The organism is Mesorhizobium sp. M0833 (assembly GCF_040319905.1).
Taxonomy (GTDB): Bacteria; Pseudomonadota; Alphaproteobacteria; order Rhizobiales; family Rhizobiaceae; genus Mesorhizobium.
In genome coordinates, this window is the sequence record NZ_JAMYOQ010000034.1 from 1 (window position 1) to 56,546 (window position 56,546).

Genomic DNA, 56,546 nt, shown 5'->3' on the forward strand with positions numbered 1-56,546 from the left:
CGACTGGAATCGAGGATACGACCCTCAGGCTTGTTGTTACGGACAGGAAGCACTTTGGCGCGAGCCTGCTCGAAGCAACCGGTTCGGCAGACCACCTCGAACAACTGAAGACGTTCGCGGCCGACAAGGGATTCATCCTAAACGCCGACGGGCTTCATCGCGGGAGAAAGCTGATCGCATCAGCGACAGAAGAAGAAATCTACCAAGCTCTAGACTTGCAGTTTATCGAACCTGAATTGCGCGAAGGCAGGGACGAGATTGAGCGGGCGGCAAAGCAGAAGCTACCCGCCCTCATTCGGGATGAAGATCTGCATGGCATCCTGCATTCTCACACGACCGCATCCGATGGCACCGAAATGCTTGAGGCAATGGCTGAAGCCACGCGCAAGCGCGGTTTCGAATACTATGGTGTCGCCGATCATTCGCAGTCCGCTTACTACGCAGGCGGCCTTTCGTTGCAAGAGATTGCTGAACAGCACCGCGAAGCTGACCGGCTGAACAAGGCATACAATGGAAAATTTCGCATACTGAAGGGCATCGAGGCGGACATCTTGGCGGATGGCTCGCTCGATTACCCGTATCATATCCTGGAGCAGTTCGATTTCGTCGTCGCGAGCGTGCACAGCCGCTTCAAGTTGCCCAAGAAGGAACAGACGGAGCGTATCATTGAGGCGATCGGAAACCCTCGGACGACAATCATCGGGCACATGACCGGTCGCCAGCTGTTGCGCCGGCCCGGTTATGATCTCGACGTCGACAAAGTCCTCAAAGCGTGTGCGAAACACGGCGTCGCTGTCGAAATCAACGCACATCCGTGGCGACTCGACCTCGACTGGCGCTGGCATCAAAAGGCACTCGGTCAGGGCTGCATCTTCAGCATCAATCCGGACGCTCATTCGATCCGCGAGCTCGACCACATGCATTGGGGTGTGGAGATGGCGCGCAAGGGCGGTGTCCCTGCGAAGCGGGTCCTGAACGCGATGCGTTTGACCGCCCTCCTTGCGCATCTCGCTCGGCGCAGGCAAACGTCCTAACCTGCTTGTGCGCCCGGCCTATCAGCGCAGGAATCCGTCATTCTCAAAATCTTCCCAGCCGCGCAAACTGGAGTGCGAGTTCTCATCGGGGCCATAGCCCACTGAAGCTGCAGTTCCGCGACCGCTTCTTTGTGCACGTTTCACAGCGGCCTTCCCCGCGGCTCGCCGCCTATTCTCTGCAGCTGTCGCTGCGTCCTGTTCGCGCCAGACCGTAACCAGGTCGCGGTCAAGCACATCCTCCACGTACTGCGGGTCGAACACGTGAAAGGTGATGTTCCTTGCCCGCCCGCGGAGTTTCACCGTTTTCGTCCCGGCGCTCTGCAAGCGGCCATCTTTCAGCCAGCGGTGCCGTTCGGCCGTCGAGATCGTCAGAATGTCCTCGATTTCACGGGGGATTACGGGCAGGTCTTCGATATTCTGCAGTGCTTTGGATACGATCCCGAATACCACCTGCACATCATTCTCTGCGCCCTCAGGCAGGCGCAGGGTAAGCACGCGGGACTCGATATGGAGCAGTTTCCTGAACTCCATTGGAAGGCGGGCGCGTATTTCGAGAAAAATACCCCTCGCTCTGACGGACGATCCAAGCGTTGCAGCCGGGGTTAAAGGCCACTCTCCAATCAGCTTCGCTGTTGCATTGATTTTTCGGCGCGTGGACATGCCCCTTTATATAGGTCACCGATTGTCGGCAGCGATGAGCCGATCGCAAAGCCAACATGAGTTCTAATCCGCCAGCGGTCTGAACCGCGATGCCCTAAAGGCGCAACCACGATTGTTAGCGGGCCCGCTTGCAATTTTCGACACCAGGCGCGTTGCCGCCTGCCGGCTTTGGGCCCCTTGCGGAACGGCCCTACTGGGCTGTAATCGGGACGACTGAAATGGGGCCGGAAGCCGAAGAGCGGCTTCCGGGACGCGGGGACTAGACAGCCGACCTTCGCGTCCAACATAGCGCGGACTGTTTGCGCCGACTCTGCACCTTAGCCGACCTGCCTCGAACCCGGACCGGCGGCGCTCGCTCGCGCTTTGGGCGGAGCGGCTTCAATCCGACTACGCGCTTGATCAGCCTGATGCCGCCTTGGCGCGTTCTGCATCGCACGATTTCACGTGGATCATGTTGGGGTTGTCTTTGAGCTCGGTCGCGGTCGCGCATGCCCGGAGTCCGGCCTTTCGAGCACCTTCGGCAAACAGCTCGGTCTCGCGCTCCATGGCGAACCCGCCAGAAAAGGTGAGAAACTTCTCCGCGGTCCATCCGGGGTCATCTTTGAGGACCTCCGCGGCTGCTTTCTTCGCCTCCTCCGGCTGGTTGAGGTAACCATATATCATAGCAACATAGACCTTCTCAATTGGCCCGGCGCCTTTCATAAGTCTTACATATTTAAGTGCCTTATCGAACTGCTCGCCATAGAAGTATGCAATGTAAAAACTATAATTATACCAGTCTGGATAGTAAGGATTCAGCAAAGCAGCTCGTTCTGCGAGTCGGACCGCTCGTGCAGATTCTCCCTCGGCGAGTCCAGGAATGCTCGTGGCAATCGTCATAAGAGTATCGGCGTCGTTTGGCGCGAGGACTTCCGCCTTGTTGAATTCGGCGAGGGCTTTCGCCGACTCACCCCGCCAGATGAGGGATTGGCCGAGAGCAGCATGGGCCAGATGGTTGTTCGGATCGAGCTCCACCGCTTTTTGGGCGGCCTGCATCATCTTTGAACTTGACTCTTGAAAGTCAGCAAAGCCTTTGCCACCCAACAGGTAATAAACGTAGGCCAAGCCGACGTAGGCCCGCGCCATCTGCGGATCGAGCTCTATGGCTTTTTGGAATAGCTTCTCTCCTTCAATCAACCCATCTTTGGTGACACCGCCCACCGGAGTGAGTGCCACCGCGTCGGCCATCAAATAGGTGTCATAAGCCGTCAGACTGTTGGGTGGCTTGTGCTGGGCGAGTTTCAATTGCGATCTGCGAAAAGCACCGCCGGCGGACGCCAAGCTATTTGCGATCTTTGCCGTGACGTCGCTCTCCACCGCGAAGATGTCTTCGTCGGATCGATCGTAGCGCTCGGACCAGACGTCGGCGCCTGTGGCCGTGTCGACAAGGTGTGTCGTGATCCGAATGCGACCGCCGTCCGCCTGCAGGCTACCCGCAAGAACATACTTAACGCCCAGATCGGCGCCGACTTGGCGGACGTCGACGGCCTTGCCCTTGTAAACGTTGGTCGAGTGACGTGCGATGACGAGAACTTGGTCCGCTTGGGACAGGTCGGTGATTATGTCCTCCGCAATCCCGTCAGCGATCCGCTCCCATTTGGGATCACCTCCAAGGTTCTCGAACGGCAGGACGGCAATCGAGGCCTGATCGACAGCCGCGCCCGATGATTTCCACCAGGCTTGGATGCCGAGTGCGGCACCGGCAGCTATCACCACGAGAACCACCAATCCTGCCGGCATAAGCCATCCACTCCGCAAGCGACGAGCCTTGATTAGGCGGCGCCGAGGCTGCCCCTGCAGATTCACCCGGTAGACCGGGACGGGCTCTGCGATGTTCTTCATACGCTGCTCGCCGACGGCCTCGAAACCGAACGCAAGTTTCTTCTCTACCTCCTTGGCCACCTTGCCGGAGACGTAGACGCCGCCAGGCTCCGCGATCTGCTCCAAGCGCGCGGCTATGTTTACACCTTCCCCGAAGCGGTCGTCGCCATCGACGATCACCTCGCCAAGATTGACGCCGATGCGCACCGCGAAGCGCTGATCCTCTGGAACGGCCGCATTGCGCTCTCGGAGGCCTTTTTGCAGTGCCACGGCGCATTCGACGGCGTCTACTACGCTAGAGAACTCCGCCAGCAGACCGTCGCCCATGAGCTTGAAGATGTGGCCATGGTGGCGGGCAATCTCGGGTTCGAACAGTTCCTTGCGGCCGGTCTTGACACGCTCGAACGTCCCCTGTTCGTCCTGCTCCATCAGTTTGGAGTAGCCAACCACGTCCGCGGCAAGAATGGCTGCAAGCTTTCGGTCCCATGACCGGCCCCCAGGCTTTCAGGCGGCGGCAAAGCTCGCCTCAACGGCAGACATGCGGCGCAAAGCTGCCGTTAACCCCGGCTTAGCAGCGGGCGACCCAATTTGTAATGAGAATGGGAACGTCGTAAAGTGGTGTGAACAAGCAAGAGTCAATTCAAGCAAAGGCCCATTCCGCATCGGTAGGCGCCACCATTCCTTGCCGTAGCCGCCTGTGAAGTTCCTGCCACGAGGGGTCCGTCACGAAGCTGGTCATGCTTCCACATGCCTTGGCAAAGGGAGTATCGCCGAAGCGGTCGAGGAGGCCGCTTGTCACGCCGGTTTCGCCATCCAGGAACTGCTTGAAGGGATCATCATAGCACTCGATGACTCGATGTCCCCAAGCTCCCGGTACGTCGTCGGCTGCCAGAGCCCGCCGAAGATCCTCATCCACGCCTGCGTCCTCAAGCGCCATGCAGATGACGTAGCGCATCAAGGGGTAGTAAAGCGGCTGATAACTGCCTCCCAGCGCTCGCACGCCAGGCAGGATCGACAGAACGAGAAACATCAGCAGAAGATTGGGGATGAGGCTGCGGCCTGCCAGCCGTTCGACAATGTCGGGCACCGTGAAGCGGGCCACCTTCATTCCGGTCGCGGGCTGGACGAGGTCTCCGCCAACCAACCGCAGCGGCAGGCGTTTGCCGTTTTCGTAGAACCAGAAAAAATCGGTACCACGTGCTAGCCAGCCGCTCCATGGACCGGCGGCCAGCCCATCGAGACCAGCAAGGATGTTGGATGCGATCTTGGGGTGTTCCAGCAGCCTTGTCCGTAGCCAGGAGCCTGCGTCTGAAAGATGGTCCGCCACCAAATCGGCAACATCCTCGTCGTCGATCTGCAGGAAGGCAAAGCTGCTTCCAAACAGTTTCGGCCAGAGCATCAGGTTGGCTGCCTTGATGGCATGCGCCGGCCGCTCGAAAGGCGTCCGTGGCAGAAGGCCGCGAAGCTGAGTGAGGGCGTCTCCCTCGGCGTTCGGCTCCGTCGGCATCAGCTCAAACCGGTAGGATCCCGGCCCGGTCAGAAGGCTGTATCCAATCATCCGGCTCCGGCTGAGACCGAAGACATTCGTCGGCACTCCGTCAACGTTGAACCAGCCTGGCCCTTTGCGCGGCCTCTCAACGAGGCTTACCGTTGAGACGGCATAGGAAACATAGGTCGAGCAAGCCTGCGCCGAGAGGCCCAGCAGGCTGAAGACATGTGTGTAATAGGCTTCCGGCTCCAGGAGCAGAAACAAATGTGGACCGGTCTGCAACACGCGGCGCTTTTCGAACTCCCCGCAGATTTGTGCGACGGCTTCGATCGACAGTCCGTTCCGCTCTCCAGCGTTCCTGATCGTGCCCAGCAGTTTGGCAAGCGAGCGGCTGCGAACTTCCGGTTCAGACTTCAGAGCTGGCGCCTTGAACACGCGAGACGCATAGTCCCGGACCGGGCGGGAATAATGGGATCGCATCCACGGGTAGAGCGCGGCGAACGCACCGAGCACGGCCTGCTTGGCGTCTGCGTCTGCTGCTAGCTCGTCCACCTCACGATTCACCCTTTCGCTGCGCGATGCCGAGGCTCAATGCGGGAATGCTGATAAGGAGCGCCACTCCGAAACTGAAGAAGATCGTTGAAGGAGAGACATTGCCGCCCAAACCGGTAATGATGCTGAACATCAGCAAGCCAAGCGCGACGGCGAGACCGTGCATGGCGCCTTTTGCCCTGCCCAACACATTATTGGGGACAGACGACTGCAATGTGACCTCAATGCTCACGCGGCCTAGATTGTAGAGACACCCGAGCATGGTGAAGCAAATAAGTGTCCACGGCGCGCGCAGAGCTATCAACGACATCAGCGCGAGCGCGGTTGAGCCCAAAAGCATGAGATGAAGTATAGGAGCACTTATCCCTCGTGTCAGCCTGACGAGAAGAACTGCGCCGATCAGGGAACCTGCCGACCATGCCGCCTCTAGGTGACCAAAATCCGCCGCAGTCCCCCTCTGCTCTTCGAACACGAAGCTCGATGCCATTGCCGTGAGGAGCACCGCGCCTCCATAGAGAAGCGCGTAGGCGGCAAAGAGACGACACAGGTCGTTATCGACGTTTGGCGCCAGACCTCTGGTCGCCGTGGCGCGCTGCGGCGCCGAGCTTGGCGGCACGGTGGAGAGCGAGCCCGCCGAAACCAGGAAGAACAAGGCAAGTACGGCGAAAGCCGGGGCAGGGGGATGCCCGTCCAGCAAGGGCCCGGCAAGCAATGCGGCTCCGAGACTGCCGAACTGCATGATGAAAAAGACGGCGGAATTTGTGTTCACAAGATCGGTGCCACGCGCCAGGAGCGGGATCATGGCCTGCGAAGCAGTCAGCGCGATCCGGTCGCAAAATGCAAAGGCGACGGCCGACAGGCAAAGGGTTACAAACACGTCTAGGTAGGAAAGCGCGCAAGCTGTGCCGAGCACGATGGCAAAGCGGCCAAGGTCCGCCGCAATGTTCAGCTGTCGTCGGTCGAAGCGATCCGAAGCCAGGCCCGCCAGAGGGCTCGTGACGAATTCCGCGACACTGACGATCGCCAGCAGTATCGCAACGCCTGCGCTGCCCCGGCCGGCTTCGACGAGTGCCCAGGCGGAAGCGATGTAATAGCCGTTGCGGCCGACAGCAGCCGAGAAGGTACTGGCCAGAAACCCAAGCATCACCCGTGTCTGGGTGCCCGGTCTTTTATCGCTGGCAATTCGAATTGCATCTGACACGGGCGGTCCATCCAATGGCCCCTCGTCATAGCCTTTTCGGGGAATCCCGCTTAACAATCATGCTCGGTTTTTCAGATAGTTGCTCAAAAGAGCGGAGGTGTTGATTCAAATCCTGCACCGGCGACGAAAATCGGTCGGACTGAGGCCGAAGGCCCGCTTGAAAGCGATCGTGAAATGGCTTGAGCTGCCGAACCCGCATTCCAGCGCGATCTCTGTCGCGGACATGTTGGTCGATCGCAGCATCTCGGCTGAGCGGTCCAGACGACGCTGTGCGATGAACGCATGGGGCGTCATGCCCGTCGACTGCTTGAAGGCCCTGCTGAAATGGAACCGGCTCACCCCGACCTCTTTTGCCAGGGCAGCCAGAGACGGTATTTCGTCCGGCGAGGATTCGATCATCGCGATGGCACGTCTGAGATCGAAGGACGACAAGCCGCCTTTTGCCGGCTCATGATGGCTGCCGTTCAGCCTGACCATTTGAACGAGCAGTTGCATGGCCTGGCTCTCAACCATTGTCACGCTGATCCGGTCGGGCTGCTTAAGTTCGATGACGATCCGCTGCAAGGCCATCTCGACGGTGGTGTCGCGAAATCCGATCGAAGGGGGCAGATCGCCAGAACGATGGCACGCCATGCCCCCCAACGCTTCGTCAGCGAACCCCTTCTCAATGGATACCAGCAAGTAGGCGGCTGTCGGATCTCCCTCGTCCCACCCCGTCCAATCACTGCCTGCAGGCATATGGATGATTGAACCGGCGCGTCGCGGCGAAAAGGAGATACGACGCCCGTCGATGAAGTCTTCCCCGCGGCTCGCCACTCCCTTCAGGTTCATCAGAAACATATGACCCGGGAAGGAGATGCCCGTTTCCTGGCGCCCTAGACCAGTCCTCTTGATCAAGTCCGCCCGCACGTTTCCCCAACTCTCATGTTGGTGTGCAAACGTTTGATACTGTGAGCGGCGTAACTTTTTTGGGTCGAGGCAAAGAGTATCCACGTAGAGAGCAACCTTCGTACCAAAAGCAGCCCGCCCCTCTCGTGTTGTGCATAACCATGGGTTGCTGGACAAATCACAACTAACTCAGGATTGGTCGAAGATGTCACTTTAGTAAAAAAACGGCAATCGCATGAAAGCCGCCCGTATTTTCCCAGCCTACCAGTGCCTCGCCAAGATTCGAACAAGCTTGAAACATTAGGCCTCTCTTAAATTAGTGGCGTTTCCGCATCGAGCTCTTGGCATCTCACCAAAGCAATGGTGCGGGAGGCATATTCCAATGCGCGGTCTCGACGATTTCCTGGCCGAATGCGATCAAGGTCCGCGGATCAATGAGCTTGCTGGCTTTTTTGCTTCAACGGCCGCGGGCAAAAGCGGGATGCCCGTCCGCAAGCCGGTGGCCGACGCCCGGCTTCTCCCTGGCGATGAACTCCTGCGCGATCTGGTAGATTTGCACGCCAATCGGCAAGGCTTCTTTGACCAGCACTATCACGGCAGCATTCCTTACAGATTGGAAGAGGAGTGCCGGATGGCCTACGCGGTGCTGAAATATGCCCGGTCCCGTGGCGCGCCGCTGTCGCTATACAGCCTTGGAACGGCGGAAGGAACGATGGCCAGGACGCTGTCCGAATTCTCCGGCGGGCAGATTGTCTCGCTGTCGTGCAGCCCGAATCCCGAGAACTTCAAATCCTTCATGGCCTATGGCGAACCGCCCCATGCCGAGTTCTTCATCGGGCCGTTCCACCGGTTGACCAAGGACGTTCTCGGATCCGACCAGCGGCTGGCAAAGTTCACGCAAGGCTTCGACCTTATCCTGGAGGACACGACCTTTCAGATGTACTCGCCCAACAGACTGAAGCAGGTCGAGTTCGTGACCCAGCACCTCAAGAAGGGTGGCATCTTCGTGTTCGTCGAGAAGTTCCGGGCCGTCGATGAAGGCGACTACCAACGTCGCGAGTACCAGAAGGACTACGGTTTCAAAGCGCGGTACTTCCCCCAGGAGGAGATTGACAGAAAGAAGACTGCCGTATTGGGGACCATGTTCAACAATGAGGCCACTTTGGAGGAGATGGCTTGCGCCGTACGCGCGCAGTTTAAGCATTGCGTCATGACGTGGAACAGCGGCAATTTCTGCAGTCTCGCGGCGAGCAACAGCAAGGAAAATCTCGATCTGTACGTGTCACAGATGCCAGGCCCCGCCATTCCGCACGAATATGTCTATGAGGCCGGCATATCCCCGGCTTCGACGATCGTGACGAAAGAGGTCCCACTCTGACGACGCAATGCGATGCCCATTGCCGCAAGGCTTCGATGCAATCACGAGTGCCTGTCGCCTCGCCCTGCGCTCGAGTTGCTGCGCTGCCGGACGAGGCTCTTGATCTGCAGAGCGCGACCTGCTGCGGTGAACAGATCCGATCGCATCGTGGTGAGGCAGGGCTCATCCGCGAAAATATCCGCGAAGTTCAAGCGCCATGACGCGGAACGGGAACGCCATCCAGTTGCTGACATACGCCTTTGCGGCGATGGATCATGGCAGCCTGCGTCAGGCGGCGAGAGTCCTGAGGGTCCAGGAATCCTCGGTCAGTCGCAACGTCGTCAAGCTCGAACAGCTTCTGGAAATGCAGCTCTTCGAACGCAATGTGCGCGGCGTTCGTTTGACCGAGACCGGCCGAACCTGGATCGAAATTGTGCGCGCTCACTACGAGGGGCTGCTGGAAGCCTTCGCTGAGCGGGTCCGCGATAACAACGATGCCAAGACGCTCCGGATTGGATTGTGCTGGGTGAAGGGAGGTAAGTTCCTTAAGCGCCTCATCGATCGTTTCGGAGACAAGTACCCGGACGTCAGCCTGACCATTGAAGATGTCCCATCCGGCCAATGTCTGGCAGCCATTCGCCGCAGGCACTTCGACATCGTATTCACGCACGATATTGGCTCGGCTGGATTCTGCAGCAGCGAAGTGTTTTGGCAAGAACGTCTCTTCGTGCTCCTGCCGTCGTCTCATGGTCTTGCCGAGAAGCCCTTCCTCACCTGGGCTGACCTTGCCGATATGTGCCTGCTCGTTCCGGTCGGGTTGGACGGACCGCCGTTGGATCTGCGCTTGCTCGAACGCATCACGGCCGACGGTGGCCCGGCCGTTCAAACATGCCGCGCCAACCAGGCTACCGTCATCTTTCAGGTGCAGCTGGGGCAAGGCGTCACTTTGGCCGAGGCGAGCTATGCCAGGACCGCTTCCATCGATTCCGCCCTGTGGAAACCGCTTGGCGGGAAAAACAGCGTCAGCCCGATCAGGGGCGTTTGGCTCGAATCGAATCCAAAGCGGGCTGTCCTGCGCCTGGTCGGGCTCGCCAGGAACATGGCTGCAGCAAGTCGAAGGCCGGGACGCGCGCCGCGCGCCTAGAGCGCCAGAGCCCTTTTGAGATCGTCATGCTCGAAAGCGCTCGCCATCCGGTTGATCTCCGCCGGTCGCGCCCCCACGGCCTTGGCAACATCGCGCCAGGTCGACGTCACCACGGCGACCTCCTTGATGATCGTTCGCGCCTGCGGGAGCGTCAGCGCGAAGAACCCGGCGGCGGTCTCCAGAAGATCAAGCGAACACGTCCCTTCATCGAGATCGATGTTGGTCGTCAGAACCCGCGGCTTGAGATCCGTCGGGACCGGATTGAGATCGTAGGCAGGCGATAGCGACCATCCTGCCTTTCCCAGCCAAAGGAAGCCGTGATTGCGCAGGTGGTCGTCGACGTTGGAAATCAGCACGTTGAAGGCGACACGGCGATAGAGGGCATGCGCGTCGGTCTTTCCTTGCGCGCCATGTTGGGTGAGCGCATCGACCATCTCAGGGTAGCTGCCGCGCTCGCCGTCCCGGGCACCCATCATCGCCATGGCGGACAGGAATGGAACGCGGATCGCGGCTTCACGATCGAAACGCGTCGAGAGCATCACAGGCTTGCCGGCAACTTCGATCAGTTCGTGTCGTGGCGTGGCGATGCCTGCCTGGCCAGCCAGGCGCAACGCGATCTCCTCCCAGGTCTCAATGCTGTAGTCGTCCGTCTCTTTTGGAAACTTGGCGATCGCGAGGTGGCCATGTTGGTCAATGACCGAGGCCTTCGGCCGCGCTCCGCCTAGGGAAGAACCTGGTGCGAAGATCATTTGCAGATCTTCGTCGGTCTCCTCATCGCGTAGAATTCGCTCGGTGATTTGCAGCAGCCGGCCGAGTTCGATGAGGGCAGGGACGCCGTCACGGATCGGCGCCAGGTATAGCTCGGTGCCGACCAACCGGAAGCGGAGCGCGCCAAGTCGTGTCTGATCCGCCACGCCGAGAAGATAATCGCTCTCGGTGAGAGAGCGAACGGCACGTTTCTCACGTTCAGCGAGACGCCGCTCGGCGCGCTGCATGAGGCGTCGCCCCCAGGTATCAGGCGCCGAGTCGCCGATTGAGCCAAACGTAGCCAGCCCGGCAGGCGGAGCAAAGGCGCCACGGGTGAGAGCCAGAGCCGGCTCCAGGGAAAACCGGTCCGGGTCGTCGAGCCATGCAGCGTCATACTCGAAGAGGATCGTTTCCGCACCGCGGACCCGATTGCTTCTCGCCAGGCCGACAGGGCGGGTGTGGCCGCCAAGATCGATATGGACCTCAAAGTCAGCCATCGCGAGACGTCCTGGCCGGCCGCCTGAGATGCGTGTGCTTTGGTAGATCGGCGCTCGCCAGCGTCTGACCGACGGTGTCGTTGGCGATATCAGCGATCTGGCTCAGGCCATCGAGGAGGCCGAGCGCCTGAAGAACGCCGGCATATATGCCGATGCTGACATTCGTGTCGCCAGCTTCGACCCGTTGCAATGTCGAGCGCGAGGTGAAGGCCCGCTCGGCCACCACCGCCATTGGAAGCCGCCGCCGCCGCCGCGCGTCATGGATATCCGCTCCCAGCTTGCGCAGGGCGCGTCTGACGGCGGCTGGCGGGTTGTGGGGAGTGGGCATTTTGATACCTTCGCGCTACAAATTACGCCAATATGTAGCACGAAGACTACAATTTTGCCAATCAGGTTCAAAAACAACTTACCAGTGCGCAATCTGCTTGCGGGCGGCGGGAGCAATTCCAGCACGTGCGCGGTGATTGTGCGCTCGCTTGAATTGCGTTCTGGCCAAATACAGGGCGGTGTTCGTGTGATCGCGTCGGGCAGCAACTGACGAGAGATATCCGCGGGGCACCGGCGCGCTCATCATCCATTGGAAAGACATTTGCGGTGGATCAAAGCCGGACTCGTCGTCGTGATGCCAAAGATGGCAAGCGGAGCCCCTGTCGAAGCGATCCGTGCCACCGCGCCGCAAGCCGCGCGGCGAAGGGGCCCAACTCGCATGCCAATGGCGGCCTGCTGGGTCGGTCCCTTGATCTGCCCGGCGCTGCACGACCATGCGGTTGCGGTCGAACCGCCAGGCTCGTCAAGGCCGAGTCGACGCGGTGATGGGCAAGTTCTTCCGTGCCGTGATGGAGCTGAACGAGGCCGCGAAGAACCTCCGCATCGTCGGTCCGCACGAGACGGCCTCGACCCGGCTTCAGGGCAACTGCGCCTGCTGGAGCCGCTGGCGCCCATCCATCAAAGGATCAATGTCGAGATCGTCGCTCTGGCCGCCGACCTCCTGCCGTGAGTGCTTCCGGTCGGATGCTTCGACACGGGATTCCATTCGGCCCGACCAAGGCTCGCCAAGATCTATGGCCTCCCACGCGCGCTGACCAAGGCGGGCATGTTTACTATGGTTTTCACAGCCTTTCCTACAGCCACATCGCTTCGAAGCTGCGCAAGCGTTGCGGCCCGGCCACCGGCGGCCGGGCGATCCTCGCCCATCTCGGCAGCGGTGCCAGCCTGTGCGCCATGGACGCTGGACGAAGCGTCGCCACGACGATGGGGTTTTCGACGCTTGATGGCCTCGTCATGAGCACTCGCTGCGGCGCCTCGGAATGCGCGCGCCAATGGCAGCGGCAGCTTCAGGCTTGCAATCGCGGCGAGGCCCGTTGCTGCGGCAGCGGCAGGCGCGCCGAGCATCTGAGATACGATGTGCTGATCGACCGGTGCTGCCCGCGCGGTCGTTTTCATCGGCGGTGGCGTCATCACCTTCGAACTGGGCCACGTCTACGCGCGCGCCGGCGATCCTCGAAGCGCTGCCGCATCTGCTGGGAACATTCTATGCCGCTGCCGTCATCCAATCCTTAGCGAGAGAGAACGCATTTGCGTTCATAGCCGCACCCTGGCCTGGGTAGAAGGATCGACAAGATCGACGGACGCTGCCGCCGGGCGAAAAAGTCATCAGCGCTGATCCAGGTGGTCGGCTGACTTCTGATCGTTGGTGCCCAATGCTCGATGTAAAGATCCAATTGGTCGGGCTCAAAGACAACCATCCAGTTTCCGCGGTGGTCCCCGCAAGTCGGTATGTCAGTGTGCTGGAACTGAAATCCCGTGCCTGTGTATTATTGCTGACCCTTCCGCAACCGTTTGGGCTTGAAGCGGCAACGCTTATGGTCTGCCAGGCGCGGCAAGTGACCAAGTAGCCTCACTCGCTCATCGCATGAAGCACGTCGTGCTTGATGATCTCGATGCTGCGCAGATTGAGCAGGCGGATGATGCCGTTGTCCTTCAGCCGGGTGAAAACTCGCGACACGGTCTCGATGGTGAGGCCGAGATAATCGCCGATATCCATGCGCGACATCGGCAGTTCGATCTGCCGCAACCCGCCCTGCCGCTCCCCCATGTCGACCAGGAACGCGGCGACGCGTTCGATGGCATTTTGGCGGCCGAGGACCAAGAGATGTTCCTGCGCTCTCGTCAGGCCCTTGAGAGCCAGCGGGAGCAGCTGGCGGGAGATATCCGCACCAGTGGCAAAGCGGAAGACGCGCACACCCGTGGCATTGATGGCTTCGGCGAAGAAATGATGGGTGATGTCGGCTTCGAAGCCGAATGTCTCTCCCGCCAGATGGAAGGCGCTTATCTGCCTGCGACCGTCTGCAAGCAGGCGGTAAACACGCACGGCGCCAAACTCGACCTGATAGAAGGCGCCGGCCTTTTCACCTTGCGCATAAATTTCCGAACCGGAGGGAAAGAAGCTGACCGGCTGTAGCGGAGTCGGATCGAACGCCGCAGGCAGGTTCGACTGCAAAGAATGTGACGGCAGCGAAATTCTGGAGGTCGATTGGGCGTGCATGGCTGTTTTCCCGGTTGATCCGCAACACAGTAATCGCGCGAATCCGCAGGCCGCGAAATTCGGTTATGTCCTTACGGGAAACTACGTATCACTGAAGAGGTGATGCTGCGGCTGGGGAAAGGCTTAGTTGATAGTGTCTCGTCCGACGCGGCCTCGATGGTTCCAGTGCGCGAATTGGGATGAGCGGAGGTGAGACAGTATCATCGTGGGCGCTCCACCGAGGTCACCGTCAGGTAGGGGCCCGGCCGATACCTTGTTTGGCCCCCAACAAAAACTGCTCCGAACTGCCGCGGCCGGACAACGCCCGGTGAAGTCGCGCGGCTTGAGCGATCTGCACACATTGCCTGGACGACCACGGCCGACTTTGCCGTGCCTGATTGGCTAAAGGGCCAGCCCACCGAGCTTGCGCATTTGTTTGATCCACTTTGTCCGCGTTGTATCGCTGGCGCCCGCGACCATGCCGAACAACGTCTCGCGTACCGGGCTAATGCCGGCAAAATAAAGGATGCTGCGCCGCATGGCGGCAATGCCGTGGCCGAGGAACCAGAGCCGGTAAACAACGGAAGGCATGCCCATCGTGACCACGACGCGAGCGGAGCGGCCGCGGAGCAGTTTCCTGGGCAAGCCGCCCCCCTTGTCAGGGTAGGTAAAGGCAGTTCCCGGCCGCATGACCTGTTCCAGAAAAGCCTTGAGCAGAGCCGGCACGGTCCCGAGCCACAGCGGAAACACAAATACAATGTGCTCCGCCCAGACTATCGCTTCAGCGGCGTCCTTTAGGCTCTCGGGAATCGCGCCGTGCTCGAACTCCTGCACCGTCCGAAGCATTGGAAAATCGAGCGCCGCGAGGTCGACCCGGCGGACGACATGCCCCGCCAGTTCCGCACCCTCGGCATAGGCCTTGGCGAGACTACGGCAGAGCCGGTGCGGCGATGGATCGGGATGGCCGACAACAATCAAGATGCGCCGCGGCATGAGTTACCTCCGAGGTGGCTTGGCAGCAACCGGAGTGCCGGAATTTCGGGGTGAGACCCTTCAAGCTGATCATGGCGTACTCCTTCGCGGAGTTTCATAAGGCGGCTGTCCGTTTTGGCCCTTGATCGGCATCAAAAGAGGCCAGTTCTCGGCGCAATCCGAAGGTCAAGGGCAACAACATCGTGCCATAGCCGGCTATTGCGGCGACGAGCCTAAGGAGAGCGCCGCGGCAATTGCGGGAATGCCAACCGAAGCGATCAAGCTTGGCTCGACGATAAAAACCACGGCGCAGACGCCTAGCAAAGAAACCATTGCGGCCAGCGACGCCGCGCCAACGAGCGGCAGAGGATTGCCTCCCGACACGGCGTTGCGGGCCAGCGTCAGGGGTTACGGCGGTGGAAGAGACGATCGCGCCGGCGGGCGAGCTGACAAGCAGGCCGCGGGTGGTCCACAGGGCGCGAAACGGCGACATAGCCAGCGAACGATATCGACGCCATCAGAACCATGAGGAACCAGACTTCCCATGGGTTGAAGCCACCCTTAGGATCAGCGCGGAACGAAGCTCGATCCAGGTCAGCCGGTTCAGGAGGCCGTGCGGGATTTCGCGACCAGCAAGGATGGCCGCGCGTGCTGCTCCTCTCTGCCGAAGCGGCGCGGTAATCGCCAGCGACGGACAATGCACCGAGCGTGAATACGCAAAGGGCTGCTACTACCGATCGGGCGCGTCCCATTCCCGCCAGCCGCGCTCCAGTCCGATGAGCAAGCCTATGGTCAGTGCAAGTCCGAGCCGGGCGATGAGCGGATCCACGATTTGAGGACTTCAGGCGCCGGCCATCGGCAGGTGGTCGCGGATCCACCTGACGATCTGTCCCGCCGTCATTGCGCCGGATGTGCGCGCAACCTCATGTCCGCCGTGGAACAGGATCATGGTCGGGATGGCGCGAATGCCAAGCCTGGCTGAAACGGCCCGCTCATTATCGGAGTTGAGCTTGATCAGCCGAACATGCGGTTCCAGTTCGTTTGCTGCCGCTTCATATGCGGGCGCCATCATCTTGCAGGGGCCGCACCATGGCGCCCAGACATCCACGACAACGGGAAGGCTGCCTCGCTTGAGCTGACGATCGAAGGTTCGTGCGTCGACGTCCTCGGGGTGACCTGAGAACAGCTTTTTCCCGCATATTCCGCATTTTGCGTTTTTAGCGTCGCGCGCTGGCGGCAGTCGATTGATCCCGCCGCATTTGCTGCAAACCACCCGAGTTTCCTGCGCCATCGCCCTTCACCACTGGCTCATTTCTACGTGCGCAGAGAATGCCTATCCCCAAGCTGGCCAGCACTTCCATCTTTTTTGCGCGATGGACGATTAGCATGAAAACGGATTGCCGGCACAATCCACGGCGGCTGTGCCCGCAGTGTTCGGACGGGAAAGCACGCTATTCCTTTGCTTCCCGACCCGACGCCTCCTTGACAATGATCCTGAAGAAAACATGCGGAGTGCTGTCCGAAACAGGAGGCGTAACCGGCTTCAGAGCGCCAGGCTCCCACCAGTCGACGTGTTTGCTCAACACCGACCACGCATGGTCGCGCTGAACCTTGTAGCCGATCCGGTCAGGCAGTTCTTCATAGACACCATCGACAACCACGCTTCTCCATGCCCGCCCTTGGCCGCGTTCGTCGACCTGGACGGACACCAGCGGATTGGAACGCATCCAGTCGACCTTTTTGCCCGGCATGGAAAATGCATAAAGGTGATTGTCGGCGTGGGCATAGTAGAATGGCACGACGTAGGGCTGTCCATCCTTGGCGCATGCCAAGTGACCGACCCGATTGGCCGTCAGCAACTTTGTACATTCCAAAGCAGAAAGCGTGCGGATCAGCAACGGCGCGATCTCCTGTTTTTCGTGACTGCACGGCGGCGTCGGTGCTACACCGACTCTGATATCCGGCATCGCGGATCGTAAACCTGTCGCCAGAGAGGTCATTGATCACGATCAAGGAAGTCGGTCGGCCGACAGACGAATCGACAACCACGGCTGGGCTCGCCGGTGACTCGCATGGCCGCTCATATCAGTTATCAGCGTTCATGCCGGAGCGGGGATTCGGAAAATGATCCAGATCAAGGCGAGGCCTGCTGCTCCCACCCATCATAGAGGATGATGTGGAAGCCGATCTCAAGCGCTCCGTTCGATCGTGAACTCGAACTGGCCGTCCTCGACGAGGACGGCGAACATGCGCTTATCTTTCCTTGCATAAAGGAGCGAGAAGGCTGGAAGAACGCCGCCACCCGCGTACGCATCGACGTTCACCCGACCCACTGGCGAGACTGGGTGCGGGATAGGGTTCCGCTAAACGACGGGACGTCACTCCGTGACGCGCTTTAAGGTTTGGATTCCACAACCAACGCCATGCGCACGAGATGCGACAGACTGCTCGCGGCCATCTTGCTCATGACATTGGCGCGATGGATCTCGACTGTGCGCGGGCTGATGCCAAGATCGTAGGCAATCGTCTTGTTCGGCAGGCCGGACACAAGGCCGTCCAGCACTTGTCGCTCTCGCTCCGACAGGGCCGCCAGACGATCGCGGATTTCCACGCTTTGTGGGTGTGTTGCCTCCGCCCGATTACGATTGTCCAATGCGGAGCGGATCGCTTCGATCAAGACCTCGTCATCAAACGGCTTTTCGATGAAGTCGGCGGCACCTTCCTTCATCGCCTGAACAGCGAGCGCCACATCGGCATGACCCGTCATAACGATGACCGGAAGCGTATGCCCGCGGGTCCGGAGTTGTCGCAGGAACTCGATGCCGTCAATGCCCGGCATGCGCACGTCGGTCACAATGCAGCCGTCGAGATGGCTCGTCGCGTTAGCCAGAAGGGCTGTCGCCGATTCATACAGGCGCACGGCGAAATCAGCCGTCGCCAGGAGAAAACCGAGCGATTTGCGAACGTCCACGTCATCGTCGACCACGTGCACAAGACGGTTACCGGCCATTGGCGACCTCTTCTCTCTCCACGATGCGCAAGGTGAACCGGAACGCAGTTCCTCCACTCGGCATTGCCTCGGCCCAGATGTGGCCACCATGCGACTCGACAATGGTACGGCAAATTGAGAGGCCGACGCCCATGCCCTGTTTTTTGGTGGTGACAAATGGCTGGAAAAGCTGGGCGGAGACTTCCGGCGCGAGACCAGTACCTGTGTCGATCACGCTTACCTCTGCCATGCCGTCGTCGCGGGCCACGGTTATGACTTGCAACTCACGGCGTGGCACGCCTTGCATGGCCTCTATCGCGTTGCGCATCAGATTGAGCAGAACCTGCTGAATCTGGATGCGGTCGGTCAAGACCAGTTCGGCGGCGGGATCGAGTTTGTAGGTAACGCGGACATCAATTTCTCTTGCACCGACCAGGGCCAGGGACGAGGCTTCCTCGATCAGTGTGGGAAGACGTTCGACCTGACGCTCGCTCTCGCCTCTTGCGACGAAGTCCCGAAGATGGCGAATGACGTCTCCGGCCCTCAAGGCCTGTTCCGCTGCCTTTTCCACGGCCTCCCTCAACATCGGCGCGTTCTCTTCTGTGCTTTTTGCGAGAAGCCGGCGGCTGCCTTTGAGGTAGTTCGTGATTGCCGTGAGGGGTTGATTGATCTCATGCGCCAGTGTCGAAGCCATTTCGCCCAGCGCGGTAAACCGCGCCATGTGGAGAAGCTCCTGCTGCTGCTCCTGTATTCTCGCTTCCGCTCTGTAGCGTTCGGTCAAGTCCCGGCAGAAGCCGGTAAAGAAGCGGCCGGTCCCAGGATGCATTTCACCGACGGCAAGTTCCATCGGAAAGGTTGAGCCATCCTTACGCATTCCGGTGACGGTGCGGCCGAGCCCGATGATGCGGCGCTCACCGGTCGATAGATAGCGGTGCAGATAAGCGTCATGCTCTTCGCGGTAGGGCGACGGCATCAGCAGATTGACGTTCTGACCGATGACTTCGCTCGACTGGTAACCAAACAGCGTTTCAGCAGCCGTGCTGAAGGATTGAATAAGGCCTTGTTCATCGATGACGACCATTGCATCGGGCACCGTGGCCAGGATCGAACGCAAATGGTCTTCGCGCAACCGGAGGGCGGCGTTCGCAAAGGAAAGCTCGCTAACATCGGTGCCTTCGACGAAAATAGCCGTGACGCGACCGTCGTCGGCCTTGATGGGCTGATAGACGAAATCGAGGATGCGCTCTTCGACCGGCTCGTCATGGCTGTTGCGAAGGGCGACCTTCACGCCCTGACCTCTGTAGGGTTCGCCCGTTTCGTACACCTGGTCCAGCAGTTCGTAGAAACCCTGGCCTTCAAGCTCGGGCAGGGCCTCGCGTACCGACTTTCCTATCACTTGCCTTTGGCCGATCAGGCGCTGATAGGCGGCATTGGTCAACTCAAAGACATGACCCGGCTCACGCATCAATGTCATGAAACCGGGGGCTTGCTCGAACATCTGGGCCAGCCGGTTGTGTTCGGCCGTGGTCTGCCCCTGGCCGCGAACGTCGGTCGACAAGTCACGTCTTTGTCTGTCGTCCAAATCAAGTCCTTTGATCAGGAAACCCGCACCGCAGTCTAGTTATCATTCATCGCTCTTTCTGCACACGCAAAACCATGATGCCAAATCGTCACGATCAAGCGGGTTGGTAATGCACTTTGACGCGCATCAAGGCGCCGCAGGCCAATGCACCTCATGCTGCATTCAACGGCTCCAGCGAAAGGCGCCTCCAGTGTCTTACAGATCAATTGCCGTGAACCTCGCCATCGATGCACCTCCTGCGGGAATGGTGAGCCTGGGGTTGGACTTGCTGAAAGCTTGGCGCTCACCTTATCGGCCTCGCGGCTGCGGATATCCCGCCTCTGGTCGCGACTGGCGACGGTATGGTCTACGAAGGCGAGATCATGCAGATCCAGCGAACGGAAATCGAGAAACGGCTGGCCGAACTGCGCGCCGACTTCGAGAGGCTGGTTCCTGCCTCGATCTCAAGCGAATGGGGGCAAGCCGTCTGCAGCCCGACGCACTTCCTCAGCGTTTCGGCCCGCGCGGCCGACCTCATCGTGACCGGCGGCGACAAAGGAGAAGATGTCTATCGCGCCGCTGATATCCGTAGCCTTGTGCTCGGCACAGGCCGGCCAGTACTCGCCGCTGCAAGCCAAATCGAAGATGGTATGGCAAAAACCGTGCTGGTCGCCTGGAAGGAGACCAGGGAGGCGCGACGGGCGCTGACCGACGCATTGCCCTTCTTGGCCGGCCACCGACGTCGTCATCGCCACAATCGACAGCGAGCGCGACGACGGCATTCGTGACAGCCTCGCGGATGTCGCGGTCTTTCTTGAGCATCACGGCATCATGGCGCGGACCGAGTTCATCCGTGGTGACGCTGACGGTGAGCATCTGTTGGCATTTGCGCGCTCAATCAACGCCGACCTGATCGTCTCCGGCGCATATGGCCATAGACGCCTGCGCGTATCGAAGAAAGCAGCATCAACCGCTTCATGTCGTATTGACCTCCGTCCGCATCGCAAGTCCGCCATTTGCGGCATTCACGCGAGGATCATCGTCCGCAGAGAGCCCGTTGACCGAGATCAATGCAGCGGTCGCCGAGATGACAATGATATTGCGGGAAACGGGAGTGACCGACATGACTTTTCTCGACTACCTGATCTCAATTGACGCCAGGACCGCCTTGATGGGCCGCATGATGCGGAAGCTGGGCGTCGACAAACAATTGAAGATCGTTCCAGACAATGTAGCCGTCACCAATCGGGCGGTGGACCGCTGCCGCGCCTGCGGGCATCAGGACGAATGCTCCACCTGGCTCGACGAGCAGCAGCAAGCCGACGATCCGCCAGACTATTGCCGCAATCGCGACCTGATCGCGCGGCTGCAGCATGCGGCCGGTCAGCGATAGGACGGCCCCGGCCGAATGGCAGTTTGCGTCACTAACGTCGCGTTTGCCTCGTGGCGGTCAACCAAGACGAGACCATAAGAGATTGTCACTCACGGCACCTCGGCCAGCGATGCGCCCAGGATCACGTCCTGGGTCGTTATCCGCGCTCTGATCTTCATCAGTTTCAACGAATAGTGCCGGCGGCATCGCCATCATGCCGGCACCGCGGAGCAAGTCAGCTTTCCAGTCTGTCATCTTGGTCGATGAGGATGCGCTCCGCCGCTCCGTCGAGGTCCTCGTATTGCCCGCTCCTCAAAGCCCACAGAAATCCAGATAGCCCAAGAGCACCAAGGAACAGGGCCACAGGTATCAGATAGACGAGCGTCGTCATGACGATCCTGCCAATGCGCCGAGGGCGGACCGTTTGCCGCGCCTGCCCGCCGTCTCCGGTGCGTTCGTCGCAAAGGACGCCAGGCGTAACGCATTTCCGATGACAAGCAGCGACGAGCCGGACATGGCGATTGCGGCGATCAACGGTGTGACGTGCCCCGAAATGGCGATCGGTACGGCGACGGCATTGTAGACAATCGCGATGGCGATGTTTTGCCGGATCAGTCGTCCGGCCTTTCGCGAGACGTCGAGGGCAAGCGGTACGGCCGAAAGGCTTTCGCGCAGGAACACGAAATCCGCTGCCTTGCGGCCGACATCGGCGGCCGTGGCAGGCGCTATCGAGACGTGTGCCGCGCTTAGCGCAGGGGTGTCGTTGAGGCCGTCGCCAACCATCAGCACCTTGTGGCCGTCCTTCGCCAGCGTTTCGATATACTCTACCTTGCCCGAGGGAAGCAGCGCCGGAACAAAGTGATGGATGCCCAATGTCGCCGCGACCTCGCCGCAGACAGCCGCAGTGTCGCCCGACAGCATTTGCGCGGATACCCTCGCGTTGTTCAATTGCTCGACGGCCGCTCTGGCGTCTGCACGCAACGCGTCCTCGAAGACAAAGGAAGCCACAATGATCCCATCTTTCGTCAGAACCGTTCCGCCATATCTGCTTTGGCCGCCGCCGGTTCGGGCCTTCCATCCGGCCCATCCGCGCCTACCCAGCCGCCAGGTGCTGCCCGCGGCAGTGGCTTCGATGCCGAGTCCAGGGTGCTCGCTGACAACCTCGAGCTTTGGCTGGCCGGCGAAACCTGCAAAGTTTGCAATGGCCTTTGAAAACGGATGACGCGAATGCGCGGCCATGTCTGCCGCGATTGCCAGCATGCCCGGATCGATCGAGCCCGCATTGACAAGGCGGGGCTGGCCGAGCGTGAGTGTTCCGGTCTTGTCGAACACTGCGGTATCAATCGTCGCCAGGCGCTCCATGGCAGAACCATCCTTGACCATGATGCCGTTCTCGAACAGGCGCCGCGCAGCGACCACCTGAACGATCGGCACGGCGAGGCCGAGGGCACATGGGCACGTGATGATGAGAACCGCAATGGCGATGGTTATCGCCCGGTGCCAGTCGCCAGTCGCCGCCATCCAGCCAACGAATGTCACAAAGGCGGTCAGATGAACCACCGGGGCGTAGAGCGCTGAAACGCGGTCGGCGATGCGGCGATAATGGGCCCGACCACCCTCGGCGGCCTCCATCAGCCGAACCATTTCCGCAAGGAAGGAATCCTTCGCGGCGGCTGTCGCCTCGATCGTCAGCGAGCCGGTAAGGTTGAGGACGCCGGCCTGCACGGGTTGGCCTGGCGCCACGTTTCTGGGGGTGCTCTCACCAGAGACCAATGAGCAGTCCAGATCCGACGCCCCCTGAATGATCTTGCCGTCGACGGGGATTCTTTCGCCGGCTGCGATCAGAAGCAGCATGCCTGGTTCGATCTCGCCAACCGGCAGGTAGTCGCGTGCACCATCGCTGTACACCACCATGACGCCACGTGCTGCCAGTTGCGACAGGCCCTTCACGGCGGTCCGGGCACGCTCCCGCATCACGTGATCGAGCGTGCGGCCGATCAACAGAAAGAACAGCAGCGACACCGACGCGTCGAAATAGGCGTGGTCGCCATGGTTGATCGTCTCGTAGAGGCTCATGGCGTAGGCAAGCGACACCCCGACCGCGATCGGAACGTCCATGTTCATGCGGCCGTGACGCAGCGCGTTCCAGGCCGAGCGGAAGAAGATGCCGCCGGCGAAGGCCAGTGCAGGGATGGCGATAAGCGCCGAGACCCAGTGGAACAGGTCGCGGGTAGCGCCTTCAGCACCGGACCAGACAGAGACCGAAAGCAGCATGATGTTGCCCGCCGCGAACCCGGCAACCGCGACGGCGCGGATCAACTCCGAAAGCGTCCTGTCCTTTTCGTCGGCCTCGGGGGCGAAGAGATGCGCCTGGTAGCCCAGCCCCCTTAGCGCGACGACGAACGGTGGAACCTCGTCCCCATGCCACCGGACCGAGACCCGTTTCGTTGATAGATTGACGCGGGCGCGCTCGACGCGATCGAGCTTTCCCAACGCCGTCTCGATCGTCTGGATACAAGCTGCGCAATGAACGCTCGGCACCGAAAGATCGGTCTGGCGAAGATCATCGCCAAGCGATCGGCTGGCGAATTTGATTTCCTGACTAGACGGCAGGACCGATGTGATGCTGCCCATATCCAGCGCCATTTCAGCGCCCGGTGCACAACAGCTCATTGCAGCGCTCCGTGGGAAATCATGATCCGGCGGACCTCGCGGTATGGTTTATCCAGGCCGGCATCGGCGTCGACCTCCACAATCCAGACGCCATCGCTCGGCATGTGCTGCGCTGCGAATTCCTGGCCGGAGGTGAGGGCGAGCGTGACGGACTTGTCCTCTTTCTCGAATGCGGGATGGCGAAACAGCACCTTGACGCCATGCAAGGGAACCCGCTTGCCGGCGGCGTCGGTGAGGCTGTAGCGGACCTCGCCCCATGCGATGGTCAGCTTGCCGGTCCAGCCAAGTGCTGCCTGCGCGCGACCCTCCTCGGCCTTCTTGTTGAATTGCTGACTTGCCACATAGGTGTTTTCGACGACAAGGCCGGTCCAGCTCGTGTTGGCGAGCGTGGCCATCGTCAGATTGACCGCGATGACCACCCCGAAGAAGGCAAGAATGGTGAACAGCATCTGCCTGCCGGTGAATTCGCGGGTCTTTTGTGTTCTGGCAGTCATCTGGCAGTCTCCGGCGCGTTGAAGGTGGCGGTGTATTCGTCCGATTCGAAGCTCGCCTTGTCCTCGACACGGAACGTGAAGGTCTGCGCTGTGGCCTGAATTTGATCCGCCGGCTGGCGCACGAAGACCTTCAGCATTTTCAGGCGGTCGGGTTCGACCGGAATAGCGAAAGAACGGCCTGCCGGGATGTCGCCGACCACGCTCATCTCGGCGCCCTGCAAGCCCTGCATCGTGACGACGATCGTCCTTGGCTCGGGGATCATGTTGAGCAGCTTGACGATGTAGCCGTTGCGGATCGAGCCGTCGGACAGCGTGACGAATTGCGGATTGCGGTCGTGCAACACGTTGACTTCGAGCCGATCGCGCGTCAGCAGCGAATAGAGCAGGCCGAGGCCAATCAGCGACCACAAACCCATGTAGACATAGGTGCGTGGCCGAAAGATCTTACGAATATGGAAATGCGCCACGTTGTCGGAGAACAGGCCATCGGCTGTCCTGACCAGCGACGGATTGACCGAACTGGAGCCGCCCGCGGTCGCCAGCATCATATTGGCGTTGTAGTCGGAGAGCGTCGCGTAGGAGATTAGCCCGCGCCCCCTGCCGAGCTTGTCCATGACGCCGTCGCAGGCATCGATGCAAAGCGCGCAGGTGATGCATTCGAGCTGCTGGCCGTCGCGAATGTCGATGCCCATCGGGCAGACAGCGACACAGGCATTGCAGTCGACGCAGTCGCCGACGGGCTGCCCTGCGGCGAGAACCTTCTTGGCGTGACGGGAGCGCGGTTCGCCGCGCCAGTCGTTGTAGGTGACGGTGAGCGAACTTTCGTCGAGCATGGCTGCCTGGATGCGCGGCCATGGGCACATGTAGGTGCAGACCTGCTCGCGCATCAGCCCGCCGAACGTATAGGTCGTCGCCGTCAGTACGGCGACGGTGATATAGGCGACAGGTGCCGCGGTGCCGGTGAAGAGCTCGCCGACCAGCGTCGGTGCATCGGCGAAGTAGAAGATCCAGGCGCCACCGGTCGCCGCGCCTATGATCAGCCAGATGGCGTGTTTCGATACCCTCAGAACGAACTTGCGGGCGGTCCAGAGACCGGCATCGAGCTTGATGCGAGCGTTGCGATCGCCCTCGATAGCTCGCTCGACGACGAGAAACAGATCGACCCATACGGTCTGGGGGCATGTATAGCCGCACCAGGCACGGCCGACAGTCGACGTGATCAGGAACAGACCGACGCCGGCCATCACGAGAAGGCCGGCCACATAGTAGAATTCCTGCGGCCATATCTCGATGAAGAAGAAGTAGAAACGCCGGTTGGCGAGATCGAGCAGCACGGCCTGGTCCGGGGCAAACGGGCCACGGTCCCATCGCAACCACGGTGTCAGGTAGTAGATACCGAGTGTGATCGCCATCACCAGCCATTTGAACTGGCGAAAGCTTCCCGTTGCCCGTTTCGGGAAAATCTTCTTGCGCGCGGCATACAGTGGCTGGCGCACTTTGGCGGAGTTGACCGCCTCGGCTTCGAGCCGTTCTACCTGCGTATTGTCCAGCACCTGCATCTCCACTCGCGCCGGCGGCAATCCGCCCATGCCTGGGCTGCCGGCGTGAGCAAGTCTTGCCGCAGCCCAGGGCCGGTCGCGTTGATGCAGGTCAAACCCGTTGCCGGAATGCAAGTTGAGGCCCGGCATTGCCGGGCCTCGTCGCTTGGCCGGCGGAGGGCCGGGAATAGGCCCCCTCTTCCTATTCCCCGCCACCAAGCGAATGGATGTAGACGGCGAGTTCCTTGACTTTGGTCTCACCCAGGCGCCCGCCCCAGGCCGGCATCACGCCTTGTTTCGGCGCGCGGACCTGGGCGGCGATGGCTGCCTCGCCGGACCCATAGAGCCAGATCGCGTCGGTCAGATCGGGGGCGCCGAGCTCCTTGTTACCTTTTGCGTTGTCGCCATGGCAGGCGACGCAATTCTCGGCAAAGACCTTGGCGCCGGGTTTGATCAGACTTGCGTCCTGGACCTTTCCCGACAGGCTGGCGGCGTAGGCGCTGACCTGGGCGATCTGGTTAGCGGTTATGATGTCGCCAAAGGCAGGCATTTCCGACAGGCGCGTGTCCGGATCGGATGCGAAGCGGATGCCATGCGTGATCGTCTGCTGGATCTGCTCGGCTTTGCCGCCCCACAGCCAATCGTCGTCGTTGAGATTGGGAAAGCCCTTGGAACCTTGGGCGCCCGAGCCATGACATTGTACGCAATTGACCTTGAAGGCGGCACCACCGGCAGCGACCGCGAATTCCCGCAGGCCATCGTCTGCGGCAATCTCCGAGACGCTCTTGGATTCTACGGCCGCGACATATTTTCCCTTGGCGGCTTCAGCCGCGGTCAGCTCATTCTTGACCTCGTTGCGGCTGGAATAACCCAGCACCCCCTTCGTCGCCGAGTGCAGCAGAGGCCATGCCGGATAGGCGATGGTGTAGCCGATCGCCCAGACAATGGTGATGTAGAAGGTTACGACCCACCAGCGTGGAAGCGGGTTGTTCAGCTCCCGGATGCCATCCCATTCGTGGCCGGTAGTCGAGACGCCGGAGATTTCATCGATGTGCTCGTCGCTCATGATCACTCGTCCTCAAGGGGAATCTGGGCAGCTTCGTCGGCCAGCTTGCGGCTGCCGGGGCGCAAGGCGAAGGCGATGGCGCCGACAAAGAAAAGCGCCATGGCGACCAGACCCCAGCTGTCCGCAAACTCTCGCATCAAATTGTAATCCATGGATAAAACTCCTCAGCGGTAGCCGGCGGCTTCGTCGTAGTTCTTGAAATCGACCAGCGTGCCGAGCATCTGCAGATAGGCGACGAGGGCATCCATTTCGGTGACCTGTTGCGGGTTGCCGTCGAAGTCGCCGATCTTGGCTTTTGGGTAGCGGGCTTCGAGGCCGGATGTATCGGCGTTGGGATCGGCTTGCGCCATCAGGTCGACATTGGCGTGGGCGATCATGTCATCGTTGTACGGGACACCGACACGGCTGTTGGCGACCAGATGTGTCGAGAAATCCTTCACGTCGATCGGCGTGTCTTTCAGAAACGCGTAGCTCGGCATGATCGATTCCGGCACCACCGAACGTGGATCCGTAAGGTGGTCCACATGCCATACATTCGAGTAGCGGTCGCCAACCCTGGCAAGGTCCGGTCCGGTGCGCTTCGATCCCCACTGGAAGGGATGATCGTACATCGACTCGGCCGCCAGGCTGTAATGGCCATAGCGCTCGACTTCGTCGCGGAATGGCCTGATCATCTGGCTGTGGCAGAGGTAGCAGCCCTCGCGCACATAGATGTTGCGCCCCACCAGTTCGAGTGGCGAGTAGGGGCGCATGCCTTCGACCTTCTCGATGGTGTTGTCGAGATAGAAGAGCGGTGCGATCTCGACGATGCCGCCGACAGTCACCACGAGGAGAGAGCCGATGAGAAGAAGCGTGGCGTTCTTCTCAATGAGTGCGTGTTTGTCCATCAAGGCCATTTTCTGGCTTCCTATTCGGCAGGCTGAAGGGCGGGAACGGAGCCGGGCATCGGCTCCTCCTCGCGCTGGTATCCGAGGATGGTCATGGCGACGTTCCAGGCCATGATCAGGGCGCCGGAGAGGTACATGGCCCCGCCGATGGCACGCATGACATAGTAGGGGTGCATGGCGGCCACGGTTTCAGCGAAGGAGTAGACCAGGAAGCCCTGCTCGTCGTATTCGCGCCACATCAGGCCCTGCATTATGCCGGACACCCACATGACGGCGGCGTAGACGACGATGCCGAGCGTCGCCAGCCAGAAGTGCCAGGTGACGAGGCGCAGCGAGTAGAGCCGTTCACGGTTCCAAAGCTTCGGCACCATGAAGTAGATCGCACCGAACGAGATCATGCCGACCCAGCCGAGCGCACCGGAGTGGACATGGCCAATGGTCCAGTCGGTATAGTGCGACAGTGAATTGACCGCCTTGATCGACATCATCGGGCCCTCGAAGGTGGACATGCCGTAGAAGGCGATGGCCATCACCATCATGCGGATGATCGGATCGGTGCGGAGCTTGTCCCAGGCGCCGGACAGCGTCATAAGGCCGTTGATCATGCCGCCCCATGACGGCATCCACAGCATGATCGAAAACACCATGCCGAGCGTCTGTGCCCAATCGGGCAGGGCGGTGTAGTGCAGGTGATGCGGCCCGGCCCAGATGTAGAGAAAGATGATCGCCCAGAAATGGATGATCGACAGCCGGTAGGAATAGACAGGCCGGTTCGCCTGCTTGGGCACGAAATAGTACATCATGCCGAGGAAGCCTGCAGTCAGGAAGAAGCCGACAGCGTTGTGGCCATACCACCATTGCGTCAGGGCGTCCTGGACCCCGGAAAAAGCCGAGTAACTCTTGGAGCCGAGGAACGAGGCCGGCATCGACAGGTTGTTGACCACATGCAGCATCGCGATGGTCACGATGAAGGAGAGGTAAAACCAGTTCGCGACGTAGATGTGCGGTTCCTTGCGCTTCAGGATCGTGCCGAGGAACAGGATGAGATAGGCGACCCAGACGATGGTCAGCCAGATGTCCACATACCATTCAGGTTCGGCGTATTCGCGGCTCTCGGTGATGCCGAGCAGATAGCCGGTCGCGGCCATGACGATGAAAAGCTGATAGCCCCAGAACACGAACCAGCCGAGATCGCCGCCGAACAGCCGCGCGCGGCAGGTGCGTTGCACGACATACAATGACGTGCAAAGCAATGCGTTGCCGCCGAAGGCAAAGACGACGCCCGACGTGTGCAATGGCCGTAAACGGCCGAAATTGAACCAGGGCTGGATGTTTAGATCGGGGTAGGCAAGCTGCAGCGCGATGACCACGCCGACCAGCATGCCGACGATACCCCAGAACATGGTGGCTATGGCGCCGTAGCGGATGGGCCCGTCCAGGTAAGCGGATGGGTCGATCGGAGCGGCCACTTCGAAGCTTGTGTTGCGCATTAGGATGGCCACAAAGCCGAGCAACACAAAAAACAGCACCCACATATGCTGCCGGAACGGCTCGTCCACGCCGAAGCCAGCGGCGACCAGAGCCGCAAATGTGAAAAGGCACAAAGCGAAGATTTGAGTGCCGAACTTCATGAGATGTCCCCGACTTCGGATTGTGGTGCGCGGACGCCAATCCGCGTCGACACCAATTCCGCAGTCGCGGTCTCGCCGCCTTGATCCATGTCAAAGCCCAGCCCTTTCGGATTGGGCAGCGTGGTCTTTGCAAACGACCGGAGGCCGCCGTTGAACCGGAAGAAATGGCAGGGATCGTCGCTGTTCGAAGAAGGCGATGAAAAACCCATACCAGCTGGTCGATCCAGCAGAGAAGCGATCCCTGCTGCCGTTATGAGGCGCGCACACAGGGAAAAGCTGCAACTCTGCGATGCTTTGGAGACAATTGCAGATGCCTTGCCCAGGGTCGACCGTCTGAAGTGCCTCGGCACGGCCAACGCGATCGTTCCGCTGCTGCGCGACATTCATCGATACGAAGAGACGGTCATCTTCCCCGCCTATGAGGAGGCCACGGCAGGCAGCAATGCGAACCTTGCCTCCATCAGGCGGTTGCGGGCCGAACATGTCGAAGATGAATGCTTTGCCGGCGAGGTGACCGAAATTCTGCTGGCCATCGGTCACGGCGAGACGCTCGAGAACCCCGAAGCCATCGGTTTCATGTTGCGCGGCCTGTTCGAGAGCTTGCGCCGGCACATCGCGTTTGAACGCGAGCACGTCCTGCCGATGATCGGGATCGTCGATTGATCCTAGACGCCAGAGCGTCGTTGTAGCCGGGTCAAGTTGTCGATGGTGACTTCCCGATTGTTCTCGATCCGGATCACACCATCTGATCGCAGCCGGGTTAGCTGCCGGCTTACTGTCTCGATCGTCAGGCCAAGGAAATCGGCGATATCGGCGCGCGTCAACGGCAGATCGAAACTTGTCGACTGAGCGGCCGGATCGAGCGTGGGATCGATGTTTCTGGCAATCATCAGCAGAAAACTCGCCACTTTTTCCGCAGCGGTCTTGCGGCCCAGCGTGACCATCCAGTCGCGTGCCTCGTCGAGTTCATTCAGCGTCTGCTTGAGCAGGCGGTGCTCGAGTTCTGGTGACTCTCTCATCATCCTTTCGATAGACGCCCTTGGAAACGAACACAGGGAAACGGACGTTGCGGCTTCGGCGTTGATTGCGCTTTCCACCTTGAAGGGCCGCCCCAGAAAATCGGGGGCGAACTGGAGCCCGACAATCTGCTGGCGTCCGTCCGACAGGCTCTTGGTCAGCTTCACCACGCCGGAAAGCACGTTCGAATAACTGTCGACGGGCTCGGTGTCACCAATCAGTTCTGCGCCCGGTTCAACGGTATGCTTCGATGAGGCTTTGGCCAGACCCACCAGTTGATCGGGATCGAGCGCACCGCATACACCATGGTGGCGCGCTTCGCATGATTGGCAAAGCACGGGAACGCCGGCGCTGTGAACATCCTGACGCACTGTCACCACGATGGTCCGAGAAATCCGAAGATGCCAGCAGGATATAGCATCCGCCCGAAAAAGCCTTGCGGCAGTTTGCCCGCGGCAAGATGGCATTGACCGAAATCAAGGCCGCCGGCGTCCAATGTGAGCAATGTCGCGCCATGCAAAGTGGAGCGGATAGAGATATGCGGCCAGAATTAGTTGCCAGACTTGGTGAGAACGTGCCGCGCTATACAAGCTACCCAACAGCGCCGCATTTTCATACAGGCGTTGATGCTGCAATTTGTCGTGGCTGGCTGCAGGCGCTCAACGATGGCGATGAGATCTCGCTCTATCTGCACATCCCGTATTGCGACAAGCTTTGCTGGTTCTGTGCTTGCCATACCAAGCAGACACGCCACTACGAACCAGTGACCACATATCTGCGCTCACTGCATGCCGAGATCGCCACCGTCGCCGGTCTTGTCGTGGGCAAGGGCCGCGTGCGTGCCGCCCATTTCGACGGCGGTTCGCCGACGATGCTCAAACCGCAGGATATCGTGGCGCTGGGAACCGTCCTGCGCAGCAGCTTCACGTTTCTCCCCGGTGCAAAGATCAGCGTTGAGATCGAACCCAACGATATGGACGATGCCCGCCTCGATACGCTTGCCGAAATCGGCATGACAAGGGCGAGCCTCGGCGTCCAGGATTTCGATCCGAAGGTGCAGAAAGCGATCAACCGCGAGCAGAGCTTTCTGCAGACCAAGACGGTTGTTGATGGCGTTCGTTCGCGCGGCGTCGAATCCGTCAATCTCGATCTGCTCTACGGCCTGCCGCATCAGACCAGGGAGAGCATCGCCTCTACGGTTGCACAGGCACTGACCCTGGAACCGGATCGGATCGCGCTTTTTGGCTACGCCCACGTGCCGTGGTTCAAGAAACATCAGACGATGATCGACGAGGCTTGGCTGCCGGGTCCGGCGGAGCGGTTTGCCCAGTCGCAACTGGCAGCTTGTCTTATGCTGAACGCGGGATATGAAACCGTCGGCTTGGACCATTTCGCCAAGCCCAACGATGCGTTGGCCGTCGCGGCCCGAACCGGGACGTTGCACCGGAACTTTCAGGGCTATACCGAGGATCGTTGCGAGACCTTGATCGGCCTTGGTCCGTCATCCATCAGCCAGTTTCGCGAGGGCTATGCACAGAACTTGCCTTCGACCGCCGAATATGGACGCATGGTTGCAGAAGGAGGGCTCGCAGCGGTCCGAGGCATTGCGCTTTCCGAAGACGACCGCGTTCGCGGCTGGATCATCGAGCGACTGATGTGTGACTTCGCCTTTTCGGCGATTGAGCTGGTGCGGCGCTTTGGCGAAGCCGGCCAAAGACTTCTCCTCAAGGCGAGTTCCACGGCTCTTCATGGTCCTGCGCGGCTGCTTGAACTTGATGGTGACCGCTCCGTCGTGCCGGCGAAAAGCCGACCCTTTGTCAGAAGCATCGCGGCGAAGTTCGACAGATATTTCGAAACCGGTACAGCCAGGCATTCCGTAACGGTCTGAACGATCGCCCGTTCAGAAGTGCTCGCCGGCCTTGAATGGGCCAATGCGGGTGCCGGCCGCGATCAGATAGGCGGTCGACCAGCCAATCAGAAGAAATCCGTTCACGCCCTCTAGAGCCGCGAGGACGCGCCATGCGTGAGCGGGCACAATGTCGCCGTAGCCGACGGTCGAGAAGGTGATGGTGGAAAAGTACAGCGCGGTTTCGAAGTCAGCAAAGATATCGAGCAACCGGTATAGTCCTGCCCAGAGCCACACCTCTGTGGTCATAATGGCAAAGAGCCCCATCACCACGCTGATCATCGCAACGATGCGGCTGCGGCGCCCGTGCATGCGAAACCGGGCGACTAAGTGTCCCATCGCATGTGTGACCATTATCACCAAAGGTGTGAACCAGGACCGTGAGGCTAATGACGACGGTACCGATGAGCAAATTGAGGATCATCTTGGCAAGGTAGAGATTGCTGCGGTGCCTTCCTTGCTCGAAATCAAACCGGCAAGTTTCGCCTATGCGGTGCAGATCTTCGACCGTGTCAGGAATCGCTTCTCCCGTCCGTTATCGAGGGAGAACATGCCGCCGCGGCCAGGCACTACGTCGATGATGAGATCGGTATGCTTCCAGGCCTCGAATTGCGAAGCACCGATGTAGAAGGGCGCGTCGCCGATGTGGCCGAGCAACACATCCTGATCGCCGACGATGAAGCCAGCACGCGGATAGCACATCGGCGAAGACCCGTCGCAGCAGCCGCCGGATTGATGGAACAGCACTGGTCCGTGCTCGGCAACAATCTCTGCGATCAGTTCAAGGGCTTCCGGCGTCGCCGTGACTTTTGCATGCATGGTCCAATCCGGTTTCCAGTCATTATGGGCGCGGCCCATCGCGGGCCGCGCCTGTGAGACAAAGAGGTGATCAGAAGAAGCCGAGCTTCTTCGGGCTATAGCTGACCAGCATGTTCTTGGTCTGCTGATAGTGGTCGAGCATCATCTTGTGTGTCTCGCGGCCGATGCCAGACTGCTTGTAGCCGCCGAAGGCCGCATGCGCGGGATAGGCGTGGTAGCAGTTGGTCCAGACGCGGCCGGCCTGGATCGCGCGGCCGAAGCGATAGGCACGGTTGCCATCGCGGGTCCAGACCCCGGCCCCGAGGCCGTAAAGCGTGTCGTTGGCAATGCTGAGCGCTTCGTCATCGTCCTTGAAGGTCGTGACAGAAACCACCGGCCCGAAGATCTCCTCCTGGAAGATGCGCATTTTGTTGTGTCCCTTGAACACCGTCGGCTTGACGTAATAGCCGCCCGCCAGATCACCAGGCAGAACATTGCGGGCGCCACCGGTCAGCACCTCCGCGCCTTCCTGGCGGCCAATGTCGATATAGGACAGGATCTTTTCCAACTGCTCGGACGAGGCCTGGGCGCCAATCATCGTCGCCGGATCGAGCGGATCGCCCTGCACGATCGCCTCGACGCGCTTGAGGGCGCGTTCGATGAACGTATCGTAGATGGATTCATGGATGAGCGCGCGGCTCGGGCAGGTACAGACCTCGCCCTGGTTTAGCGCAAACATGACGAAGCCTTCGATCGCCTTGTCGAAGAAATCGTCGTCCTCGGCGACAACATCCTTGAAGAAGATGTTTGGCGATTTGCCGCCGAGTTCCAGCGTGACCGGGATCAGGTTCTGGCTGGCATATTGCATGATCAGCCGGCCGGTCGTCGTCTCGCCGGTAAAGGCGATCTTGGCAATGCGCGGCGACGACGCGAGCGGCTTGCCCGCCTCGAGACCAAAGCCGTTGACGATGTTGAGCACGCCCGGCGGCAGCAGATCGCCAATAAGGTCGGCCCACAGCAGGATGGCAGCCGGGGTCTGCTCGGCAGGCTTCAGCACGACGCAGTTGCCGGCCGCAAGTGCGGGAGCAAGCTTCCAGCATGCCATCAGCAGCGGAAAGTTCCAGGGGATGATCTGGCCAACCACACCGAGCGGCTCATGGAAATGATAGGCGACGGTGTCGTCGTCGATCTGGGAAAGGCTGCCTTCCTGGCCGCGCACGGCGCCGGCGAAATAGCGGAAATGGTCGATGGCCAAGGGCAGGTCGGCGGCGGTTGTTTCACGGATCGGCTTGCCGTTGTCCCAGGTTTCGGCGCATGCGAGGAGATCGAGATTCTCCTCCATGCGGTCGGCGATGCGGATGAGGATGAGTGACCGCTCTGCAACGCTGGTGCGCCCCCAGGCGTCCTTGGCGGCATGTGCCGCGTCCAGGGCCACCTCGATGTCCTGGGCATCCGAGCGCGCCACCTCGCAAAGTAGCTGACCGTTCACCGGCGAGTGGTTCTCAAAATAGCGACCGGCGCGCGGCTCGGTCCACTTACCGCCGATGAAATTGCCGTAGCGCTTGTCGAAGGGCGCCTTGACCGAGCGTGAGAATTCAACCTTGTTCATGCGTATTCCTCCCAAAGCTGACGTCGCGGGATGCGACGCTTCGGAAGAGACTTGCGATTTCCGTCTGTGGTTGTCACCTTACCGGTCACAGTGGCCGGGGACGATGTGTCGCAGAACTGCGACAGTCAGACCGAAAGGTCAGTGCGTCCGGTGAAGGTCAAGGCGGTTGAGCTTGCGGTGAAGCGTCGCGCGGCTAATCCCAAGTGCCTGAGCCGCAGCAGAGACATTTCCGTCCGCCCGTGCCAGCGCACGCTGCAGAGCTGCGCGCTCTGCCTCAGCGAGAATTTTGGAGTCACTCTCAGCCCAGCCGAGCAGATCGGCGGCGGGCATCGGTTTGTCGAGGCACTGCTGCGTAATGCCAAGTGCTAGGCGGGCCGAACGGGTCGCACCGACCACAAGGTCGTCGGCATCGACGGCAATGAGTGCGCCGGAGCCTTTGTCGCTCACCGGCGCCAGCAGAATTCGCGCCTTCGGGAACGCCATCCTGAAGTTCTCCGCCTCGATCCGGCGCGCCGCGTCGATCACGGCCATCGAAATGAGATTGGCGAAGGCCTCGGTCAGGTCAGCCCGGCACGAAGACACGTCAAGCGCAGCCACAAGATTCCCGTCATGATCGTGGATCGGGGCGCTGGTGCAACTGAGTAGCGTGTTGCGCGTATGGAAATGTTGGTCACGGTGAATTGTCAGCGCGCGCCCTTCGACAAGACAGGTGCCAATTCCGTTGGTGCCTTGGCTTTCCTCATTCCAGACCGAGCCAGTCCACAAACCCCAGGAATGAAAGGTCTTGTCGTCGACGGGCGCGCCGCGCCGTTCGATCGGCACGCCGTCATGATCGGCGAGAAGGACACAGCATCCGATGCCGCCTACCGCAAGATAGAGACGATCGAGACTTGATTGCGCGGCGTTGACGAGAGGTTCGATGCGTTGCCGGGCCTGCCCCAGTTCGGCCTCTGTCAGATAATGTGGAGGGCTGTGGTCAGACGGATCGAGCCGATGCAAATTGGAAGAGCGTCGCCATGAGGCGACCAGCGCGGACTTCGCGGCGGCGTCCGAAGCGATCGCGGCCTGAATGCGGTCGGCATGACGACCGGACAGATCCTCGCTCATGTTCATCCTCCCTTTCAGCTCCTGGTACAGCCTGCCCTAGAAGAGACAACGTTGGCATAGCATCAGGTTCCGCCTTCAATCACCACGCTGTCAATTCGACAGAAGCACCAGAAGGCACATCCTCATGATTCCCGTCAGTTAGTGATGTTTGGCAGATCGATAGTCATTCCTCGCGACTGCGCCTCTGGGTGTTGGCGCCTCTGGGTGTCGATGCCCCAAAGCCTACAAGCATGAACTATGCATTTCATTGATCTTGGGCAAAGACGAACAACTATATTAAGCCGCGGTACCGTGCGGAACGAGGCCGAAAGATTTCTGATTTTGGCCAAGAAAAAAACCAATTTAAGCAAGCATTGAACGCGCTCGGCTTCGCTAAACCAGATCCGCCGGATACCGCGATACCCAGAACTCTGATTGTCGCTGTTTGATCATAGTCGCCATAGGCCTATTGTGGCCCTGGTTGCCGCGGGTCGGTCTGGGCAGACTGCCCGGTGAGATCGTGGTCGAACGTGAGAACGTGACGCACCGTGTCGACAGCCGCACTGGGTTTGAGGTCCTAGGGTGTGAGCTTTCAGAGGGTTGTCCATTCGGACCGCACCGAGGAGACTGGAGTTACCAAGCTTCAGCATCCATCGGAGGGTCCGAATGGACAACCATAAGAATGCCCGTCTGACGCCGCTGCGTCGAGAGGAGATGGCGCTGTCGGTCATTGAGGGGCGTCTTTCCCAAGCCGATGCGGCGCGCGTCTACGGCGTGTCGGCCAAGATCGTGGCGCGCTGGGTCGAGCGCTACAAGGCCGAAGGGCGGGTCGGTATGGTCGATCGTTCCTCACGGCCCGCCCATATGCCACATGCCACCCCAGCGTCGACCGCCGAGCGCATTGTGGCGCTCCGGCGGCAGCGTTGGACCGGCAGTCACATCGCCCATGAGGTCGGCGTCTCGCCCGCCACCGTCAGCCGGGTTCTCAAGCGTGCCGGGCTGTCGCGGCTGAGCGACATCGAGCCGGCCGAACCGATCCGACGCTACGAGCGCGAGCACCCCGGCGAGATGATCCATATCGATATCAAGAAGCTCGGCCGCTTCAGCCAGGTCGGCCATCGCATCACCGGCGATCCGCAAAAGGGCAAGTCGCGCGGCGCCGGCTGGGAGTTCGTCCATGTCTGCACTCCGCCGGGCCCGGTTTCCCATCGCTTGTGGCTCCCCGACGCCATTTTGTGAATGAGCTTGGCCGCCTGGCGCGTTTCTATTCCGGCTTACGGTCCGCCTGCGGATCGGCCGCAATTGCCAACTCCGCGGCAACCCAAGCAGCTACGACGCGGCGGACCTCGATCTTCGCCTTGCGTAGTCTTGCCCATGGGGCTTTTGCCCGCTCCTCCGGCGACAGGCCCCGCAGCCGGAATGCCTCTATGTGAGGCCCTGCGGCCCGATGGAGCGTCTCCACGCGGTCGACGGCACAAGGTCAACAGAGTGCGGTTTGATATTGGCAGCCGTCACCAGAGCGCGTCCATGTCGGCCAGCATAACCGCACGGGCAGCCCTTCGGCGTCGTGGCGGGCGTCGCCGCTCGGCCCTGTGGGCTGGAAACGAAGGGGGCATGGGGGGTCTTCGCGCGAGCCAGTTATCCGATCCCCCGCTCAGAAATTTCTACCAAACATTCCTGACGGTTACGGCCCAGCATTGTACGGTTCTTACATCCTGTTGATGTCGGTCAGGGAGAGAGTACTGTCGTCTCTTCGGCGTGTCCCTTGGGGATGGTCGGATGAGTGTCGTTCGAATTGTCAGTCCAATTCTACATCAGGCTATTGCTGCACTCCTGAACGGGGCGGCTCGCGGAGACATTGTCTCGATCAAGGCTGCAATAGAACGAGTCCGTGTGACTGCGCCTAATCTGCGGGCATCTGACGAAGAGCTAACTGAGGCTATCCTTGAGGTAGCTTCCGCCACTGGCCTCTTCGTGTGTTTCGACGGCCGGGAGTAGTTGTCAGCCCCGCGCCTCACTAATCCGCCTAACCTTCCCGCCCAGCATTCCAGGAATTTTGCTTATCTCGGCCCCGCAAGACGGGCGCGCCGTCCTGCTTGATCTTCGTGATTAGCAGGAACAAATCCGCTCGCGGTGCAGTTCGGTCCTTTTAAGCATGCAGGCCCGAACGTGGTCGAAATCGATGAAGCCAAACGGAAGGTTATTGCCGAACTTGTGCGGCGGTGGATCACCTCAGAGGTAATCCGCAATTACCTTCGCAACCTGCTAAATCTGCCTGTAGAACGGGAACTGCCGGCCGAGCAAAGGTATTTGCTGGAGGAACTTGATAGGGCCGACAAAGAGTGACGTATGGCCCCCCACTGGTTCAACCCTCCGGTCCCCGTCAAGACCGAGCGTACCGGGATCATTCGCAACGTCAACAACGCCGAGACAGCCGGCGAGGAGCTGATGAAGTGGACCAAGCGTGGCCCTTGCTGGGACCTCGCGGTGCGCGTTTGCATGGCCGTGATATTCGACGAGATGGAACCCGAGGAGGCCCGCAAGGCATTCCTGGCTGCCGCGATGGAGGAGGGGACGTTAATTCCCCCAACGGCAAATAGCTAAATTCGGATTGCAATGTCAGTCTCTGTAGCCGAGGGCCCGCCGCCCGTGAGAAAAGCGACGGACCCGACAGCGGGTGCATCCACGAAGACTCGACCGCTGCGAGTTCTAAACCCGCGAGGGTCAGCAACGTTCCCGATTATCGACCCGGCGCTACACTGGGTTGGTCAGTAGGCTCCTGCCGCTCTAAGTTCCCCTCATGGGTCCCCTCTGGTTCTCTCCGCCGGTCTACGTGAAGACGAACCGTCCGGGCATTCGCCATGGAGTCAGCCACGTCGAGGGAGCCGCCGAGGAACTCATGGCGTGGGACACCAAGGGCCCGAGGTGGACTAAGGCTGTCCAATCCTGCGTGGACGCGTTCGAGGGCAGAGTCTCCCCTCAAGAGGTCCGTCAAGCCTTCGAGGCGGCTGCCAAGGAGGCCAACGTGTATCTCTCTCCTGAGTAGTGTGTATCATTGCAACCCATTGGTTGGTCCTTCCGGTGTTCGTGAAGACTGAAACCGGTGTCAGGCATGGCTCCAACAATGCGAGGGCAGCCCTTGAGCAGCTCAAGACGTGGACCCGGAGAGGACCTTGCCGGCAAAGGCGGTGACCCTCTGCCTGTCAGATATAGAGCGCGATCCGATTGACCCATGTTTACCGAGACTGACGCACCCTAAGGCGCGGGCCCGCGCGATACTGTTTCGATATCTACAGTAACTGGCCCTCCGCCATCGATCCTGACCGTCACTTTGCCATCCTCGGCATCGATCCGGGTTACAAAGCCGGTGATGTCGATCTTTTCGCCAGCCTTTGCTCCCTTGGGTGTGTCGATCGAAAAGGGAAAGCTGTAAGAGGGTATGCTCACGCTCGACACGCCGTTGTCCAGCACCTTCAGGATTGTCACGGTGAGCGTGACTTCATCGCCGATCTTTACAGCCATGGCCTAGCACTCCATTTCCAGCCGATCGGGCACGTCGGACAGCGCCGTCATTCCCACTAAACATTCAATTTTGCTAAAATGTTCCGGAACCGATTGGCCGCCCTGCGGCTTGAGTCGCTGTTTCCGGGAGTCGCCTAGTGCATGAGTAACGCCGCAGACCGGCTTTCATTTGTTGAGTTTCAAGCGCCCACGTTGGTCGAGAAAGCTCCCGGGGGCAGCGAATGGCTTCACGAGATCAAATATGACGGCTACCGGACCCAGCTAATCGTCGAGGGCAACACAGCACGAGCCTTCACGCGCCGCGGCTACGACTGGTCGCACCGATACACAAGAATTGTGCAGGCCGCGGCGAACCTGCCGGTTCAAGCAGCAATCATCGACGGGGAAGCTGTGGTCCTCGGCGAGACGGGGCTGCCGGACTATCAAGCTTTGGAACGGGAGTTGGGCAACCCAAACTCGCCGAAGCTAATCTTCTATGCGTTCGACCTTCTGCACCTCAACGGTCGTGATCTTCGGCAGCAGCCGCTAACGAAACGCAAGGCCGCGCTAGAAAAACTGGTGAAGCACACCGCACCGACGCTGACCTATGCCGAGCATCTGGAGCTGAGCGGGGACGACGTGTTCCAACATGCATGCCGGATGGGCTTGGAGGGGATCGTATCCAAGCGAGCGGACGCCCCCTATCGCTCAGGTCTCCAGACGAGCTGGCTCAAAGTTAAATGCATCAAGAGCGACACCTTTCCCATTGTTGCCTTCGTTGAGAAGCTCGGCGCCCATCCGCGCCGTATTGCATCGCTCTACATCGGCCGCCGCGAGGGCGACCGGCTCCTTTATGCCGGGAAAGCCCAGAGCGGTTACAATTTGACTGCAGCGCGGCGTCTTCGAGAGCGGCTTGATCCACTGATCATCGACAAGTCGGCCCTGTCGGAACCCGTCAACAAGCCGAAAGCGACTTGGGTTAAGCCAGACGTTCTAGCCGAGGTGCAATTCAGCGGCGCCACTGATCGCGGCGTGCTGCGGGAGGCAGTATTCAAGGGCTTGCGCGAAGACCTCGTGACGATACCTGCGAAGCCGCCCGCTCTATCGAAGCGGCGACAGACGGTCCGGGAACACGGTGTCCCCCGCGACAATATCCTTCAGCTGCTGCCAGACGCGGTCTCGCCCTCCAAAGAGGAGCTTATGCGCTACTGGGAGCGGGTTGCCGAACAAGCGCTAGTCCATCTCGGTCAGAGACCGCTGAAGCTGGTCCGGCACACCCAAGGGGTCACTTTTTATCACAAGGGCGCGTTGCCGAGGATTCCGGCAGCCGTGCATCAGTTGCGTGTCCAGAAGCGCGAGGGGGGCGAAGGCGTTCGGGTATGGGTGGACGACCTTGCCGGTTTGCGCGGGCTGGTCGAGATGGATGCCGTAGAGCTGCATCCTTGGAACGCGACCATTGACGATATCGAGCATGCTGATCGCGTCGTTCTGGACCTCGACCCGGGCGAGGGTGTCGAGTGGGCGGAAGTAATCGAGACCGCGTTGGCGCTCCGCGACATCATGGAAGCGGCAGGCCTGGAGAGCTGGCCGAAGGTCACAGGCGGCAAGGGCATTCATTTGATGGCCCCGCTTGAGACAAAGATGACCCACGACAGCGCCCGGCAACTGGCCAAGTCGCTCGCCCAGTGCCTCGTTGATGCACGCCCCGATCGCTATCTACTCTCCGCCGCTCCGGCAGCCCGAACAGGCCGCATCTTTATTGATTACCTTCGTAACGGGCGCGGCAACACTGCGGTGGGAGCATTCTCGCCACGGGCCCGACCGGGGTTCCCGATCGCTCATCCGGTGACCTGGAGCCAAGTCGAGCGGGGTATTCGGCCCGACGGCTTCACCGTCGATCACCCGTTCCGGGCGGCTGCCCGAAGGGCCGCGTAGGCGGGACGGCGTCCGAAGTTTTTAGTGCTGCCGGCCGGCGCGGATCCTTGCTCTGTCATAGCAGCATCGAATAACTTACTGTCTACGATCGTGATCCCATTCGATCCTCCCCAACCTCAATCCGCTGGCTCGGGTCGGCGGGCTTTTGCGTTGGTGTCCGGTGAAGCGGCTCGCGGTTCGGCTCTGCGGCAGTGGGAGGCCTGCCTTTTCCGCGAACCAAACCGGACGTAATCGTTTCATACTTAAGCGATCTCGGCCGCATGTTTCCAGCATCCCGGCAGGGGACGAGGTCGATAACTTTCTCATCCTGCCGCCAATAGGAGCTCGGTCCGAAGAGGTGTTGCGCGAGTTCGAAGCATTCTTAAAGGGCTGTTTTCCGGAACACGATTTTCTTGCAAATGGCTGCGCCATGCCGTTCGGCGACGACTACCAAGTTGTGCCGATCCGCTGCGTTCACGGCGACGAACCGGGTACGCTGCGCGTGCTCCAGTGTCCCGACCAGTCGGTGATGATGGGCATCGCTGCCGCCTAGAAAAGTTTCAGGCCTGGCGAGCCGCCGGCGTTTAGCTAGCCGCCCGGGACAAGTTGCCCATGACCGCCAAGCCGACCTCTTCCCCGCAGCGACTGCTCCGGTGCGCTGATATTTCCAAGGTAGTTCGACTTGAAACCTGTCGGCGCATTTAATCCGCGCAATGCTGGCATGGGGCCCTGGCCCTCCCCCCTCGCCGACGTACACTAAATCTGTACATCAAGTGTCGCTAAATTAGGGACCTCGAACTAGCGTCGCCCTCAGCCTGATCAAACGCGAGCTCCACCTTACTTCCGGAACAAATCCAGAATGCTAATTTAGCCAAAAGATCCTCATGGGTGAAGATCTGGGAACAAAACGTGAATATCAACCTCTATCGGACAATGTTTAACGAAAATAATAAAAGTATTGCGAACCGAGTGTAACAGGCGTTCCGATCGGTGGCAGCAGCGGCGTTAAAGCCGGCGCGGGCGCATCAATCGGCGGCCGCGGTGGTGTGAAAGCCGGTCCCGGCGCATCGGTGGCCAGTTCTAGCGGCGTCACGGCTGGCGCGGGTGCAAGCCCTACATTCGAGAAGCCCGTTATTCGCCGCACCTTTCAATCGTGCTATGGAAATCAAGTCATAGGGCCATAACGGTAGGCCATGCGGTCAGGAGCGCTTGGAGGAACCAGCATTGCCGGAGGGTGCCGAAACTCGTCGTGATCATCGGCAACGCGTCTTGAAACGTGCGACCATCATCATCAGCATCACAAGCTCTGAAATCAGCTGTACCATGCGCAATCAGCATGCAGGCGGAGCAGAATTGAAGTTGCCAGCCGAAACAAGGATTCCGACCGAGTTTCTTCTGTACGTTCCCGTCGACGGAGTAGCTTACCGATCTGTTGTGCGATGGCGCAAAAACGAGAAGGTCGGGATCCAATTCACTGGCGTTGAGCCGAAGCCCCGCCTCCATTACGGATAGCGCGGGGTTGAATAACGCGCTTCAGCGAACCGTCGAAGGTTGATCATTGACCGGTCTTGCAGATTTGCTAGGTCGGTAGTGCACCTTGCCCCCCAGTGGTTCCCATTACCTTCCTGGGAATACAGCCGCGGCCTGACCAGCCTCGCTGGCTCGACCTTGGCGTTTTCCTTCTGCGTCATGTTGTCGGCCGAGATCAGCCGGCGCAGCGACCGCATGATCTCCCTGCGCGTCTACCTGTAGATGACCAGTCATTTTTTTGGGGGATATTTAGATGGCGGATGCCGTCGACGGGCGCGGTCCCGCTGGAATTGTCAAGATGATCGGCCGCACCAGGATGCCTGGTCTACCGGATCCTCTAAAGCCGATAGCCGATAGTGATTTGCCTGGCGACAGGTACACGCCGCGCCGAGCACTCATTTCGGTCGCGGCGCCGGCAGCTTGATGTCGGTCCGATAGCACCAGCGTATTTTTATCTCTACCGCCTCGGAAGAGTAATCGCTTCTGCAGTCCATTTTCCGGTTTCTGTAATCCGGAATTTCAAGCCAGACAGTGCAGCGATACCATCGCGGATCGAATTCGGGATTGCGCTTCCAATAATCGATGATCACCGTGGTCACGCCATCAAACACCTCTTCGCGCAGCCGGCGGCAACCCGAATGTCGCGTTGATTCTGGACCACAGACGGGTATGGTATCCACGCGTTGTATCGTTTGGCAGGTGATGGATTACTTTGGTGGATAAGCGATCGATGTCGGAGGGCCTCCTGAGGGCACTTTGGCGATTCGTGCCAAATCACCGGCTGCCCATCGTAGTTAAATCCAGTTCGCGCGATCCTGAGGTTTCACCCTGTGGTAATTTTGCTGAGGAAGACATTTCGTTTCTTAGAAACAAGGCGTTTATTTCTTTTCTAGCTCGGAATAATCCGCGTTCTTTTTTCCGGTAACATCGTGATCGGGAAGTCGGCGAGCAGTGCGCTTGAACGGTCTGGGAAAGTTAGAGCCGACTTGACCGCCTACCAAAAGCAGTGTTGCTGGTGCCGAGCGGAGCTCAGGCTATGCCAGAAGCAGTCGCCGCTCAGAAATCGGCTTCCTCGAAGTATTTGGCCTTCAGCCATGTGTTCGACGGTCCGCTCCTGTAGCCGCTGTCGGCGCGTTTCGAGATGATGCTCTCGAGCCCCACCTTCTCGATGGCCCGAAAGATCGCTAGCGCACTGCTCTCGAAATGCTCGCTGTACTGGATCTTGCCGAGGCCGTGCTCAACGAGTTGCCACAGCGCCTGCTTGCGCTGCAGCAGGGGCAAGGAGGCTAGATTGCGACCGTCGAGATGGAGGATATCAAACGCGACGAACACCAGCCGGCTCGGTTCGTGCCAGATCGCGGCTTCCAGCGCAAGGCAATGGGGAGCGCCCTGCTCACCTGGAACAATGACCTCGCCGTCGATAATGGCAGCCCGGCATGGCAGCTCGGCAGCCAGTGCGATGGGCCAGTATTTCGTGGTCCAGTCACGGCCGTTCTTGCTGTACAGACGCACGCCGCCTTTATCGATGATGATCTGCGTTCGGTAGCCGTCAAGGTTGACCTCGTGAACCCATCCGTCATCTTCGGGCGGCTCCGTGACCCGGGTCGGGATCTGCGGCGGAATGAACTCCAGCTGGCCGCCGTTCACCTTGGCACGCTTACTCAATGACGCCACCTTTGATCGCGCGGCGGCTGATCGGCACAGGCAGCCCGACATCCCCCCAACTTGGACGCCTGCCGCCTGTGCCGAGCCCCCGCCGAGCCATTGCGAGCATGTGCGCACGAGGCCGGATTGTCGTTAGCTTGGCATCCAAATACTTGTCCTGGTGTACATATCCGCTGTAGGCGCCGCGCTCCTGCACCTTCTCACTATCGATGCGGGGCTCCCGCATCGTCCCCGGCTGACCTATATTATCTCGGGTTGCCGCAAGCCGACGCAGTCCCCTGGCAAATTTCGGGACCTGGTTAGTCCATCAAAAGCACCAGAGCGGGGTGCAGCTTCTTCAGATTCGGCAATGATTTCGATTGCCAGGGTATGTCGGGCGTTCCACGCACGACGAGTCGAACATCGGGATGCTTGCGCACCTCGATGGTAAATTTCGCCAGCAGGTTGATGCCGGAAGAGTTGAGAAAGTGAAGGTCCTTCAGATTGAGCGTAATGGAAGCGGGATTCGAGGCAAGCACACTGGTCGCCAACGCTGTGATAGGCGCACCGGCGTCGGAACTGGCAAGCCGCATTGCACCGTCGAAGAAAATTTCGCTTCCTTCAGTCCATACGCGGTAGTCGTCTGTCTTGATTTCCATAGCCTGGCTTCGTTTCCTCTAATTGTGAATTTGCGAGATCGGAATGGAGGCATATGTCTCCACGCAAATCCGATCGCTTTCGTCGGCGGCGCTGAATATCCAAGCCAGGCGCGCGCCGTAGTCGCTCATCAACGTCAGCAATCCAAGTCCGGAGCCTCCTACGTCGGGGTTCGCGGCATTGGCTTCAATTCGCTGTATCAGCAGGTCTATGGGGTCGCCAACCGTGATGTCCTCCAGGAGACTTTGGAACTCGGACGCATCTTCACCATCGAGGTCATTCGACACCTTGAGCTTGAAGCATTCCGAATCCATCGACGCCTCGATCAAGATCTCACCCGGTGCGCGAAACTTGACGGCATTTTCGATGAGTTCGTTGACCAGATATCCAATGCTGTGCCGCACTTCCATGTAGTCATTGCGGCACGACCGGAAGCGCAATGCGAAAAGATCGGCGATGAAGTCCGAGGTCGTGGCACAATGACGCCAACTCAAGTCGAGAGGTCCGTCGAACAGCCGCACGCGACTGACGCTCTCCTTCATCCCGATTGCAACGTCAGGGGTCCCGAACAGCGTTGTCATGGCTATGTGTGCCTTATGATCACGAGGGTGATGTCGTCGTGGATCTTCTGGATCCCGATATGGGCCATGAGATCCTCGATGATCCCGGTTTTGATTTCCTCGGCGCTCCCGCCTTGACGTTTTCGTGCGCTCTGGCAGAGGCGCTCGAACCCGAACAGCCTTCTGTCTTGGTCTTCCGCCTCGGTCACACCGTCGGTGTGCAGCACGATCACATCGCCACTGCCGAACAGGATGTCGCGCGTGGCAATGAACTTCGAGATGTCATTCTCCAGGCCAACCGGCAGACCCAGATCCATCGTGTCGATGCGTTCGACGTCCCCGTCCGCACGCACGACGAGAACGTCCTCATGCTGGCCGGATAGCGTTACCCGCTCATCCTCGAAGTCAAGGAAGGCCAGCGAGAGATGCTTGCCGGTGTTCGTCCGCTCGATGTTCTTGTAGATCGCTCTGTTCAGCCGATCCAGAAACTGGTGCGGATCCGCCTCGCTGGTCTCCTGCAGCGCGCGTGCAACGGATTGGACCATCAGCATCAGCACGCCGCTCTCGAGACCATGACCGGTCACGTCGCCGATGCCGATCTTGACCCGTGACCCGTTCTGCAGGACGTCATAATAGTCACCGCCGACCTCGTCGGCCGGCCGCATGTAGGCCGCGATCTCCAGCCCCGGAATCGCTTCGAGTTCGAATTGTTTCGGCAGGACCATCATCTGTATCTGCCTGGCGACCGCGAGCTCGGCACCAAGGCGGACGTTCTCGTCCTGCAGCTTTTCGTTGAGTGCGGAAATCTCCTGATTGGCGTCCCCGAGTTCTCTGGTTCGTTCGTCGACGAGTTGCTCAAGGTTTTCCGTGTGAAAGCTGATCTGCTCGGCCATCCGGTTGAAAGCGATTCCGGCCGCTCCAACCTCGTCGCGCGTCGGAATGTTCACGCGGACTGAATAGTCTTTGGACTGGAGCCGCTGGGCGGCGCTGGCAAGCGCCCTGAGGCCCGCGGTGATCCGCTTCGAAATTCCGAGCACGGCCGCAAAAACAATCAGAAGCGAAACGGCGATCGCCGCGATCTGAAACAGCAGGATACGATTGGTTGCGCGAGAAATACTCTCCTGCGCGGCGAACAGGGATGCATAGATCTCCCGTTCGGGAACGACGATCCCGACCGACATCGTTTCGGACTTGATCGGTCCCGAACTCCACAAATTGGTCGGCTTCAAGCTCTTGAGGACAACAATATAGGGAACGTGTTCGCCCTTGCTGTCGAGCATGATATGCTGAATGACACCGTCATTGTTCTGGTCTAGAGGTAGTGACGCGATAGCCGGCTGCGTACTTCCCCGCAGAGACCTTTCCAAGCCGGTGACGCCCTGCGTGCCCGCATCGCTCGATGAAGTCAGGCCGATGATCGCCTGGCCCGACGGATTGATCGCCACCACGTTGCCAGTCGACATCGTGAGGAAGCCGAACCCGGTTTCAGCGATCTTCACCCTTTCGACGACTTTCGCGAGCTGATCGAGAGTGATGTCTGCTCCCGCCGTACCGGCGATACCGGTGCGATCGCGCGTCCATAGCGGGTGGAAAAAGCTGACGATCAGCTTTCCCGTGATTGCATCGGTGTAAGGCGCTGTCTGGGTAATATCGTCAGGGACCGGACGTGAGGCTGGATCCCTGGCCCATTGCTGCCATGAACCATAGATTCCCGGAAAGAAGAACTCCCAGAATTCCGCCTTGTTGTGGCCTGGATAGAGTCGGTCGAAGGTCTGTGCCTGATCCGTATACGGTACCGTCCGGAAGATCGGCCGTTCTTTTGGACCAATATAGTACATCTGCAGTTTGGACGACCCGCTGGCCATGAGAGTCGGCGCGACGAGATCGATCACGGTACTGTCTTCTATTTCCTGCTGAACGCTGGGCAGCGGACTGTGGTCGGCGCCCAGCAGGTAGCCCCAGACGCTTACCACGGAAGGCGCGCCCGGCAGATTCTGCGCCCAATCGCCCTGCGCGTTGTAGACAACCTTCACGGAGCCGGGCGCCTCATGCGAAAGCGTGGCTCCGACCTGTTGCTGCCTCCTCGGATCGTCGATCTGGGTCTGCAGCACGCCAGCCAGCGCCTTGACGTCCCCGTGAACCCGATCGAGCAGCAGGTCAACGCTCAACGCTGTCGACTCGGCATAGGAACGAATGTATTCCTGGTTTGCATTCGTCAGGCCCTCACCGACTTCCGATGTGGCGTCGCGCGACAGCTTTTGAACGTTCCAAAGCGCCAGACCACCGCTCAGCAGGAGGTCGAACAGTACGGCGCCGCCAACGACCAATACGAATTTCGCTCGAAAGGAGCGCAGGCCGAAGCGCGGTGTAGGCTCGTTATCGGCTTTCATTGTGGCCGTCGCCCCGATGCGACCCAGATCGGCCAACCCGCATAACCCTTGGGGTGTAGTGCAGCGAAAATGTGATCCTGGAAGCCCTGCCGGAACCGTGCGACGAACTCCGGTCCGTCACCGCGTCTGGTCGCCATCTCCCCGGCATAGACATCCGCCCAGGCTGCAATGACGTCGGCGAAGTCCTGCGGATCGCCGTCCAGGTTGGTGACCATGAAGGTCTCCACAAGGATGTCTTCGAATCCGGCTTCCACCAGGTATCGCCGACTCTTGGGCCCAAGCTCGACGTCCATCTCGAAATGCCCGAACAGCTTCGCCACCTCGTCGTAGGTCCAGCGAATGCTTTCGGCGCGCGGCTCGCCGAGGCAATGCGAATTCTTTTCGTTGGTGATATAGACCCGACCGCCTGGCTTGCATATGCGGTAGAGCTCCTTGAGGATGAGTTCAGGTCGATTGAAGATTTGCAGGGAATGTCGGCAGGTGACCAAGTCGAACTGCGCTTCGTCGAGCAGCATCTCCGACGCATCGCCATACGTATATTCGATGCCCCGGATGTCGAACTCCCGCATCACTCGTCGAGCATAGTTCAGGCTTGATCTGGAGTGGTCGAGGGCGACGATCCGCGATGGCTGGAACTCCTTCTGCGCGAGCACAGCGAAATCGCCGATCCCGCAACAGATGTCGGCCATGACGATCCCGGGCCTCATCCCGTGTCGCGGCAAGATTGCGCGCTCGTGGCGCCATGTCATCTTTGTCTGAGTACGCAGGATCGGTACGAACCCGCCTTCCTCAAGGAAGCCCTGCCCCGGATAGAATTCGGTGTCATACTCCTCGACCGTGATGTTCGGTTCAATTCCGCTCAGGCGACCGAATTTTCGCGAGGTCCATCCGACGACGCTTGACGTGATAACGACGAATTTGAGATCGGGTCGAGCGCGACAGGCGTCAATGATGATCCTCGAAAAGGTGTGAAATGCAGCGTTATTCATCTGCGTCAGGCGTCTGACATTGACGTAGAGAACGCCCCGCACACGGTCGATCGCATCGCGAAGCAATGCTATGCTGGACCCAAGCTCATCGATCGCCTGAGGCCGGACCACCCCCGATATGGAGAATTCCTGATTGTTCGCGTCGTATTGCGCCTTGAAGCGGGGGAGAAGGTCGTAAGGGCTCAATTTTGCAGGCCTTCAAGCGGAAGATCCACGACAAGCTTGATTGCATCACCATCGGCTTCCTCGACCCTGAGTGTCGCGTTGTAGTCGACAGCCAGTTCCAGGAGTACGATTTCCCGGCTGGGCGCGAGATCCCCAGACACAGAATTAAGATATCGCTCCCTGGCCTCGAACCCTGCGACTTGCGACACGGCTTCTTCGTAGAACTGGCGCTCTTCTGGCAGGCAAGGAAACGTCAACTCGATCCTGTCCGTGGCGCCGTGGCGAGACACCCTGCATGCCAGTTCGCCGTCGGCATGGCGCGTACGAAAGGCGACTTCCAGCAATTCGTTGAAGGCAGAGGAAAAGAGATTTGAATGCCGGACCGAGTCTGACCTGTTTTGACTGATCATCCGGGCCATGTATGTCGAGAGATAATCGCAGTGTCTCCAAGCGGAGACGAAAGCTTTGATTTCCATGTCGATCTGGATCATGGGCTCAAAAGTCGGCCCGCCAGCCGGATCATGATGAACAGGTCCCATCGGCATCCTCCCTTGTTCTGTCAGTATTGACCCCTGGTGGCGCGATGACCTCCGAGGCGGAAAATTTCACCGCGCTCCGTTATGACTCAGTCTCGCACCGACTCCAAAAATTGCGCGGTATCTGCCTCGATCGTTTCTACAAATCTCCACTTCGCCGTTGACAAGGGTGCAAGGCGCTAGACCGCCCGATTTGATTGCTCCATCGCTCGTACCACCCTCAGCGGGGTCCGCCTGATGAAATCGCTGGTTGCCTCGGCTCCGAGCGGGCGTCCCAGGAAATTCCCTTGCAGGCAATCGCAATTCTCCTTGATCAGCCACCGTGCCTGTGCCGACGTCTCGACCCCCTCGGCGGTGACGCTTATCCCCAAGCCGTGCGCCAGACTCATGATCGATCGCACGATGGTCTGGCTTTTTAGATCGGTCTCCAGGTCCGTGATAAAGTACTGATCGATCTTCAAGGTGTCGAAGGGAAAGTTCTTAAGGTAGCTCAACGATGAATAGTAAGTTCCGAAATCGTCTAGCGATATTCGTATTCCCAAGACATTCAGCGTGTTCAATGTGTCTATATTGTCGATCGTCTTCTCAAGTAGAACCCTCTCGGTTATCTCAAGTTCAAGTCTGTCGGCTTCAATCCCAACCGCGTCGATGACCTGAGCGACGGTGTCCGTCAGCGAACCGCTAAGGAACTGAGCCGGCGACAGGTTCACTGCGACTGTCAGCGAGGAGGGCCACGTCAACGCCTGGCGACAGGCTTCCTCGAGCACCCATCGTCCAATCTCGTCCATCAGACCGTCGGCTTCGGCGATCGGTATGAACACGTTGGGTGGAATGATTCCGACCTCAGGGTGCCGCCACCGCAGCAGCGCTTCGAAACCGGTCACTGACGAGGGAGGTCGAATGAGCGGCTGATACTCCAGATAAAGCTCGCCGCGCTCCAGCGCGGTTCGAAGGCTGCGCCTGAGATTCTCGCGTTGCTCGAGCAAGAGCAGCATCGAACGGTTGAATGTTCGAGCGCAGCCGCGTCCATCTGTCTTGGCCGCGTAAAGAGCAATGTCAGCGGCTTTCATCAACTGTTCGCCATCGGTCCCGTGCTCCGGCCCGAAAGCAATTCCGATACTCGAGCCGACGAACACGGGAATGCCGTTGATGACGAACGGGTCCTTGAACGCGTCGACTAGAGATCCGGCGAGGCGTTCAGCCTCTGCTGGCTGCTCCTTTCCCAATTGGACGACAGCGAACTCATCGCCGGCATACCGGTATGCGGATTCGCCGTCCTGCAGCGCGTCGCGGATACGACCCGCCGCGAGTTGAAGAAGAGTGTCGCCTGCTCCATGGCCGAGCGTGTCGTTGACCGCTTTGAAATCGTCAAGGTCGATTTGCAGAAGGGCGGCTTTCGGCTTTGATCCGCCGAGGGCCGCCATTGCCTGCTGGAGCCGCTCGCCGAATCGCCGCCGATTCTCCAGTCCGGTCAGCACGTCGTGCGTCGCCTGATGGAGTAGAACTACATGCTCTCGTTCCTGCGCTGCGCTCCGCCCGCCGTCCTCCCTTAATTCGATGATTCCCACACCATTTGCCGTGGTGAACACAAAAACGGACCGGTGCGCTCCGCCCGATGATCGCGGCAAGTCGATGCTTGTCGGAGAGCCACCCTGGAACACACGAAGAAATTCGTCACGATAGCTCATATCGAGAAAGCTCGGGTAGATCTCCCAGACGGCGGCGCCCGGCGCTACCGCGCCTCCGTACAAGCCTTTGAGCTTGGCCGCGTAGTGCGTCAGGCGAAAGTCACGGTCATAGAACGACAAAAGTTCGGTCGTGTTCGCCAAAAGGTCTGCCAGAACGCCTTCGCCGACACTTGGAGCATCGCTCGATGAAGGCCCCTCACTCTCCGTGCCGACGCCTGAAGCCTCTGAGGGCAAGAACCACCTCCATAGTAGGTGCAGACTCGCGCCCCTCAGTCTAAAGGTAGCATAACTGTCGAGCTTGGCAAACTTTCAAATCGCAGTCTTAATAAGAGCCGCCCGTAGCCCAGTTCCATGTATTCTCCGCCTTGATTGGCAGCAAATTATCGATAACGATGAACCGTCCCAGTTCGTTAACAAACCGTGAATCGGCCAGAATCAGCTGTGTGATTGATGCGCAATAGGCGCGACACGAAGATATTGTGGTCCATGAGGCGGCGTGACCTTCGCCGCCCCGGGCAACCCCTCTTCTGAGTCAGCCCAATCAGCTTCGCGATCCTGTAATCAGTTTCCGAGCGCCTTGAGCCAACCTTCAAAGGAAGAGGCCTCCTTGTCTCCGGCATGCGAAACAGAGTGGGCGGGGCGCGGCAATACCACAGTACTGCGGCCTTCGCGGGGGCTGTAACCGAATTCCTTGCTGAATGCTCGGCTGAAATTAGCCGCTGAACTAAACCCGAAGGCTTCAGCAATTTCAACAATGCGCCGGCTGTCCGCCGGATCGCTTAGCGCAACATGGGCTGCCAGAAGGCGGCGACTTTGTATGTAATGGAGAACACCACCGCTTGGTTCGAACAACTGATAGAGACGAGAGCGCGAGACGCCGAGCGCCCGGCACATTGAATCCGGTGTCAAATGAACCGCATCCAGATTGTGGTGGACGTATCGACGCGCTCGCTCCATTAGCGCGACACCCGTCAATTGTTCGACGGCCGCAGCCTGTTCTGCCGGAGGCCCGAGGCAGGCAATAACCATGCTGCGTGTTGCGTGCACGATGCGGGGCAGATCGTCAGCCGTGAGGCTGCGCAGTCTTGCTTCTATGCTGTTGACGTAGTCGACCAAGAGGTTGGCAAAGTTGCCGGACAGAATTGAATTGTTCTTTGCGTCAAGGGTTGACGCCGCATCAGAGAACAAATCACGCGGCATATACAGAAAGAGACTTTCCGAGTCCGTTACCCTCCCGCGAAACGGGTAGCCAAGCGATCTGATCTCTAATTTGCCCGACTGGTTTTCCGCAACGCGGCGATCGACCTCCGTCCACGACCGGCCAGTTCGTGGCAAGACGATATACCAGTGATCGATCGAACTGGATCGGAGCTTAGCGGTGGAACGCAAGTAGCTATGTGCCGGCGCGCGCTGTTGAACGATCAGCATGCCACCGAGATTCCAAGCCATGTGATCGGCGGGAAAGCCATCGTTCAGCGATTTGCCATCCGGCAACCTGACCTCGACAAGCGGCGCCATATACGCTTGCCAAGCGGCGAATTGACCTTCTGGCGCCAGTTCGAGCGTTGAAAAGGGCAGAGGTTCGAGCGCCGGCGCGAGTGATGGAGCGTCCCCATTGTGGGGTTGACCTTCGCGCGGCCAACGACGTCGGTCACGGTCTCGCGGCTGCCTCGCAGGGGCCTCGTCTTGCCTCTTAGTGTCCATCGCGTGGTGCCATATCCGAATCGGGTATGCCCGTGCCCCTCTCAATCATGTGGTGTACTTTCAGACATCTGACAAGACTGGCGGAACTCGAGCCGACCGAAACGGCGATCACGCTGGATTTCGGCAAGAAATGCATTCCGAGATAAGTTTCTGGATGCGAAGATAACGACACTCTTCAACCCGATGCGTATAGAATCTTGCATCGTGAAATGGTTGTTGAGGGGACCACCGAAATGAACACGAAGCTCGCCAGCGAAGATCGTCGCGAAATAATTCTTGATGGATACCGTGAAAACGGGCCGTTGAAAGTTATTGCGGAACAGATCGGATGCTCACTGGCGAATTTGAAAGTCACCGCCAGTAAAAATTGGCTGCACTCGAACTCAGAAAGAAGCGATGGAATTTCGGCGCGGATTTCACGTCCCGGAAGGGCGCGCTGATTTTGGGACTATTAACAGAGAAAGCGTTAGGCAGCAGGTAAACTGATTCCAATACACTGTGGGCGATATTATCGCTTAAGCATCCCATTGGGTCACCGGTTCATCAGCAAAAAGCCCGCCGCAAAGCACGGGGGCGGGCCTGAAAGGTTCGGACAGATGCTGCGTCGGCGTTTCAATCCCACCTGCCTGAGCCCTCACGATCTGGCTATTTGCGACCGCGTGTTCGATGAGGTCTGCTCGGATGAGAATCTCGATCCTTTGGACCCGGACGCCGAAATCTTGGCGGTTATGGTTGTGGCCATTTTTCGAAATGCTCACACCAGCGAGCGCGAACTGCTGGAGGCGGTCAGGTCTCGTCGGCAAAAGGCTGCGGGAACCGGACATTAGTACATGTCGCCCAAAAGTGCGCGCGTCGCATGAATCCGTTCAGTCGCGACGCGCTTGTCTTATGACATTATTTGCCGAAGAGGCGAGACGGGGCGAGGGCGCTGGAATTCACCATCCTTACGTCTGCGCGAAGTGGAGAGGCGAGAGGGCGGTCTGGCCGGAAATCGATCTGGACGGAAGCTATGGTCGCTTCCTGCGGCGCGCATGAAGTCACGTAAGGCGCACCGCGTGCCATTATCAGAATCGTGCCGTCGAAATACTCCGCGACATGAAGAACAAACACATTTCCGATTTTGTGTTTCCGGGCCAGCGTCCGCGCTCCCCGCTTAGCGACATGACTCTCGCCAAGCATTGAAACGGCAGGCGGCGGCGACTTCACGGTTCATGGAATGCGCAGCGCGTTCCGAGATTGGGTATGGGAGGAAACGGACTATCAGGCCGAAGTTGCCGAGGCCGCAACTTGCGCACGCTGCTGGCACCGCAGCCGAGCGCATACCGGCGAGGCGACGCCTAGGATAAGCGGCGCAAGATGATGGCGGATTGGGCAGCATATTGTGCCAGCTCCGCATTATAGCTATGCTAAACTTGCTTATTTAGCCACTGAATCTTACCCGTAGCAGCAACCTAGTGCTGACGTGCGGCCCGTTGGTCGCCTGCAGGATGGCCAGACCAGCATCCCGCCGCTCCCATGTGGACGGTGCCGAAACCTCCCAGCTCTTTCAAATCAGCAGTTGAACCGCGTCCGAATCTGTCGGGCTGCGAGGAGGAACCATGAACGATAATTCGCCTACACTTGTGTCCTTGATGACGCCGCGAAGATGACGGGTATGAGCCGTACGATGGTCAATAGATATCGCGTCGAAAGCCGGTTTCCGGTTGCGGTCTCACTCGGCGACCGCCGCGTCGTTCACTCAGAGGTCTCCGAGGTCTCCGACCGGATTGCAGCGAAGATCGCGGCGAGGGCGGCTTAACCCGCTGCCTTCAAAAACCACCGCGGATTCAACCGCGGCAACTTCAAAAAGGGAACCACCAACTTGCACATATTGTCAATTAGACCGGAGCCGCGTGGCGCCGGCAGCGTCATCGCGCGCTTTGATATTTCGCTAACCGATGCCTGCCGATTGTACGGCATGAAGCTTGTTGAGAAGGCCGACGGCCGACGCATGACGTACGGCACGCAATCAGGCGGCCTGCACGTCGCGACCTTGGCACCAGCATTCGCAGAAGAAATCACGTGCGCGGCTGGCGTAGCCCTTGGAGGCTTGGACGCCCATGAGGATCTCAGACACCATACGCTCATCACGACGAGTTCCCGATCACTTGGGCGACTTGGCTAACTTGGCTATCGAATGCCGGCGTTGTTGTGGCGTGACGTTCGACTCCGCTTCGAGGCCGCCGTTCGAGGTGAGGGCGTCGTTTTGGGTCGAACCATGCTGGTCGCGGCTAACCTTGCCGGCACACTTGTACGTCCCTTTGAACTCGCCCTCGAGGCCTCGTCAAAATACTTCATCGTCTACCCGCCCCGCGCCATTGCCCAGCCGAAAGTCAAAGCGTTTCGGGATTGCCTGTTTGCTGGGATGCATCCAAACGACGGTCCTTATGGCAAGACTGAGATGCGTCCAAGAAGAGCCACCAGTTCCGCCTGACGTTTCGTTTCGGTCTTGGCGAACAGCGAGGCAAGCTGCGAGCGGATCGTGGTGCGGCTGAGGCGCCAACTGCGAGCGATCTCCAAAGGCGCATCGCCCTGAGCCAAGCGCAACGCGAGGTGCGTTTCCGCGCCCGTCAAGCCAAACATCTTTTGCAGTGTCTGAGGATTTGGCCCCGACCTGTTCTCGCGGTCCAGTAACGCCACAATGCTCATTCCGTCAGGAGCGATAAACCCGTTCTCGTTCAATATCACCGGCCTGTCGGCGCTGCTGCGGATCACCACCCATGATAGTGAGCCCGGCAGGAAATGGGCCGGAACATTCGCGATCAGCCGCCTCAAGGCCACTGAAAGGCCGCTGGCCGTATCGGCTACTTCGCCCTGGCGCTCCAGCGTGGTTTGAGCGGCTGCGTTCCATTCGACCACTTTCCTCTCTCGGTTCAGCACGAGATAGCCGCAGCCGATGCGGTCAAGCATGCCGGTTATGGGTTCCAGGCTACGTGCTCTTGGCTCCCCGACCCCTGCGCCCAGTCGATCTGATGCATGATCTGAATAGGCATAAGAGGGCCGCTTCGTATGGGCCTCACGGTCATACTTGGTCCTCATCACAATGTATCGGTTGCACGCCGCAGCTTCAGTGTGTCTAACGATCAGAGTCATTTTCTACTCCTACCAAAAATTTCACCAGCCTGAAGCAAGTTATTCTGGATTTACAGAAAGTCTTTAAGTGATAATATCGTTCAGATGGGGTTGTACTAAGTTACTCGTCCATGATGATTGCACCGTTAAGGGTCAAAAAGTTTGCGTGCAATCGCGATATTTATAATATTATGTTCCGGGATATGAAAGCCACGCCGAAATTCGGCCGCCTCCTTCGAGGTTCGAGTGCAACCGAGTTTACTGGTGCTGACTCTTAAACTCGCCAGTGAGCATCCGATCGTGGTCGAAATACGTTTCAACGGTTCGTTATTAACGTATCCATCAAGAATTATGTTGCGACTGGCTTCGCTTTTGAGCTTTGCGTTATTTCGGTGACCTCCTCAACTACGCTTTCACAATGCTCGATTCTATACGGACCAAGTTGAAGATTGTCGTTAGCCTCGCATCCAGAAACTTGTCTCGGGATGCATTTCTTAAGATTTCTTCATACCGCCAAGCTGCCGATAGTATTCCTGCTCACCTGTTTCCGACACCACACAGCCCTCCCATGAAAGGGCAGGATTATCAGAACCTCGTAAAGCTCT

General features: G+C 59.5%; 56 protein-coding genes and 2 pseudogenes. 19 read left to right on the forward strand and 39 right to left on the reverse strand.

The annotated features are described in order from the left end of the window. On the forward strand, nt 1–1,034 hold a 1,034-nt coding region (locus tag NKH98_RS27230; RefSeq protein WP_352903252.1), incomplete at its 5' end, for a PHP domain-containing protein. A 21-nt stretch (nt 1,035–1,055) separates the two neighbouring features. On the opposite strand, the gene NKH98_RS27235 is transcribed toward NKH98_RS27230, so the two are convergent. The 5 genes from NKH98_RS27235 to NKH98_RS27255 all read right to left on the reverse strand — a co-directional run bounded on the left by NKH98_RS27235 (nt 1,056) and on the right by NKH98_RS27255 (nt 7,627). Then, nucleotides 1,056–1,694 carry a hypothetical protein gene (locus NKH98_RS27235; protein WP_352903254.1) on the reverse strand — a complete coding sequence of 213 codons (639 nt, stop codon included), beginning with the start codon at nt 1,692–1,694 and terminating at the stop codon, nt 1,056–1,058. Between the two features lie 399 nt (nt 1,695–2,093). Next, nucleotides 2,094–4,019, reverse strand: coding sequence for an adenylate/guanylate cyclase domain-containing protein (locus tag NKH98_RS27240; RefSeq protein ID WP_352903306.1), 1,926 nt, complete (start codon nt 4,017–4,019; stop codon nt 2,094–2,096). A gap of 175 nt (nt 4,020–4,194) precedes the next feature. Beyond that, nucleotides 4,195–5,595, reverse strand: coding sequence for a hypothetical protein (locus tag NKH98_RS27245; RefSeq protein WP_352903255.1), 1,401 nt, complete (start codon nt 5,593–5,595; stop codon nt 4,195–4,197). 1 nt (nt 5,596) lies between these two features. Beyond that, complete coding sequence (locus NKH98_RS27250) at nt 5,597–6,811, reverse strand: MFS transporter (RefSeq protein ID WP_352903257.1); 1,215 nt, start codon at nt 6,809–6,811, stop codon at nt 5,597–5,599. A 90-nt stretch (nt 6,812–6,901) separates the two neighbouring features. Beyond that, on the reverse strand, nt 6,902–7,627 hold the full coding sequence (locus NKH98_RS27255; RefSeq protein WP_352903259.1) for a helix-turn-helix domain-containing protein: 726 nt from the start codon (nt 7,625–7,627) through the stop codon (nt 6,902–6,904). Nucleotides 7,628–8,066: 439 nt separating this feature from the next. Between NKH98_RS27255 and NKH98_RS27260 the strand changes: the two genes are divergently transcribed. After that, entirely contained in the window at nt 8,067–9,062 is a 996-nt protein-coding gene (locus NKH98_RS27260) for a class I SAM-dependent methyltransferase (protein ID WP_352903261.1), read from the forward strand. 196 nt (nt 9,063–9,258) lie between these two features. Further along, nucleotides 9,259–10,185 (forward strand): LysR family transcriptional regulator, encoded by a 927-nt coding sequence (locus NKH98_RS27265; RefSeq protein ID WP_352903263.1) that lies wholly within the window; start codon nt 9,259–9,261, stop codon nt 10,183–10,185. On the opposite strand, the gene NKH98_RS27270 is transcribed toward NKH98_RS27265, so the two are convergent. Continuing rightward, a complete protein-coding gene (locus tag NKH98_RS27270; protein ID WP_352903265.1) occupies nt 10,182–11,429 on the reverse strand; it encodes a type II toxin-antitoxin system HipA family toxin in 1,248 nt (415 codons plus the stop codon). The genes NKH98_RS27265 and NKH98_RS27270 overlap by 4 nt on opposite strands. Beyond that, nucleotides 11,422–11,757: a helix-turn-helix domain-containing protein gene (locus NKH98_RS27275; RefSeq protein ID WP_352648100.1), complete on the reverse strand. Its 336-nt coding sequence runs from the start codon at nt 11,755–11,757 to the stop codon at nt 11,422–11,424. The genes NKH98_RS27270 and NKH98_RS27275 overlap by 8 nt, the downstream gene beginning before the upstream one ends. Nucleotides 11,758–12,265: 508 nt before the next feature. Here NKH98_RS27275 and NKH98_RS27280 point away from each other — a divergent pair. Beyond that, nucleotides 12,266–12,511 (forward strand): hypothetical protein, encoded by a 246-nt coding sequence (locus NKH98_RS27280; RefSeq protein WP_352903307.1) that lies wholly within the window; start codon nt 12,266–12,268, stop codon nt 12,509–12,511. Beyond that, a complete protein-coding gene (locus NKH98_RS27285) occupies nt 12,441–12,989 on the forward strand; it encodes a hypothetical protein (protein WP_352903267.1) in 549 nt (182 codons plus the stop codon). Before NKH98_RS27280 ends, NKH98_RS27285 begins: the two co-directional genes overlap by 71 nt. 337 nt (nt 12,990–13,326) lie before the next feature. Here NKH98_RS27285 and NKH98_RS27290 read toward each other — a convergent pair whose 3' ends face one another. From NKH98_RS27290 to NKH98_RS27320, 7 genes and pseudogenes are all read right to left on the reverse strand, one after another. Beyond that, nucleotides 13,327–13,974, reverse strand: a complete 648-nt coding sequence (locus NKH98_RS27290) for a helix-turn-helix domain-containing protein (protein ID WP_352903269.1) — start codon at nt 13,972–13,974, stop codon at nt 13,327–13,329. A 381-nt stretch (nt 13,975–14,355) separates the two neighbouring features. Next, the gene (locus NKH98_RS27295) at nt 14,356–14,946 is read right to left on the reverse strand and encodes an NAD(P)H-dependent oxidoreductase (RefSeq protein ID WP_352903271.1); all 591 of its coding nucleotides are present in this window, start codon (nt 14,944–14,946) and stop codon (nt 14,356–14,358) included. 210 nt (nt 14,947–15,156) lie between these two features. Continuing rightward, nucleotides 15,157–15,754, reverse strand: a pseudogene (locus NKH98_RS27300) (DUF4010 domain-containing protein); the annotation flags it as partial. A 12-nt stretch (nt 15,755–15,766) separates the two neighbouring features. Then, nucleotides 15,767–16,216, reverse strand: a complete 450-nt coding sequence (gene trxC / locus NKH98_RS27305; RefSeq protein ID WP_352903273.1) for a thioredoxin TrxC — start codon at nt 16,214–16,216, stop codon at nt 15,767–15,769. A gap of 160 nt (nt 16,217–16,376) precedes the next feature. Continuing rightward, complete coding sequence (locus tag NKH98_RS27310; protein WP_352903309.1) at nt 16,377–16,823, reverse strand: pyridoxamine 5'-phosphate oxidase family protein; 447 nt, start codon at nt 16,821–16,823, stop codon at nt 16,377–16,379. A gap of 497 nt (nt 16,824–17,320) precedes the next feature. After that, nucleotides 17,321–17,935, reverse strand: a complete 615-nt coding sequence (fixJ, locus tag NKH98_RS27315) for a response regulator FixJ (RefSeq protein WP_352778578.1) — start codon at nt 17,933–17,935, stop codon at nt 17,321–17,323. Beyond that, the gene (locus NKH98_RS27320; protein ID WP_352903311.1) at nt 17,925–19,412 is read right to left on the reverse strand and encodes a PAS domain S-box protein; all 1,488 of its coding nucleotides are present in this window, start codon (nt 19,410–19,412) and stop codon (nt 17,925–17,927) included. The genes fixJ and NKH98_RS27320 overlap by 11 nt, the downstream gene beginning before the upstream one ends. 425 nt (nt 19,413–19,837) lie before the next feature. Here NKH98_RS27320 and NKH98_RS27325 point away from each other — a divergent pair, with 425 nt between their 5' ends. Together NKH98_RS27325 and NKH98_RS27330 are read left to right on the forward strand one after the other, a co-directional pair. Further along, the gene (locus NKH98_RS27325) at nt 19,838–20,263 is read left to right on the forward strand and encodes a hypothetical protein (RefSeq protein WP_352903275.1); all 426 of its coding nucleotides are present in this window, start codon (nt 19,838–19,840) and stop codon (nt 20,261–20,263) included. Nucleotides 20,264–20,403: 140 nt separating this feature from the next. Next, complete coding sequence (locus NKH98_RS27330; protein WP_352903277.1) at nt 20,404–20,868, forward strand: DUF6455 family protein; 465 nt, start codon at nt 20,404–20,406, stop codon at nt 20,866–20,868. Nucleotides 20,869–21,082: 214 nt separating this feature from the next. On the opposite strand, the gene ccoS is transcribed toward NKH98_RS27330, so the two are convergent. From ccoS to ccoN, 8 genes are all read right to left on the reverse strand, one after another. Next, a complete protein-coding gene (gene ccoS, locus NKH98_RS27335) occupies nt 21,083–21,238 on the reverse strand; it encodes a cbb3-type cytochrome oxidase assembly protein CcoS (protein ID WP_352801934.1) in 156 nt (51 codons plus the stop codon). Continuing rightward, on the reverse strand, nt 21,235–23,520 hold the full coding sequence (locus tag NKH98_RS27340) for a cation-translocating P-type ATPase (RefSeq protein WP_352903279.1): 2,286 nt from the start codon (nt 23,518–23,520) through the stop codon (nt 21,235–21,237). Before NKH98_RS27340 ends, ccoS begins: the two co-directional genes overlap by 4 nt. Beyond that, nucleotides 23,517–24,014 carry a FixH family protein gene (locus NKH98_RS27345; RefSeq protein WP_352903281.1) on the reverse strand — a complete coding sequence of 166 codons (498 nt, stop codon included), beginning with the start codon at nt 24,012–24,014 and terminating at the stop codon, nt 23,517–23,519. Before NKH98_RS27345 ends, NKH98_RS27340 begins: the two co-directional genes overlap by 4 nt. Beyond that, the gene (ccoG, locus tag NKH98_RS27350; RefSeq protein WP_502894338.1) at nt 24,011–25,573 is read right to left on the reverse strand and encodes a cytochrome c oxidase accessory protein CcoG; all 1,563 of its coding nucleotides are present in this window, start codon (nt 25,571–25,573) and stop codon (nt 24,011–24,013) included. The genes NKH98_RS27345 and ccoG overlap by 4 nt, the downstream gene beginning before the upstream one ends. Nucleotides 25,574–25,754: 181 nt before the next feature. Beyond that, entirely contained in the window at nt 25,755–26,618 is an 864-nt protein-coding gene (ccoP, locus tag NKH98_RS27355) for a cytochrome-c oxidase, cbb3-type subunit III (RefSeq protein WP_352903283.1), read from the reverse strand. Nucleotides 26,619–26,620: 2 nt separating this feature from the next. Next, nucleotides 26,621–26,770, reverse strand: a complete 150-nt coding sequence (locus tag NKH98_RS27360; protein WP_352779399.1) for a cbb3-type cytochrome c oxidase subunit 3 — start codon at nt 26,768–26,770, stop codon at nt 26,621–26,623. Between the two features lie 12 nt (nt 26,771–26,782). After that, nucleotides 26,783–27,514: a cytochrome-c oxidase, cbb3-type subunit II gene (ccoO, locus tag NKH98_RS27365; RefSeq protein ID WP_352903285.1), complete on the reverse strand. Its 732-nt coding sequence runs from the start codon at nt 27,512–27,514 to the stop codon at nt 26,783–26,785. A gap of 11 nt (nt 27,515–27,525) precedes the next feature. Continuing rightward, nucleotides 27,526–29,136 (reverse strand): cytochrome-c oxidase, cbb3-type subunit I, encoded by a 1,611-nt coding sequence (ccoN, locus tag NKH98_RS27370; RefSeq protein WP_352903286.1) that lies wholly within the window; start codon nt 29,134–29,136, stop codon nt 27,526–27,528. A 252-nt stretch (nt 29,137–29,388) separates the two neighbouring features. Here ccoN and NKH98_RS27375 point away from each other — a divergent pair, with 252 nt between their 5' ends. After that, nucleotides 29,389–29,799 (forward strand): hemerythrin domain-containing protein, encoded by a 411-nt coding sequence (locus tag NKH98_RS27375; protein ID WP_352903313.1) that lies wholly within the window; start codon nt 29,389–29,391, stop codon nt 29,797–29,799. Nucleotides 29,800–29,801: 2 nt separating this feature from the next. Here the strand turns inward: NKH98_RS27375 and NKH98_RS27380 are convergent, their stop codons facing one another. After that, the gene (locus tag NKH98_RS27380; RefSeq protein ID WP_352903287.1) at nt 29,802–30,530 is read right to left on the reverse strand and encodes a Crp/Fnr family transcriptional regulator; all 729 of its coding nucleotides are present in this window, start codon (nt 30,528–30,530) and stop codon (nt 29,802–29,804) included. Nucleotides 30,531–30,691: 161 nt separating this feature from the next. On the opposite strand from NKH98_RS27380, the gene hemN reads away from it, so the two are divergent. Then, entirely contained in the window at nt 30,692–32,041 is a 1,350-nt protein-coding gene (gene hemN, locus NKH98_RS27385; RefSeq protein WP_352903289.1) for an oxygen-independent coproporphyrinogen III oxidase, read from the forward strand. 12 nt (nt 32,042–32,053) lie between these two features. Here hemN and NKH98_RS27390 read toward each other — a convergent pair whose 3' ends face one another. The 4 genes from NKH98_RS27390 to NKH98_RS27405 form a co-directional block, all read right to left on the reverse strand. Next, entirely contained in the window at nt 32,054–32,413 is a 360-nt protein-coding gene (locus NKH98_RS27390; RefSeq protein WP_352903290.1) for a potassium channel family protein, read from the reverse strand. 132 nt (nt 32,414–32,545) lie between these two features. Continuing rightward, nucleotides 32,546–32,878, reverse strand: coding sequence for a DUF779 domain-containing protein (locus NKH98_RS27395; RefSeq protein WP_352779381.1), 333 nt, complete (start codon nt 32,876–32,878; stop codon nt 32,546–32,548). Nucleotides 32,879–32,948: 70 nt separating this feature from the next. Beyond that, nucleotides 32,949–34,466, reverse strand: coding sequence for an aldehyde dehydrogenase (adh, locus tag NKH98_RS27400; protein WP_352903291.1), 1,518 nt, complete (start codon nt 34,464–34,466; stop codon nt 32,949–32,951). A 138-nt stretch (nt 34,467–34,604) separates the two neighbouring features. Then, complete coding sequence (locus tag NKH98_RS27405; RefSeq protein WP_352903292.1) at nt 34,605–35,573, reverse strand: GAF domain-containing protein; 969 nt, start codon at nt 35,571–35,573, stop codon at nt 34,605–34,607. A gap of 424 nt (nt 35,574–35,997) precedes the next feature. On the opposite strand from NKH98_RS27405, the gene NKH98_RS27410 reads away from it, so the two are divergent. The 5 genes and pseudogenes from NKH98_RS27410 to NKH98_RS27430 all read left to right on the forward strand — a co-directional run bounded on the left by NKH98_RS27410 (nt 35,998) and on the right by NKH98_RS27430 (nt 38,598). Beyond that, nucleotides 35,998–36,246, forward strand: a complete 249-nt coding sequence (locus tag NKH98_RS27410; protein ID WP_352903293.1) for a DUF2905 domain-containing protein — start codon at nt 35,998–36,000, stop codon at nt 36,244–36,246. Then, nucleotides 36,219–36,737: pseudogene (locus NKH98_RS27415) on the forward strand (helix-turn-helix domain-containing protein); the annotation flags it as partial. The gene NKH98_RS27410 and the pseudogene NKH98_RS27415, both read left to right, overlap by 28 nt. Nucleotides 36,738–37,721: 984 nt before the next feature. Further along, the gene (locus NKH98_RS27420; protein WP_352903294.1) at nt 37,722–37,898 is read left to right on the forward strand and encodes a hypothetical protein; all 177 of its coding nucleotides are present in this window, start codon (nt 37,722–37,724) and stop codon (nt 37,896–37,898) included. A gap of 3 nt (nt 37,899–37,901) precedes the next feature. Beyond that, nucleotides 37,902–38,156, forward strand: a complete 255-nt coding sequence (locus NKH98_RS27425) for a DUF982 domain-containing protein (protein WP_352801955.1) — start codon at nt 37,902–37,904, stop codon at nt 38,154–38,156. 196 nt (nt 38,157–38,352) lie between these two features. Beyond that, nucleotides 38,353–38,598 (forward strand): DUF982 domain-containing protein, encoded by a 246-nt coding sequence (locus NKH98_RS27430; protein ID WP_352903295.1) that lies wholly within the window; start codon nt 38,353–38,355, stop codon nt 38,596–38,598. A gap of 209 nt (nt 38,599–38,807) precedes the next feature. On the opposite strand, the gene NKH98_RS27435 is transcribed toward NKH98_RS27430, so the two are convergent. Beyond that, nucleotides 38,808–39,074, reverse strand: coding sequence for a hypothetical protein (locus NKH98_RS27435; protein ID WP_352903296.1), 267 nt, complete (start codon nt 39,072–39,074; stop codon nt 38,808–38,810). 141 nt (nt 39,075–39,215) lie between these two features. On the opposite strand from NKH98_RS27435, the gene ligD reads away from it, so the two are divergent. From ligD to NKH98_RS27450, 3 genes are all read left to right on the forward strand, one after another. After that, nucleotides 39,216–40,988 (forward strand): DNA ligase D, encoded by a 1,773-nt coding sequence (ligD, locus tag NKH98_RS27440; RefSeq protein WP_352903298.1) that lies wholly within the window; start codon nt 39,216–39,218, stop codon nt 40,986–40,988. Between the two features lie 340 nt (nt 40,989–41,328). Beyond that, on the forward strand, nt 41,329–41,520 hold the full coding sequence (locus NKH98_RS27445; protein ID WP_352801959.1) for a hypothetical protein: 192 nt from the start codon (nt 41,329–41,331) through the stop codon (nt 41,518–41,520). A gap of 671 nt (nt 41,521–42,191) precedes the next feature. Beyond that, entirely contained in the window at nt 42,192–42,479 is a 288-nt protein-coding gene (locus tag NKH98_RS27450) for a PilZ domain-containing protein (protein WP_352756626.1), read from the forward strand. A 413-nt stretch (nt 42,480–42,892) separates the two neighbouring features. On the opposite strand, the gene NKH98_RS27455 is transcribed toward NKH98_RS27450, so the two are convergent. The 9 genes from NKH98_RS27455 to NKH98_RS27495 form a co-directional block, all read right to left on the reverse strand. Further along, nucleotides 42,893–43,177, reverse strand: coding sequence for a hypothetical protein (locus tag NKH98_RS27455; protein WP_352903299.1), 285 nt, complete (start codon nt 43,175–43,177; stop codon nt 42,893–42,895). Between the two features lie 376 nt (nt 43,178–43,553). Continuing rightward, entirely contained in the window at nt 43,554–44,144 is a 591-nt protein-coding gene (locus tag NKH98_RS27460; RefSeq protein WP_352903301.1) for an ATP-dependent DNA ligase, read from the reverse strand. A gap of 317 nt (nt 44,145–44,461) precedes the next feature. Beyond that, nucleotides 44,462–44,800, reverse strand: a complete 339-nt coding sequence (locus tag NKH98_RS27465) for a slr1659 superfamily regulator (protein WP_023720364.1) — start codon at nt 44,798–44,800, stop codon at nt 44,462–44,464. Between the two features lie 18 nt (nt 44,801–44,818). Beyond that, entirely contained in the window at nt 44,819–45,379 is a 561-nt protein-coding gene (locus tag NKH98_RS27470; protein ID WP_352756619.1) for a slr1658 superfamily regulator, read from the reverse strand. A 2-nt stretch (nt 45,380–45,381) separates the two neighbouring features. Beyond that, nucleotides 45,382–47,748: a SpoIIE family protein phosphatase gene (locus tag NKH98_RS27475; RefSeq protein ID WP_352903314.1), complete on the reverse strand. Its 2,367-nt coding sequence runs from the start codon at nt 47,746–47,748 to the stop codon at nt 45,382–45,384. Next, on the reverse strand, nt 47,745–48,923 hold the full coding sequence (locus NKH98_RS27480; RefSeq protein ID WP_352756617.1) for a methyltransferase domain-containing protein: 1,179 nt from the start codon (nt 48,921–48,923) through the stop codon (nt 47,745–47,747). The genes NKH98_RS27475 and NKH98_RS27480 overlap by 4 nt, the downstream gene beginning before the upstream one ends. Beyond that, the gene (locus NKH98_RS27485) at nt 48,920–49,441 is read right to left on the reverse strand and encodes a ubiquinone biosynthesis methyltransferase UbiE (protein ID WP_352903303.1); all 522 of its coding nucleotides are present in this window, start codon (nt 49,439–49,441) and stop codon (nt 48,920–48,922) included. Before NKH98_RS27485 ends, NKH98_RS27480 begins: the two co-directional genes overlap by 4 nt. Nucleotides 49,442–49,617: 176 nt before the next feature. Beyond that, complete coding sequence (locus NKH98_RS27490; RefSeq protein ID WP_502894337.1) at nt 49,618–51,360, reverse strand: putative bifunctional diguanylate cyclase/phosphodiesterase; 1,743 nt, start codon at nt 51,358–51,360, stop codon at nt 49,618–49,620. Nucleotides 51,361–51,687: 327 nt separating this feature from the next. Then, nucleotides 51,688–52,830: a helix-turn-helix domain-containing protein gene (locus NKH98_RS27495; RefSeq protein ID WP_352903304.1), complete on the reverse strand. Its 1,143-nt coding sequence runs from the start codon at nt 52,828–52,830 to the stop codon at nt 51,688–51,690. A 233-nt stretch (nt 52,831–53,063) separates the two neighbouring features. Here NKH98_RS27495 and NKH98_RS27500 point away from each other — a divergent pair, with 233 nt between their 5' ends. Next, entirely contained in the window at nt 53,064–53,270 is a 207-nt protein-coding gene (locus NKH98_RS27500) for a hypothetical protein (protein WP_352903305.1), read from the forward strand. Nucleotides 53,271–53,345: 75 nt separating this feature from the next. On the opposite strand, the gene NKH98_RS27505 is transcribed toward NKH98_RS27500, so the two are convergent. Further along, complete coding sequence (locus NKH98_RS27505; RefSeq protein WP_352756612.1) at nt 53,346–53,654, reverse strand: hypothetical protein; 309 nt, start codon at nt 53,652–53,654, stop codon at nt 53,346–53,348. A gap of 842 nt (nt 53,655–54,496) precedes the next feature. Here NKH98_RS27505 and NKH98_RS27510 point away from each other — a divergent pair. Then, nucleotides 54,497–54,628 carry a transcriptional regulator gene (locus NKH98_RS27510; protein WP_352903316.1) on the forward strand — a complete coding sequence of 44 codons (132 nt, stop codon included), beginning with the start codon at nt 54,497–54,499 and terminating at the stop codon, nt 54,626–54,628. A gap of 626 nt (nt 54,629–55,254) precedes the next feature. On the opposite strand, the gene NKH98_RS27515 is transcribed toward NKH98_RS27510, so the two are convergent. Further along, nucleotides 55,255–55,779: a helix-turn-helix transcriptional regulator gene (locus NKH98_RS27515; protein ID WP_352756607.1), complete on the reverse strand. Its 525-nt coding sequence runs from the start codon at nt 55,777–55,779 to the stop codon at nt 55,255–55,257. Between the last annotated feature and the right edge of the window lie 767 nt (nt 55,780–56,546).

Coding starts and splice junctions, on each gene's coding strand:
- NKH98_RS27235 (WP_352903254.1), bottom strand. CDS start 1,694: ATGTCCACGCGCCGAAAAATCAATGCAACAGCGAAGCTGATTGGAGAG.
- NKH98_RS27255 (WP_352903259.1), bottom strand. CDS start 7,627: ATGAACCTGAAGGGAGTGGCGAGCCGCGGGGAAGACTTCATCGACGGG.
- NKH98_RS27260 (WP_352903261.1), top strand. CDS start 8,067: ATGCGCGGTCTCGACGATTTCCTGGCCGAATGCGATCAAGGTCCGCGG.
- NKH98_RS27265 (WP_352903263.1), top strand. CDS start 9,259: ATGACGCGGAACGGGAACGCCATCCAGTTGCTGACATACGCCTTTGCG.
- NKH98_RS27270 (WP_352903265.1), bottom strand. CDS start 11,429: ATGGCTGACTTTGAGGTCCATATCGATCTTGGCGGCCACACCCGCCCT.
- NKH98_RS27275 (WP_352648100.1), bottom strand. CDS start 11,757: ATGCCCACTCCCCACAACCCGCCAGCCGCCGTCAGACGCGCCCTGCGC.
- NKH98_RS27280 (WP_352903307.1), top strand. CDS start 12,266: ATGGAGCTGAACGAGGCCGCGAAGAACCTCCGCATCGTCGGTCCGCAC.
- NKH98_RS27285 (WP_352903267.1), top strand. CDS start 12,441: ATGCTTCGACACGGGATTCCATTCGGCCCGACCAAGGCTCGCCAAGAT.
- NKH98_RS27290 (WP_352903269.1), bottom strand. CDS start 13,974: ATGCACGCCCAATCGACCTCCAGAATTTCGCTGCCGTCACATTCTTTG.
- NKH98_RS27295 (WP_352903271.1), bottom strand. CDS start 14,946: ATGCCGCGGCGCATCTTGATTGTTGTCGGCCATCCCGATCCATCGCCG.
- trxC (WP_352903273.1), bottom strand. CDS start 16,216: ATGGCGCAGGAAACTCGGGTGGTTTGCAGCAAATGCGGCGGGATCAAT.
- fixJ (WP_352778578.1), bottom strand. CDS start 17,935: ATGGCCGGTAACCGTCTTGTGCACGTGGTCGACGATGACGTGGACGTT.
- NKH98_RS27320 (WP_352903311.1), bottom strand. CDS start 19,412: ATGTTCGAGCAAGCCCCCGGTTTCATGACATTGATGCGTGAGCCGGGT.
- NKH98_RS27325 (WP_352903275.1), top strand. CDS start 19,838: ATGGTCTACGAAGGCGAGATCATGCAGATCCAGCGAACGGAAATCGAG.
- NKH98_RS27330 (WP_352903277.1), top strand. CDS start 20,404: ATGGCCATAGACGCCTGCGCGTATCGAAGAAAGCAGCATCAACCGCTT.
- ccoS (WP_352801934.1), bottom strand. CDS start 21,238: ATGACGACGCTCGTCTATCTGATACCTGTGGCCCTGTTCCTTGGTGCT.
- NKH98_RS27340 (WP_352903279.1), bottom strand. CDS start 23,520: ATGAGCTGTTGTGCACCGGGCGCTGAAATGGCGCTGGATATGGGCAGC.
- NKH98_RS27345 (WP_352903281.1), bottom strand. CDS start 24,014: ATGACTGCCAGAACACAAAAGACCCGCGAATTCACCGGCAGGCAGATG.
- ccoG (WP_502894338.1), bottom strand. CDS start 25,573: ATGCAGGTGCTGGACAATACGCAGGTAGAACGGCTCGAAGCCGAGGCG.
- ccoP (WP_352903283.1), bottom strand. CDS start 26,618: ATGAGCGACGAGCACATCGATGAAATCTCCGGCGTCTCGACTACCGGC.
- NKH98_RS27360 (WP_352779399.1), bottom strand. CDS start 26,770: ATGGATTACAATTTGATGCGAGAGTTTGCGGACAGCTGGGGTCTGGTC.
- ccoO (WP_352903285.1), bottom strand. CDS start 27,514: ATGGCCTTGATGGACAAACACGCACTCATTGAGAAGAACGCCACGCTT.
- ccoN (WP_352903286.1), bottom strand. CDS start 29,136: ATGAAGTTCGGCACTCAAATCTTCGCTTTGTGCCTTTTCACATTTGCG.
- NKH98_RS27375 (WP_352903313.1), top strand. CDS start 29,389: ATGAGGCGCGCACACAGGGAAAAGCTGCAACTCTGCGATGCTTTGGAG.
- hemN (WP_352903289.1), top strand. CDS start 30,692: ATGCGGCCAGAATTAGTTGCCAGACTTGGTGAGAACGTGCCGCGCTAT.
- NKH98_RS27390 (WP_352903290.1), bottom strand. CDS start 32,413: ATGGTCACACATGCGATGGGACACTTAGTCGCCCGGTTTCGCATGCAC.
- NKH98_RS27395 (WP_352779381.1), bottom strand. CDS start 32,878: ATGCATGCAAAAGTCACGGCGACGCCGGAAGCCCTTGAACTGATCGCA.
- adh (WP_352903291.1), bottom strand. CDS start 34,466: ATGAACAAGGTTGAATTCTCACGCTCGGTCAAGGCGCCCTTCGACAAG.
- NKH98_RS27405 (WP_352903292.1), bottom strand. CDS start 35,573: ATGAGCGAGGATCTGTCCGGTCGTCATGCCGACCGCATTCAGGCCGCG.
- NKH98_RS27425 (WP_352801955.1), top strand. CDS start 37,902: ATGGCCCCCCACTGGTTCAACCCTCCGGTCCCCGTCAAGACCGAGCGT.
- NKH98_RS27430 (WP_352903295.1), top strand. CDS start 38,353: ATGGGTCCCCTCTGGTTCTCTCCGCCGGTCTACGTGAAGACGAACCGT.
- NKH98_RS27435 (WP_352903296.1), bottom strand. CDS start 39,074: ATGGCTGTAAAGATCGGCGATGAAGTCACGCTCACCGTGACAATCCTG.
- ligD (WP_352903298.1), top strand. CDS start 39,216: ATGAGTAACGCCGCAGACCGGCTTTCATTTGTTGAGTTTCAAGCGCCC.
- NKH98_RS27465 (WP_023720364.1), bottom strand. CDS start 44,800: ATGGAAATCAAGACAGACGACTACCGCGTATGGACTGAAGGAAGCGAA.
- NKH98_RS27470 (WP_352756619.1), bottom strand. CDS start 45,379: ATGACAACGCTGTTCGGGACCCCTGACGTTGCAATCGGGATGAAGGAG.
- NKH98_RS27475 (WP_352903314.1), bottom strand. CDS start 47,748: ATGAAAGCCGATAACGAGCCTACACCGCGCTTCGGCCTGCGCTCCTTT.
- NKH98_RS27485 (WP_352903303.1), bottom strand. CDS start 49,441: ATGGGACCTGTTCATCATGATCCGGCTGGCGGGCCGACTTTTGAGCCC.
- NKH98_RS27495 (WP_352903304.1), bottom strand. CDS start 52,830: ATGGACACTAAGAGGCAAGACGAGGCCCCTGCGAGGCAGCCGCGAGAC.
- NKH98_RS27500 (WP_352903305.1), top strand. CDS start 53,064: ATGAACACGAAGCTCGCCAGCGAAGATCGTCGCGAAATAATTCTTGAT.
- NKH98_RS27505 (WP_352756612.1), bottom strand. CDS start 53,654: ATGTCCGGTTCCCGCAGCCTTTTGCCGACGAGACCTGACCGCCTCCAG.
- NKH98_RS27510 (WP_352903316.1), top strand. CDS start 54,497: ATGGTCAATAGATATCGCGTCGAAAGCCGGTTTCCGGTTGCGGTCTCA.
- NKH98_RS27515 (WP_352756607.1), bottom strand. CDS start 55,779: ATGCTTGACCGCATCGGCTGCGGCTATCTCGTGCTGAACCGAGAGAGG.